The sequence below is a fragment of the Micromonospora sp. CPCC 205558 genome, assembly GCF_036902955.1.
Lineage (GTDB): Bacteria > Actinomycetota > Actinomycetes > Mycobacteriales > Micromonosporaceae > Micromonospora.
Map to the genome: position 1 here is coordinate 1 of NZ_JBAKHR010000013.1, position 55,536 is coordinate 55,536.

Here is a 55,536-nt window from a genome sequence, read left to right on the forward strand (position 1 = left end):
CGAGCTCGGGCGCTGCTGGAACAGGCCCAGCGAGTCGTGGTCGTTCATGTCGCCGAGGTGGCCGAGGTTTTCCAGCTTCGACTCCTGCAGGCTCGTCGCGATCGAGATGACCGCGGCGCGCTCGGGCAGGCCGGCCTTCTTCGTGGCGGCGATGATCGCCTTCACGTTGGCGGTCTGCTCGTCGTTCAGGGTGATGTGCGACTGATCGCCCTGGGTGCCGTGCGGGATCAGCTTGCTGGTGTCGGGCTTGTCAGCCTGCACCGCGACCGCGACCGGCTTGTCGACCGGGTTGGCCACGTGGGCGATCGGGCCGGCGAAGACACCACCGGCGAACGCGAGACCAGCAACAGACAGCATGCTCTTACGGAAGATCGTGTTCATGGGGGTAGCTCCTTCGGGGGTAGGACACCCCAACCGCAAGGGGGAAACAGCGGCAGGGTGTGAGCACCTCGTCCGGCGCTGCACAAACAAAGGGGGGAAGTCTTCGGGCGACCTGCGAGCGGGGGGCTCGTGGCGCCGGGTCCATGTGTAACGACCGGGGGCCGGGGTCATTCCGGGGTTGGCCCAACCCGTCGGCGCCCGTATGGAGGCGGTGCCTGCGGTCGGTCGTGGGGACTGTAACGACCGGACGCCGGCTGGCATTCCAACCTGCGCGACCTGCGACCTGCTCCGTGAGGGCCGGGCCGGCGGGTCGGTGGTGCTGCGATCGTCAGGGTATGTAACGACCCCGACCCGGCCATGATTCCGGCCGGCGGGTGGAGCCCGTCACACCACCGCCGCACAAACGTGACGGACCGCCCGGCCGGCCGGAGGCCTACGGCACCCGGACTCTGGGCGGAACCTCGCATACCGTCGAGGTCATGGCGGCTGAGGTCGACAAGGGGCGACTGGACCTAGGAAGATCCTTGGTCCGTGAGTCGGGAGCGAACCTTTGCGGCGCAGGCGTCGAGGGTGGTTTGCGCGTCCAGCCCGAGGCTTTCGATGGCCACCAACGCGGTGAAGGCGACATCGGCCAACTCCGCCGCGACGTCCTCGCGGGTGTGGGTGACACCTTTGCGCGGATTCTGCCCGAGCAGACCGATCCAGGCGGCTGACGCCTCCCCCGCTTCCTCGGTCAGCTTGAGGATGCGGCAGGTCAGTTCGGTCTGTCCGGTGCCGTTCGCCCCGTCCAGCCAGTTGCGCGACGCACGGGCCGCCGCCCAGATCGACTCGTCCACGGCGACCAGTCAACCCGGTCGACCAACGGCACCGGCGACCGGGTTCGGCCGGACGGTCGTGGTTGAGCGGCCGATCAGCGTACCCATTGACACTGGTCGACGGCGGTTCTAGGTTCAGGACGCTACCGGCCGGTAGGCAGCCGTCCCGCTGGTCGCCCCCGGGCGACATCCGTCCGATGGGGAGCATCGATGCTGTCCACACCCGTTCGTACCCTCCGCCGGCTGCTCGCCGCCACCGCGACGCTGACCCTCGCGGTCGGGCTGGCCGGTGCCGCACCGGCCAGCGCCACCGGTCGCAACGCGAGGGGCGGCGCGCCGCTGCCCGGCTACACCATCGAGAATCCACCGTTGGCCCCGCTGCTCGTGGGCGGCAAACCGACGACGGTACGCCAGGGCGTGCACCGCCACGCCGGGTACATCATCGAGGTCCCCGCCCGGTGGAACGGCGACCTGGTGTTGTGGGCTCACGGCTATCGCGGCCAGGGCACGGTGCTCTCGCCGGAGCCGCCGGCCTTCGGGTTGCGCCAGCGTCTCTTGGAGCAGGGGTACGCCTGGGCGTCGTCCTCGTACGACCGGAACGGCTTCGACATCCGCTCCGGCGTGCTCGGGACGAAGGACCTCGCGGACCACTTCGGGCGGACGGTCCGCCGGCCAAAGCACACCTACGTCGCCGGGGTGTCGATGGGCGGGTACGTCATCGGTCGTTCGCTGGAGCAGTACCCGGGCTTCTACGACGGCGCGTTACCGATGTGCGGGGTGCTCGGTGATCAGACGCTGCTCGACTTCTACCTGGATTACAACCTGGTCGCGCAGGCGCTCGCCGGGGTGCCGGCCTACCCGACGCCGGCTGATTACCTGACCAACGCCGCGCCGCGCATCCAGGTGGCGCTCGGCCTGGCCGGGCTGACCCCCACCGGGCCGGACACCACCACGGATCAGGGCAAGCAGTTGCGGGCGATCACGGTGAACCGCTCCGGCGGGCTACGTCCGGGGGCGGACGCGGCGTTCGCGCTCTGGAAGGACTTCCTCTTCTCGATCAGCGTGCCCACCGGGAGCGGCAACTCCCCCGCCCAGCGGCCCGGCCAGCTCTCCACCAATCTGCTCACCCGTTACACCCCGAACAGCCCGGTCAACGTCAACGCGACGGTGCAGCGCGTCGCCCCGGAGAACGTGCGGCAGCGGCTCCTGCCGACGCTGACCGAGGTGCCGCGGATCGCCGGCCGCCCGAGCGCGCCGGTGCTCAGCCTGCACGGTCTCGGGGACCTGTTCGTACCGTTCAGCATGGAGCAGGCGTACGCCACCGACGTGGCGCGGCACGGTCGCAGCAGGCTGGTGGTTCAGCGGGCGATCCGGGCCACGCAGCACTGCGAGTTCACCCCGGCGGAGGCCGGCGCCGCCTGGGACGACCTGGTGTCCTGGGTACGCACCGGCAAGCGCCCGGCCGGCGACACCGTGACCGACCCGGCGGTGGTGGCCCGACCGGACTACGGCTGCGGGTTCAGTGACCGCGAGGCGTACGCGGCCGGGGTCGGCACCCGCCGCCTCTACCCGGCCTGCTGACGACATGACGACGCCGGCCGGCCCCTGAACGGGACCGGCCGGCGCGGATGTGCGGGTGTCACCAGAGCTGCTGGACGATGTCCGCCGCCTGCTCCTCCCACTGCGCGTACGCGTACGGGAAGGCGGAGACCTGAACGGTCTGCGCGGCGGCGGTCAGCGGCAGGTCCTGCCAGCCGCCGACGTTCTTGAGTGCGGTGAAGAACGCCGTGGCGGCGTACTCCGGGTCGGTGATCTGGTCGGGCGTGCCCCAACCGGACGACGGACGCTGCTGGAACAGGCCCTGCGAGTCGTGGTCGTTGTACGCGCCGAGGTGGCCGAGGTTGTACAGCTTCGACTCCTGCAGCGAGGTGGCGACGCCGATCACCGCGCCCCGGTCACCGACGCCGGTCTTCTTGGCGGCGTGGACGATGGCCCGGGCGTTGGCCAGCTGCGCGTCGTCCAGGGGCACTCGTGACTGTGCGCCCTCGATGCCGTGCGGGATCAGCTGGGCCCGGCTCGGCTTGCCCGCCGGCGGCTTGCCGGTGGCGGAGCCGGTGGTCAGACCCGACTCGACGGGCTGCTGGTCGTTCTGCTGTGCCGAGGTGGCGGCCTTGCCGGTGGCGAGGTCGATGGCGGCGACGGCGCCCTGGTGCGGTCCGGAGGTGACCGGGGCCGCGGTTGCGGTCGGCGCGAGCGCCAGACCGCCGAGGGCGGCCACACCCGCCACGCTCAGCGCGGTCTTGCGGTACGAGTCCTTAGCGATGGCGGGGAGCCATCTAGTGAAGTCGACCTTCACGATGGTTGCCCTTTCGATCGTGCGGAGCGCTCCGGGGTGAACACTCCTCGGGAGATGACCGCGGAAAGGGTTTGGGCTCCGGCGGTACGGGGACACAACCGGGTTCACGTGTCGGGCATTCCGGAAATGCCCGTGGGCCCGCCGGGTGTGAACCGGGTCACGGCATCGAGTCGGACATGGCGGCTCTGCCCGCACAAGGCCAGACGACGGTGACGGAGGGTGTTTTGGGAACGCCGGGCCGGTTTCCGAACGCCAGCCGGCGTCTAGGCCAACACGGTGGGTGAGGTTGCCCCCTCGTCCGGCCCGGGGAGTTCCTGGAAGATGGTGATCTGGAGGCCGGCAGGGGCGTCGAGGCGGGAGTTGAGCGACTGCCACGGGGTACGCGTCGGCGGCGCGATCTCGCTCGCCCCGGCGGCCACCAGACGGGCGGTCGTCGCCTCCGTGTCGTCCACCTCGAAGGCCACCCGGATGCGCGGCGCGACCTGCCGACCCACCTCGACCTCGTCGATCAGGCGTTTCTGTGCGGGGTTGGCGATCTCCAGGGTGGCGCGGCCGGCGTCCAGGATCACCACCCGGGCGTCCCCCTCGCCGCTGAACGCCGCCTCCTCCGACAGGCCCAGCGCGTCGCGGAAGAACGCGACGGCGGCCTCGTGGTCGGCGGCCTCCACCACGAGGCGCAGCTGACGGACGACAGGGGCGGGCGAGTCGGCGGCCATGCGCGGGATCCTAGCGTCGCGGCGCGGCTAGGTTGGGATCGTCCAGGAGGGAGCGAGGATGGTCGAGGCGCTGAATGACGACGCGTACCTGCTGCACCCGGTCGGCCGGGTCGATCTGGAGGCCCTCGACGGCACCCCGATCCTGGACGTCAAAGCGGTGCTGGGCGCGGCCGACGAACGCTGAGCCCGCCGACCACGCACCAACACGTCAGCAGGTCGACGCGCCAGCCAGGGCAGGATTCAGTGGCCGCGGTCCAGCCACTCCTGCAGGTGCGGCGCCTCCGTGCCGATCGTCGTGTCGTCACCGTGACCGGTGTGCACGATCGTCTCCGCCGGAAGGGTCAGCAGGCGGTGGCGGATCGACCGGACGATGGTGTCGAAGTCACTGTACGAACGGCCCGTCGCTCCCGGACCACCAGCGAAGAGCGTGTCGCCGGTGAACACCGCGCCCAACTCCGGCGCGTGGAAGCTGCACGCCCCGGGGCTGTGCCCGGGGGTGTGCAGCACCCGCAGGGTGGTGCCGCCCACCTCGATGCTCTGCCCGTCGTGCAGCTCGCCGTGTGGTGGCAGATGTGGGTGGACCAGGTCCCAGAGGACCCGGTCGGCGGCGTGCAGCAGCACCGGCGCGCCGGTGGCCTCGGCCAGCTCGGGCGCGGCCCGGACGTGGTCGTCGTGGGCGTGGGTGGCCAGGATCGCCCGGACCTGCCGGTCGCCCACCAGGGCGAGGATCGCCGCCACGTCGTGCGGCGCGTCCAGGACGACGCACTCGCGGTCGTCACCGATCACCCACACGTTGTTGTCCACGTCGAACGTCTGCCCGTCCAGGGAGAACGTGCCCGAGGTGACCGCGTGGTCGACCCGGGCGCTCACGGGAACACCACCACCGAGCGGAGCACGTCGCCGTGGTGCATCCGGTCGAAGGCGCTCTCGACCTGGTCGAGCGCGATCTCCTCGGTGACGAACGCGTCGAGGTCGAGTCGGCCCTGCAGGTACAGCTCGGTGAGCATCGGGAAGTCCCGGCTGGGCAGACAGTCGCCGTACCAACTGGACTTGAGGGCGCCGCCCCGCCCGAAGACGTCCAGCAGCGGCAGCTCGATCTGCATCTGGGGGGTCGGTACGCCGACCAGCACCACCGTGCCGGCCAGGTCGCGAGCGTAGAACGCCTGCTTCCACGTCTCCGGTCGACCCACCGCGTCGATCACCACGTCGGCGCCGAAGCCACCGGTGGCGGCACGGATCGCCTCGACCGGGTCGGTCTCGGACGCGTTCACGGTGTGCGTGGCGCCGAACTGGCGGGCCCAGTCGAGCTTGCGGCTGTCGGTGTCCACGGCGACGATCGTGGTGGCTCCGGCGAGGAGCGCACCGGCCACCGCCGCGTCTCCGACGCCGCCGCAGCCGATCACCGCGACCGAGTCGCCCCGGCTGACGTTTCCGGTGTTCATCGCCGCGCCCAGCCCGGCCATCACCCCGCACCCGAGCAGACCCACGGCGGCGGGTCGGGCCGCCGGGTCCACCTTGGTGCACTGCCCGGCGTGCACCAGGGTCTTCTCGGCGAACGCCCCGATGCCCAGCGCCGGGGCCAGTTCGGTGCCGTCGGTGAGGGTCATCCGCTGCTTCGCGTTGTGGGTGTTGAAGCAGTACCAGGGCCGACCCCGGCGGCAGGCGCGGCAGACACCGCAGACCGCCCGCCAGTTGAGCACCACGAAATCGCCCGGGGCGACGTCGGTGACGCCCTCGCCGACCTGCTCCACGATGCCCGCGGCCTCGTGACCGAGCAGGAACGGGTAGTCGTCGTTGATGCCACCCTCGCGGTAGTGCAGGTCGGTATGGCAGACACCGCACGACTGAATCCGGACGATCGCCTCACCGGGCCCCGGATCGGGCACCACGATGGTGGTGACCTCGACCGGCGCGCCCTTGCTGCGGGAGATGACTCCCCGGACTTCCTGGCTCACTTCGCCTCCTGCTGGTGGTCTGCGGCGGGCCGGGTGCCGGGGTGGGCGGGTGTGCCACGGGCTCGGCGCTGGGCCCCCGGCGAACCTACCGCGACCACCACGGCCTGCCCAGCCGGCCCGGCGGGTTATCGCGGGCGGTCCGGGGTACGCGGGCCGCATTCGACCACGGCCAACGGGAGTGACAATGAAATTCGCCCACCTGCCGCTTCGGTTCACCATCGGCGCGTACTTCATCAACTCTGGTCTGGGCAAGCGCAACCTGGAGGGCGGCGCGGCCGAGGGCATGCACGGGATGGCGGTCGCCGCCATGCCTCAGCTCGGTCAGCTGGACTCGACGCGCTTCGCCAAACTGCTGGCGTACTCGGAGATCGCCCTGGGGTCCGCGCTGATCGCGCCGTTCGTCCCGGCGCCCCTGGTCGGGCTCGGCCTGACCGCGTTCGGTGCCGGCCTGGTGCAGCTGTACCTGAAGACGCCGGGGATGCGTGAACCCGGCAGCATCCGCCCGACGCAGCAGGGTTCGGGGCTCGCCAAGGACGTCTGGCTGGTCGGCGCGGGGCTGACCCTGGTGTTGGAGGGGTTGACCCACGGCCGTCGGCGCGGCTGAGGTCACCTGAGGGACTGCGGTGACTCAACCTCGGTCGGTGCGGCCGTTCTACCGGCCGATGCGGCCACACCGCCGCGACGAGCCGCACCGGGCTGCCACCCCGCTGGAACTCTTCTTCGACCTCTGCTTCGTGGTGGCCGTGGCGCAGGCCGCCACCAGCCTGCACCACTTCCTGGCCGAGGGTCACCTCGCCCACGCGGTCACCGGCTACGTGATGGTGTTCTTCGCGATCTGGTGGTCGTGGGTGAACTTCACCTGGTTCGCCTCGGCCTACGACACCGACGACGACGTCTACCGGATCACCACTCTGGTGCAGATCCTCGGGGCGTTGATCCTGGCGGCCGGGGTGCCACGAGCCTTCGGCGACAACGATTTCACCGTCATCACCTACGGGTACGTGGTGATGCGGCTGGCCGCCGTCGTGCACTGGAGTCGAGCGGCGGTCGGCGACCCCGCGCACCGTGCGGCGGCGCGCCGCTACGCGATCGGGGTGACGGTGGTGCAGCTCGGGTGGCTGCTGCGCCTGTTGCTGCCCCCCGAGTGGGGGCTCGCGTCGTTCGTACTGCTGGCGCTGGCCGACGTGCTGGTGCCGGCGGTGGCCGAACGACCCGGCATGACCCCCTGGCATCCGGCGCACATCACCGAGCGGTACGGGCTGTTCACCCTGATCGTGCTCGGTGAGGCGGTGGCGGCCGTCTCGTTGGCGATCCAGGACGGGCTCGACGCTGGGGAACACGACCTCTGGTTGCTCGCGGCGTCGGGCGCGGTCATCGTGTTCGCGCTGTGGTGGCTCTACTTCGATCGGCGCAACGAGGCACCCGATCGGCTGCCGTACTCCCTGGTCTGGGGTTACGGCCACTATCTGATCTTCGCGGCGATCGCCGGGGTCGGCGCGGGCCTGGGGGTGTCGGTGGACCACGCACGACACCTCGCGCACATCTCGGAAAGGACCGCCGGGTACGCGGTGGCCGTCCCGGTCGCCGTCTTCCTGCTCACCGTCTGGGTGCTGCACGTACGCCGCCAGCAGCACGGCGCGGTGGTCGTCGCCTTCCCCGTCGTCGCGCTGCTGACACTGCTCGCGCCGCTCGGCCCAGCCCCGGTGTACGTGCTCGCGGCGCTGCTGGTCGCTCTCGTGGCGGTCACCGTGCTGTTGCGCCGCCGCGACGTGGGGCAGAGTACGACGGTGGCCGCCGCGGCCTGACCGCCTCAGCAGCCGCGGCGAACCCCTAGTCGGACGCCCGGGTGAACGTCATGATCCAGTTGGTCTCCCAGGTCTGCTCGCCGTCGACCGAGAACGCCTGCTCCCAGCGGGCGGTGGTCGCGCTGATGTCCGACCAGATGAACCGGCACCGCACCGGACGCCCCTCGTGCTGGTCGTCGGCGTAGAAGTGGCCGACCCCGTCGACGAAGCGACCCACCATCGGCGGCAACCCCAGCACCCCGGTGTCACTGCTCATCCAGTAGATCGACCACTCCTCGCGAGCCGGGTCGAAGATCCGGATCGTGGCGCCGGCGGAGCCCTTGGTGGGGAACGTGATCTCGTCGAAGTGACCGCCGCCGGTGAAGAAGCCGTGCGCCACCGACACCCCCGGGAACTCCTCCCACTCGTCGGAGCCGACCAGCCGCTTGCGCAGCCGCCGGTTGACGACGTTCCAGGTGCCCACAAAGAAGTCGAAGTCGCCCATCAGCGGCCCACCGGCCCTTCCGCTCGCGTGTCACGCAGATAATCGGTCACGTTCGGGCTCTCCGGCACCAGCATGTGGCGCACCCAGGCGGCCCGCTCGTGCTCCAGCACCGCCAGTTCCCAGACGCAGCCGATCCCCGAGCGGGGGAGGTGCACGAAGTGTGCCGGGTCGTCGTCCGGACAGTCCAGTGCCGGCTGCCCGGCCACCGCGACCCGCACCTCCACCGCGTTGTCGAACATCCAGGTGTACGCCAGCAGGTAGGCGCCGGTGTCCGCGCCCCGGTGCAGCACCACCCAGCCGGCGGCCGGGGTGCCGTCGTCCACGACGTCGGCCAGCAAGGCGGGCAGCAGGTCGTACGCGGCCTTCTCCACCTCCGGTTCGAGCGGCCGTTCCGGCTGGTCGATGTGGTACCGCTTGAGCGGACGACCGTCCACCATGATCGGTTCCGGTGTTCTCAGATCCTTGTCTCGAAAAGCCATGCCGGGACGGTACGACCGGTCCCCTGACAGCTAGTGTCAGTGAAGTGCGGGCCAGTCGACTTCTCTCCGTCCTGCTGCTGCTCCAGTCGCACGGGCGGTTGACCGCCGCGCAGCTCGCCGGGCGGTTGGCCGTCTCCCCCCGCACCATCTACCGGGACGTCGAGTCGCTGCACGCCGCCGGCATCCCGCTCTACGGCGAGGCCGGGCACGCCGGCGGCTACCAACTGGTCGACGGCTGGCGGACCCGCCTCACCGGGCTGACCGCCGAGGAGGCCGACCGGCTGTTTCTCGCCGGGCTGCCCGGCCCGGCCGACGAGTTGGGCTACGGCGACGTGGTCGCGGCGCTGCAACTCAAGCTGCACGCCGCGCTCCCCGCGCCGCTGCGCGACCGGGCGACCCGACTGCAACAACGCTTCCACCTGGACACCCCCGGGTGGTACGCCGACGGTGACGCCTCGCCCGAGCTGGCCCGCACGGCCGAGGCGGTCTGGCGACAGCACCGCGTCGAGGTGCGCTACCGCGGCTGGAACGGCGAGGTGACCCGGGTCCTGGAGCCGTACGGCCTGGTCCTCAAGGGTGGCCGGTGGTATGTGGTGGCCGCCCAGCCCGGCCGGGGCACGCCGGCCACCTACCGGGTCAACCAGATCCTCGCCCTCACCCCGCTGGCGCAGGAGTTCGACCGGCCCGCCGACTTCGATCTGCCGGCCTGGTGGCGGGCGCACGTGGCGGGGTTCCGGGCCCGGCTGCACCGGGGCGAGGCCCACGTCCGGCTCTCCCCCGCCGGGCGGGAGCGGCTGCGCGAGATCGGCAGCGACCCGGTGGTGACCGCGATGGACAGAAGCGCCGGGCCACCGGACGCGCGGGGCTGGGTGAGCGCGGTGCTGCCGATCGAGTCGCTCACCCATGCCCACGGCGACCTGCTGCGCCTCGGCGCCGACGTCGAGGTGCTGACCCCGGTGGCGCTGCGCGAACGGCTGGCGGCCACCGCGGCCGGGCTCGCCGCGCTGTACTCCCCCGCCTGATCAGGGCCGACCCGTTCCACAGTGGAACGGTCGGGGGCTTCGGTTGTCGGCACGATGTGCCACCCTGGGACGGTCATCAACGGTCACCGGAGGTGAGGGTCACGCTACGGCTACGCGCACTGGTCGCCGTCCCCGGCACCGGGCCGGTGACCCTCGACGTTCCCGCCGGCACGCTCGCCGCCCTGGTCGCGCCGCCCCGGTTCGGCACGGCGGTCACCCGGGTGCTGGCCGGGCTCGCCCCGCCGGTGACCGGTCGCATCCTCGTCGGCGACCGGGACGTCACCGGCCTGCCGCCGCCCCGCCGGCAGATCGGCTACGTGCCCGCCGGTGGCGCGCTGCTGCCGCAGCTGACCGTGCGGCGCAACATCGAGTACGGCCAACGCAAACGCGAACGGGTGCACGAGGTGGCCAACGACTGGACGGCCAGCGTGGTCGACCGACTCGAGTTGGCGCTCTCCCTCACCCTGCTGCCGCACCAGATCTCCGCCGCCCAGCGGTTCCGGGTGGCGCTCGCCCGAGCGGCCGCCTGCCTGCCCGAGGTGCTCGTGGTCGACCTGCCGGCCGGTTCAGCTGGCGACAGCCGCCTCGGTGACCTGGTGCCTCGACTCTCCCCACCGGACGCCCCCGGGGTGGCGGTGCTGGTCTGCACCGCCGACCCGGCCACCCTCGCCGAGATACCGGTGCGGCACGAACTGGTCACCGAGCCGAGCGAGGCACCCCGATGAGGCCGCCCGTCCGGGCTCGTCGTCGCACGCTGCTGCGCGCCGCCGCCGCGGGCGCCGCCGCGCTGGCCGCCGGCTGCTCCGGCGGGTCCCGGTCGGTGCAGGTCGCGGTGGTCTGGAGCACCAGCGAGCTGGACCGGTTCCGCGAGGTCGTCGCCGGCTACCCCGGGCGGGTGCAGGTGGTCAGCGCCGGCAACGACATCGACGCGTTCCTGCGCGCCCGACACCTGGCCGGCACCAGCCCGGACGTGGCGATCCTGCCGCGCCCCGGCCTGGTCACCGAGTACGCCCAACGCGGTTGGCTGAGCCCGGTGCGCGCGTCCACCGAGTACGCCGTACCCGCCGGGCTGGGCGAGCTGCTAACGGCCGAGGGCCAGCGCTATGGCGTCTGGGTCAAGGCGGCGCACAAGTCGCTGGTCTGGCACCTGCCCTCGATGCTGCCTGTGCAGCCGGCCGACTGGGACGCGCTGGTCCGGCGTACGCAGGAGCTCGCCGCGCTCGCCCAACGCGACGGCGGCCCGGCGCCCCTGGCCATCGGCGCCGCGGACGGCTGGGTGCTCACCGACTGGTTCGAGAACGTCCTGGCCGACGTTGCACCGGAGAGCTACAACGCCCTCGCCCGGCCGGACGCCGACTGGCAGGGCAGACCGGTGCGCGACGCGCTGGACCGGCTCGCCGGGCTCTGGAGCATCAACGGGGCGTTCGTCGGCGGCGGCCGTCGAGCCCTGCTCACCCAGTACGAGGAGTCGGTGATCCAGGTGGTGCACACGAAGCGGGCGGTGATGCTCGTCGGGGCCGACTTCACCGCCGACGTCGCCGACCCGTTCCAGCGCGGCCCGGAGGCACCGGTCACGTTCCGGTTCCCGGGCACCCAACCGGGCGGCGGCCCACTGATCGTCGGTGGGGACGCGGCCGTGGCGTTCGCCGACGCCCGGGGCGGGGTCGAGCTGGTCGAGTGGCTCACCAGAGCCGACTCGTTCCAGCCGTGGCTGCGCGCCGGCGGCTACCTCTCGCCCAACACCAACGTCACGATCGGCAGCTACCGGGACGCCGTCAGCCAGAGGCTCGCCGAGGAGATGCGGACGCCCCGCACCCTGCGGTTCGACCTCTCCGACCAGTTGCCCGGCGCGTTCACCGGCTCGGACGGGGTCGGCATCTGGCGGATCATGCAGGGCTTCTTCGCCGACGTCACCGACGGGGTGCGCGCCAGCGAGGCGATCCGCCGGGCCACCGGCCTGCTCGCCGCGGCGGCGCGCAGCGCGGGAGGCGGCCGATGAGCCAGGTGCGGGTCCTCGGCGAGCTGGCGGTCCTCGACGACGTCGGGCCGGCCCGGCGGGGTCGGGCCTATCCGGCGGCAGGTGCCACGTCGGCCCTGCTGCTGCCGGCCGCGGTGCTGCTCGGCGGGCTGGTGTTGTGGCCGGTGCTGCGAACCATGCACGCCAGCGTCACCACCGACGGCCGCTGGGTCGGCGCCGCGCACTTCCGGACCGCGCTCGCCGCCCCGGGCACCGGCGCGGTGGTCGGCCGGACGATCCTCTGGGCCCTGCTGGTGCCGGCGGTGGTGACGGCGCTGGGCTATCTGCTCGCCGCCGCGTCCCGCCGCTCCCAGGAAGGCGGCCTGGTCCGGTTGATCCTCCTGGTGCCGGTGGCGTTGCCGCTGGTCGTCACCGGGGTCACCTTCCGGCTGATGTACGACCCGGACCCGAGCCGAGGGCTCGCCACCCTGGTCGCGACCCGACTGACCGGCCGCTCGGTCGAGGACGCGCCGCAGCTGCTCGGGCCGGGGACGGTCACCGTCGCGTTGATGTCGGCGTTCGTCTGGGCCTGGGTCGGGTTGGCGGTGCTGGTCTTCCGGTCCGCCCTGGACGCGGTGCCGCCGAGTCTCGCCGACGCGGTCCGCGCCTACGGCGGTGGGCGTCGCCACGTGCTGTGGGACGCGCAGTGGCGGCCACTGCTGCTGCGGACGACCGCTGTGGTCTTCGCGTTGGTGGCGGTCGGCACCAGCCGCACGTTCGACCTCATCCTGGTGATGACCCCCGGTTCGGTCCGCGACGAGGCGTCGGTGCTCGCGCTGCGGATCTGGCAGACGTCCGGGGGCACCACCACCGGCGACGGTGCCGCGCTCGGCGTGGTGTGGCTGGTGGCGGTCATCGGCGGGATCATGGTGGCCGCGCTCTTCGTCCGGCAGGCCTGGCCTCCGCCGCGTGTCGAGGCGGCTGCGGAGCCCGCTCCCGCCGCCCCGCCCCGCCGGGTGTTCCGGCTGCTCGCGGCGGGTGCCGCAATCGCCTGGCTGGTGCCGATGGCGGTGCTGGTGGCCACGTCGGCGCACGGCAGGGTGGACGCCGCCGCGCGCGGCTGGTGGTCGACCGCGCCGAATGTCGAGTCGTACCGCAACCTGGTCACCGGCACCGAGCTGTGGCGCACGTTGGGCTTCACCCTGCTGTTGGCCACCGCGGTGACGGCCACGGTGCTCGTGGTCGCGCTGCTGGCCGCGTACCCGTTGGCCTGGTTGACCGGGCCGGCCGCGCAGGCCACCGGGCTGCTGCTGCTGGCCGCCAGCGTGGTGCCGATCCAGGTCATCGCCGGGCCGGTCAACGAGGTGTTGGGCCTGGTGCTCTCGTCCGGCACGGCTCAGGGCCTGGCCCTGGTGCACATCGCGCTGGGCGTGCCGTTCGCGGTGCTGGTGCTGCGCAACGCGTTCGCCGACCTGCCGGTCGAGCAGGTCCGCGACGCCCGGCTGGGCGGGCGTCGGTGGTGGCACACCCTGCGCCGGTTGGCCCGGCACAACCTCTCGGCGGTGGTGGCGGTCTCCGTGCTGGAGTTCGTCCAGGTCTGGAACGACCTGGTGGTGGGTCGGCTGTTCAGTGCGTCGGGGGCGTCGCCGCTCGGGCCGTTCCTGGCCGAGCAGACCCGCAGCTTCGTGAGCAACAGTGGCGCGCTGGCCGCCAGTTCGGTGCTCGCCTCGGTGCTGCCGGTGGTGCTCGTGGTCCTCTCCCGGCGGCACCTGGTCGCCGGGTTGGTCTCCGGCGGTGTCCGGTGACCGGTCCGGGTGGTGCGCGCGGTGGCTCGCGCTGGCCGGCGCTGATCGCGATCGGCGGCGTGGTCGGCAGCATCCTGGCCAACGTGGGCAGCAACCTGGCCGGCAATCTGCTCTCCGAGCTGGCGGCCAGCGTGCTCGGGCCGGTGACCACCGTCCTGGCTGCCGGTGGCGTCGTCGGTTACGTGGTGTACGAGGTGCGCCGCCGCCGGGCCGGCCGGGAGGTCGGCCCTGAGCCGACGGAGGTGCTCACCACGCCGGCCACCGGGGCGCCCACCCTGCCGTACACGGCCGAGTTCACCGGACGCGACAAGCACGTCGACGCGGTGGTCGATCTGCTGGCGCGGGAACACGCGGTGGCGGTCCTGGGACGACGTGCGGTGGGCACCTCCGCGTGCGCGGTGCAGGCGGCGAACCGGTGCCGGGAGGACTTCCCGGACGGGCAGTACTACCTGGACCTGCGGCGGCGCGGCCGGCCCCGCTCGGCCCGGCAGGTGCTCACCGCGCTGGCCCGGATCCTGGGCACCGCCCCGCCGACGTCCGGCCGGCCGGACGCGCTCGCCGCCGCCGCCGACGCGCTGCGCGGCCAGCTCGACGGTCGCAAGATCCTGCTGGTGTTGGACAACGTCGACCGCCCCGACCAGGTCCGGCCGCTGCTGCCGCCCACCGCGCGCACCTGCCGCCTGCTCCTCGCCGGTGGTCCGGCGCTGGTCGGTCTGGAAGGTGTGGTCGCGCACTGGATCGCCGAACCGGGCACGTCCGAGGCGGTGGAGCTGTTCGCGACGGCGGGCGGGGCCGCACCCGCCGCCCGGGTCCGGCGGGCCGACCCGCGCACCGACCCGGCGGTACGCGACATCGTCGACCTGTGCGGGCGGCAGCCACGCACCGTCCGCGCGCTGGGTTACCGCACGGCTCAGCACGGCTGGCGGCACTCCGACGTGCTGGACGCGCTGCGCCGCGCGGTGCAGACGCCCCCGCACCAGCGACTCGCCGTCTCACCGGCGGCCCGCCTGGTCACCGAACGGGACATCGCGTACCAGGCGGTGCCCCGCCAGGCCCGCCGGTTGTACCGGCTGATGTCGCTGGTGCCCGCCCCGGTGGACCGGCCCACCATCGCCGCGCTGGCCGGGCGGCACCCCGAGTTGGTGACGGCGCTGCTCGACCGGTTGGCCGCCGCCGCGTTCGTGGTCGGCGCGCCCGGCGACCGGTACGAGATCCGCCCCCTGCTGGCCGGCAGCGCCCGACTGCACCTGCGCGACGCCGATCCGGTGCGGGCCCGGGTCGCCGCGCAGGCCCGGCTGACCCGGCACCTGGCCCGCCGGGCCGAACGGCACGTGGCCAACCTGACGGTGCTCGGCTCCGCCGGGGACCGGGAGTGGTCGCTGCCGCTGGACGACGACCCGTACGGGTGGTTCGACCTGCACCAGGAGCTGCTGCTGGCGGTGGTGCGGGTGCCGGCCGGCGCGAAGGAGACCCTGCCCCGCCGGGTCCGCCGGTGGTGGTTCCGGCTGGCCGTGGCGCTGTGCGGGTGGTTGGCGTACGCCGACCGGCTCGACGAGTGGGAGCAGGTCTGCCGCACCGTGCTGGCCACCCCGACCGCCGACGACCGCCCGGAGATCGCCGGGTGGGCGCACAACGAGCTGGGGGTGCTGCGTCGACGCCGACACGACCCGCAGGGGGCTGCCGCGGCGCTGACCCTCGCGGTCAACGAGCGAGGGCGGCGGGGCAACGCGCAGGCGCGGATGAACCTCGGCCTGGCCCTGCTCGACCTGGGTCAGCTCGACGACGCGGTGGAGCACCTGGAGATGTCCCGCCGGCACCGCTCGGGTGCCGACCGGGCCGGGCACGCCCTCACCGACCTGGGCCTGGGCGCGGCTCAACTGGCCCGGGGAGAACCGGACACCGCGCACCACCACCTGGTGCGGGCGGCCAACACGTTCCGGTCGGTGGGCGACGCGCGCGGGTACGCGGCGGCGCTGACCAACCTGGTGCTGGTGCACGCGGCGCTCGGCGAGCACCTGGACGCCGCCCAGGCGTGGCGGGCCGCGCTGCGCGAGTACGAGTCGGTCAACGACCCGACCAGCCAGGCGACGGCGTTGCTCAACGCCGGGGCGACGCTGCTGAACAGCACGCCGGGGCAGGCGCGCACGGCGTACGAGCTGCTGGCCGAGAGCCGCCGGCTGCGCGAGGAGATGCGCCCGACGGCCGGTCTGGCGCGCACCCTGCTCTACCTGGGCGACGCCTGCGCCGCGCTGGACGACCGGGCCGACGCGCGGCGGCACTGGGCGGACGCGGCGGCGGTCGCCGAGGAGGTCGCCGACGCCCAGGGGTTGGCCGCCGCCGACGCCCGACTCGAGGAGGACGCCGAGCGTCGCGTGACGTAGGTCGCTCGGGTTGGCCGGTGGCAGGGCTCTGGGAGACTCTGTGATCGTGGACGCGCTCTCGGTACGGGGACTCAGCCGAAACTTCGGCGACCTGGTGGTGCTCGACGATGTCAGCTTCACGCTCCCGGCGGGCCGGATCGCGGTGGTGCTGGGCCCCAACGGCAGCGGAAAGACCACCCTGCTGCGCTGTGTCGTCGGCGCGGACCGGCCGGACTCGGGCGAGGTGCTGGTGCAGGGCCGCCGGGCCGACGAGACCGATCCTCAGGTGCGGGCGCTGGTGGCGGCCGCCCTGGACGACATCGACTTCTTTCCCGACCTGTCCGTGGTCGAGCACCTGGAGTTGGTCGCGTACGCCCACGGGGGTGACGCCGAGCCGGTCGAGGAGGTCCTGGCCGAGCTGGGTCTGGAGCCGGCCCGCGACCAACTGCCGGTGACGTTGTCCAGCGGGCAGCGCCGCCGGCTGGCGCTGGCGTCCTGTTTCGTCCGGCCACGCCGGGTGCTGATCCTCGACGAGCCCGAGCAGCGGCTGGACGTACGCGGGCGGCAGTGGCTCGCCGACCGGCTGTTGCGGGAACGGGCGGCGGGCACGGCCGTGCTGCTGGCCTCGCACGACCCGGAGCTGATCGACGCGGTGGTCGACGAGCGCATCGAGATCGGCAAGTGACCGCCGGGCCGGCCACGGTCACCGACACGCTGGCCGGGGTGCCCACCGCCCGCCAGGTGCGGACGCACCTGCGCAAGGCCCGTAGCCGGCACCACGACCATTCCCTCGGTGACGTGCTGGGCGACGCGTACGTCATGGTCCTGTTCGTGGGCATGTACGGCTGGTTCGCGATCAGCGCCAGCCGCGACCTGCTGGACTCCCCCACGGTGGGGCAGGCCGAGCCGGGCGTGCGGTGGTGGTTGGCCATCGCCGCGCTGCTGGCCGGCGCGGGGCTCGCCTGGCGGGCCCTGCGCGCGCTCGGCCCGCTGCTGGTCACCCCGGCCACGCAGAGCTGGGCGACCAGCGCGCCGGTCGACCGACAGGCCTGGCTGGCGCCGCGCTTCGTCCTGCTGCTGGTGGGCGCGGCGGCCGGCACCGCGGCGCTCGGAGTGGCCGTGGCGGCGCTCGGCGGGGTCAGCGACCCGACCGCCCTGGGTTGGGCGGCGGCGGCCGGAGCGGGGTGGGGTGCGGCCGCGCTGGCGCTCAGCGTCGTCGCCCAGAGCAGCCGGTCGGGGCGACGCTGGCCGACAGTGGTCGGGGCGGTGCCGATGGCGGCGGCGGCCGTGATCACCACAGTGGTCGTGCTCGTCGGTCGCTTCGGCGACGGGCTGCCCCGGCCGGCGACCACGCCGACCATCGCGCTGGTCGCCCTCGCCGTGCCGCTCGCCGGCCTGGGCACGATCCTCGCGGTACGCGCGCTGCCCCGGGTCGACCGGGCCACCCTGACCACCGGCGCGCAGTTCGCCAACGCCGCCGCCACGGCCACGATCCTGCTGGATCCGAGCCTGCTCGCCAATCTGGTGGAGAGCCGCCGCTGGCGTCGGATCGGCCGGGTCCGCAGCCGCCGCTTCCTGCCCGGCCCCGGCTGGTGGGCGCTGCTCCAGGCCGACGTACGCCGGCTGCGCCGGCACCCGAGCGCCGTGCTGATCTGGGCGGCGCTGATCGGCGTGCAGTACGCTGCCGCGCTCGCCCTGCCCGGGTTGGCCGGTGCCGCGCAGGTGGTGTTCGCGTACCTCGCCGCCGACCGGCTCACCGGCGGTCTGCGGGCGGTCAGCCGCTCACCCGGTCTGCGCCGGGCGCTCGGCGGCAGCGACAACCTGCTGCGCGGGATCCACGTGGTGGTGCCGGCTGTCGGGGCGGGCCTGTGGTGGTTGCTGACCCTGCCGACCGTCGACCCGGGGCCGGCCTGGCTGGCGCCGACGCTGGCGCTCGGGGTGGTGGCCGCCGCGTTCCGGGCCGGCACCCGCCCGCCGATCGACTACGGCGGCGCGACGGTGAACACGCCGTTCGGGATGATCCCGGTCGACCTGCTGCGGCAGGGCTCACGTGGGCCGGCGCTGCTCGCCGTGCTGGTGCTCGTCCAGCTGTTCCTGGGCTGACCGACCCCAGCCTCGCCTGTTGGTGACCTCCGGCGGTGTCGGCCTCGGCGCCGCCTGGCGCACTCCGCTCAGGCGGGTGACCGGTACAGGGCGACGAGGTCGTCGAGCGCGGCGACCACCACGCCGCCGAGCAGCCCGGCACAGCCGGCCAGGGCGGCTTCCGCCAGTCGTAGCTCCCCGGCCGACGCCGACGCGGCGAGACCGACCACGGCGGTCGCCGTCAGCGCGAGGTTGCGCACGATGTGCTGCCTGCCCAGCGGCGTGTCCGAGGCCCCGAAGCAGCGGCACGGCGCTCGGCGCCCACGGCGGACGGTGATCGCGACCACAGCGGTGAACGCCGCCAGCAGGGCACCGGCGAGCACGAAGCCCAAGACCCCGCTCCGCCTGCCGGGAACGAACAGCAGCACCACGACCGCCAGCTCGGCCGCCACGGTCGCCGCCGCGGCCGACCGCAGCAAGGCCGCGGGCAGCACGTCCATCTGCCGAAGGGACCGGACGAACGCCGGATAGCTGGCCCGGCTCCCCACCTTGCCGACGAGCGCCGCCAGGAAAACGATGGCGAGCAGCGCCCTCGTTCCCACCTCCACATAACGCATGGGACCTCGCCCTTTCCGCATCACCCGCCAGCACCGACGGCTCCGTTCGGCCGTGGTCCTGCACCACACCCTCGCCGTTCGATGTGTAAAGCGCGTGGAAGCACGGCGGCTCACTACCGGGAGGGGCGTCCGACCGGGACAGGATCGAGCGCCTCGATCTTGCCGCGAAGGTCGGCCGCGGCGGGATGACCGACGTCGTCGGCGATGTGCAACGCGTGTCGCCAGGTGACCCGGGCCGCCTGCGGATCGTCGGCGGCCTGGTAGGTGTCGCCGAGGTGCTCCAGGATCCCCGTCTCGTTGTACCGGTCGGCGAAGCCCCGGACCAGGTCAAGCGCCCGTTGATAGCAGGCAATCGCATCGGTGTAGGCGCCGAGGTGGTGATGCGCGTGGCCGAGGCTGTCCCATGCGCCCGCTTCGGCGTGGCGGTCACCGATCTCCTGGTTCAGGGTCACCGCCTGGGCGCAGTAGTCGAGCGACCGCTGGTGGTGCCCGAGCATGCCGTGCAACCATCCGGCGTTGTTCAGGACCATGGCCTGCCCGGCCCGGTGACCGGCCCGCCGATAGAGCGGTAACGCCCGTTCGTTGTGGTCAAGTGCGTCCCGCCGACGGCCCTGCCGGTCGCACACCCAGCCCAGGCCCCGGTGCGTGTGCGCCTGCCCGGCCGGGTCGTCCAACTCCTCGTAGAGGTCCAGCGCCTCGCGGAAGTGCAGGTGGCCGTCATCGAGCCGATCCGACTGGGTGTGCACGATGCCGAGGCTGCGGTGCGCGGCGGCCTGCATGGCGGGGTCACCGAGACGGTGCGCCGCGGCCAGCGCGGCCTGCTGCGTGGCCACCCAGTCACGCCAGTGCCCCTGGTAGTCGAGGAATGTCTCCAGGGTCCAGGCCAGGTGCCAGACGTACGTGTCCAAGCCGACTCGGGCGGCCAGTTTGACGGCGCCGAGCAGCACCGCGTGCTCGGCGGTGAACCAGGCCAACGCCGCGGCACGGTCAACGAGATCCTCGGGTGTGATTCCGGGATTGACGAGCGCCGCCGGGGCGCTGTCCCGGTGCTGGTCGAGCAGCCGGGCGGCTCGCGCGGCGGTCTGCAGGTGATGCGCCAGGAAACGGAGCTGTGCGGCTGTCCGCTCGGCCGAGCTGTCGACGGTGTGCACCAGCTCGGACGCGTACGCGCGGAGCAGATCGTGGACCGTGTACCGGCCGGGCACGTGTTCGGTGACCATGTGTAACCGGCACAGCTCGGCCAGGAGTGGGCCGACCTCGCGTACCGTCAGGCTGGCCAGGCTGGCCGCGGCCGGGGCCGTGACATCCGGCCCCGAGGTCAGGCTGAGGAGGCGGAACAGCCGCGCTGCGCCCTCGGCGAGAGTCCGGTACGACCAGGAGAACACCGCCCTCACATCAGTGTCGGCGTCGCCGTGAACGAAGGCGTCGAGCCCGACCTGCGCGGTGCGCACCTGCGCAACGAGGGCCTGCAGCGAGAACGTCGGGTTCATCCGGGCGCGTGCCGCCACGACGGCCAGGGCCAGCGGCAGCCCGGAACACGCCGCCACCACCTCGTCGACCGCCGCCGGCTCCGCCTCGAGGCGGGCCGCGCCCAGACGTCGCCGCAGGAGCAGCCGCGCCTCGGCCGCGCTGAGGAGTTCCAGGGTGAGCGGGTCGGCGCCGTCCGCGGTGGCGAGGCCGGTCAACTGGTTACGGCTCGTCACCACCACCGCGCAGCCCGGTGCGCCGGGTAGGAGCGGACGCACCTGCACGGCGTCGCGGGCATTGTCCAACACCACCAGGATCCGCCGATCCGCCAGGAGGCTGCGGTACAGGCCGGACTGCGCCTCGACGGTCACCGGCATCCGCTGCGTCGGCACGTCGAGAGCGTCCAGGAAGCCGCGAACCGCCTCCGCAGGGCTCAACGCCGAACCCACGAGGTCGAACCCACGCAGGTTCACGTAGAGCTGGCCGTCGGGAAACCGCTCCGCCACCGCGTGTGCCAACCGGACCGCGAGGGTGGTCTTGCCCACCCCGGCAGGCCCGGTCACCACCAACGGTTCCCCGGCGAGCGCCGGGTCGCACAGGTGCCGACGTGCCCGCTCGAACTCCTCCGCACGGGCCACGAAACGCGCCGGGTCCGGTGGCAGCAGGCAGGGCCGCGCCGGCCGGGCCGCCGCGGGGGCCTCCCGTCGGAGGATCGCGCGTTGCACCTGTTGCAAGTCGGGCGCCTCGATGCCCCGGTCACGCAGCAGCGTCAGCCCGTCCCTGCACACCTGTGCTGCCTCCTCGACTCGTTGCTCGGCGTAGAGCGCGAGGGCGAGGAACTTGCGAAGCGCCTCGTCGTACGGCTCATCCGCGACCGCGCCGACGAGTTGATCGATGGCCTCCAGGTGACGGCCCAGCGCCAGGAGCGCCTGAGCGTGGCCGCGCACCGCCGACCGGCGCATCGAGTCGAGCCGGGCGATCTCCCGCACCGCGAAGGGCCGGTCGGCCACGTCCGCGTACGCCGGGCCGCGCCACAGCGCCAGAGCCGCTTCCAGCACCGCCTCGGCCCCCTCCGTCGCGCCGTCGGCGAGCAGTTGGCGCCCCTCGGCGTACCGCTGCTCGAAGCGCCAGGCGTCGATCTGTTCCGGTGGGAGGTTCAGTTGATAGCCCACCCTGCCGCCGCCGCCCACCGTGACCAGGAGGTGGGCGTCGTCACGGTCGGGGATGAGCGCCCGGCGTAGGTGTGAGACGTGGCTACGCAGCGTGGCCGCCGAGGGTGTCCCATCCTCCCACAACAGCGACATCAGTCTGCTCGCCGGAACCGGCCGACCGACCTCCATGACCAGCACCGAGAGCAGGCTGACCAACTGAGGGCCGAGGCGGATGGGAGCCCCGCCCCGGTCTGCCTGCACCGTTCCGAGCACACCAACGCGCAAAGCTTCCACTTCCCACACCCCCGTGTCTGGCAGCTTCGAGCGTATCGACCACATTCGACAGACGAGGTCTGCCACGCGGCTCGTCGATCATCGGCTTCCACCCGGTTTCCACCTCAGATCCACACGTCGCCGCGATGGTGGTGGTCAGCGCACGGGAGATTCCCGACGCGCAGCTGTGGAGGGAGACCGCGATGTACGGGGTCATGGAGAAGATGGGCAGCAAGTTGCTCAAGATGTTCGTGCCGGAGGTCGAGGCGGCAGCGGCAGCCACCGCGGGCTGCCAGCGCTGGACCTATGCGAGCTGCTGGCAGTGCGGCTACGGCCCGTGCACCGCCTACTGCTGCTCCAACGGATCTTGCTCCAACATCATCTGCTTCTGACGAGCGAACCAGCCGGTGGGTCTACCGCAGACCCGCCGGCCGGGCCGTCCCATTCCGCTTCATCACGAGGCCCGCGGCCGGGCCTTCGGCGAATCGATCCCAGGAGATCCGATGCCCTTCCTGATCACGGCGCTAACGCTCGTCGGACTGCTCTGCGCGCTCGACCTCATCCTCACGCTGGGCGTGGTCAAGCGGCTACGCGAGCACACCGCGTTGCTCGCCAAGGTCGCCCCACCGCCGCCCGCCATCGAGGTGGGCCAGAAAATCGACGAGTTCAGCGCGACAACCGTGGCCGGCGAGGCGGTGACGGCGGACCGACTCGACTCTGGCACCCTGGTCGCCTTCTTCTCCCCGACCTGCGCGCCGTGCAAGGAGAAGCTGCCCAAATTCGTGTCACATGCGCGCGCGTTGCCCGCCGGGCAGCGGACGCCGCTGGCGGTGGTCATCGGGCAGGCGGAACAGGCCGATGACTTCCTCGCCGAGCTGACCCCTGTCGCACGGGTCGTGGTCGAGCCCGACAACGGCCCGGTGAGCCGGGCGTTTGGAGTTCAGGCATACCCGACCCTGTTGCGGGTCGACCGCGACGACGCGGGCCGGCTGGTGATTGGTGCCAACGACGTGGAGGTGGGCCGGCAGGTGTCGGTGGCTGTCGGATGAAACCGCCAGCACCCGCCCCCGCTGCCGGTTCCCGGGGGTCGGCTCGACTGCTCGCCGCAGCCGCGCTCACCGCCCGGGCAGCACCGCTCAGCCTGGCCGGCTATGCCGCGCTGACGCTCGTGGGCGGCACTCTGCCGGTGCTCACCGCCTGGTTGACCAAGCTGATCCTGGACGGCCTGACCGGTGACGCCACGCTCACCGTGCTGGCCTGGCTGGCCGGGGGCCTCGCCCTGGCCGGCCTGCTGGCGGGAGCGGCTCCACAGCTCACCGAGTACCTTCGCCGGGAGCTGGCCCGAGCCACCGGGCTGCGCGCGCACGACCGCCTGTTCCGGGCGGTCAGCGGTTTCGTCGGGATGCGTCGCTTCGAGGACCCGACCTTCCTGGACCGGCTCCGGCTGGCGCAACAATCGGGGGATGCCGGCCCGGTCCAGGCCGTCGACGGTGTGCTCGGGGTGGCCCGCGCATCGCTCACCATCACCGGGTTCCTCGGCTCGCTGGTCCTGCTCAGTCCGGTGATGACGGGGCTGCTGCTGGTGGCAGCGGTCCCGACCCTGGTCGCCGAACTCCTACTCGCCCGCCGTCGGGCCCGGATGCTCTGGGCGGTCGGCCCCACCGAGCGGCGCGAGTTCTTCTACCGCGAACTGATGTCCAGTGTGGAGGCAGCGAAGGAGATCCGGCTGTTCGGCCTCGGTGACTTCCTCCGTGAGCGGATGATGACCGATCGGCGCAGCGCCAACGCTGAGTACCGTGCCGTGGATCGACGTGAGCTGCTCGTCCAGGGCGGTCTCGGGCTGCTCGCCGCGGCCATGTCGGGCGGCGGTGTGCTGTGGGCAGTCGCCGCCGCCAGGCGGGGCACCCTCTCCCTCGGCGACATCACAATCTTCGTCGCCGCGGTGGCCGGGGTGCAGGGCTCGCTCGTCACCATGGCACGGGAACTCGCCCGCAGTCACCAGGCGTTGTTGATGTTCGACCACTACCTCTCGGTGACCAGTGCCCCGCCCGACCTGCCGGTGCCCGCCCGGCCGGACCGGTTGCCGCCGCTACGCGTCGACATCGAGCTGCGCGACGTCTGGTTCCGCTATTCCGAGGACCACCCCTGGGTCCTACGCGGGGTGAACCTGCGCATTCCGTACGGTGCCACAGTGGCTCTGGTGGGCCTCAACGGCGCCGGCAAGTCCACCCTGGTGAAGCTGCTGTGCCGCTTCTACGATCCCAGTCGGGGCAGCCTCCGCTGGGACGGCACCGACCTGCGGCGGGTGGACGCCGCCGAGCTGCGACGGCGCATCGGCGCGGTCTTTCAGGACCACATGCACTACGACCTGACGGCCCACGAGAACATCGCTCTCGGCGACCTCGACGCTCTCGGCGACCAGAGCCGGGTCGAGGCCGCCGCCATCCGGGCCGGTATCCATCATCGGCTCGTCGAACTCCCCGACGGCTACGACACCCTGCTGTCCCGGGCGTTCTTCCTCGACGTCACGGGTCCCTCGGCGCAGCCGGGGGTCGAGTTGTCAGAGGGACAGTGGCAACGGCTGGCCCTGGCCCGGGCGCTGGTCCGCGAGCAGCCGGACCTGCTGATCCTGGACGAACCGTCCGCGGCGCTCGACGCCGAGGCGGAGCAGGAGGTCCACGACGTGCTTCGCCGGCATCGTGTCGGGCGGACCAGCCTGCTCATCTCGCACCGACTGAACACGGTGCGCAGCGCCGACGTGATCGTCGTGCTGGCCGATGGACAGATCATCGAACAGGGCAACCACTGCGCGCTGATGGCCGCGAACGGCGAGTACGCCCGGCTGTTCCGGTTGCAGGCCACCGGTTACGAGGCGGCCGCGCCAGAGTTCGTCGCCACACCGGGAGCGCGCTGATGACGGAAGCTCACACCCGCCCAGGAGATCGGTGCCCGTACCGAGACGGCCCCCGGGAGCGCCTCGACCTGCCGCCTGCGCTGGGACAGCCGGGCCGGGTCCGCGAGCGCAGGGTGCTGGCCGCCTCCTCCCTGATCCTCGCCCTTCCGGTCCTCGCGGCGGTGACGGTGCCGGGGGGTCGGAACCGCTGGGTGCTGGGGCTCACGCTGCTGACCGCAGTGGTCGGTGGTGGACTACGCCTGCTGAGCCGTCAACTGGTCGCGGTCACGGTACGCGGGGTGAGCATGCAACCGGTGTTCTACGACGGGGATCGGGTCCTGGTCCGGCGCGCTGGGATGCCGGGGGTCGGACAGGTCGTGGTGGTCGAACAGCCGACGCCGAACGGGCGATGGCGGTCCCCGCCGCTGCCGAACAGGGCGGGTTCGGCACGGGTGGCGGGCCGGCGTTGGATGATCAAGCGGGTGGTGGCCGTTCCCGGCGACCCGGCGCCGGCGCTACCGGCGCTACCCAGGGGTGCCGACGGACGGGTCCCGCCGGGCCAACTGGTGCTACTCGGTGACAACTCGGCAGCCAGCCTCGACTCGCGCCAGCTCGGCTACTTCCCGTCGGATCGAATGCTCGGCACGGTACGCAGACACCTCGGCCGAAGCCGATCGAGTGACCGGACCGAGCCGGTCACCTGATGCTGAGCCGGAGCTGCCGCATGGCTGCGGCTATCGTCGCCACGGCTTGCGCGATGCTAGACGTGTCACGGGCCGCGTAGCCGAGCACCAGGCCCGGTCGGTAGGGCCGTTGGCAGTGCCAGGACAGCGGTTGCACCTTCACCCCGCGCGCCAGCGTCGCCGCCGCCAGGTCGGTGTCGACCACGGCGTCGTCGAGCGTGATCATCAGGTGCAGGCCGGCGGCGGCGCCGTGCACCGTCGCCGAGGGCACCTCGCGGGCCAGCGCGGCGATCATGGCGTCCCGCCGGCGGATGTGTCGGCGGCGCAGCAGCCGCAGATGCCGCTCGAAGGCGCCGGAGGTCATCAATTCCGCCAGCACCAGTTGCGGTAGCACGGCGTTGCCCAGGTCGGCGTTGCGCTTGGCGGCCACCACCGCGTCGCGCAGTCGTGGTGGCACGAGCAGCCAGCCGACCCGCAGCGCGGGGGCGAGCAGTTTGGAGACGCTGCCGGCGTAGCAGACCTGCTCGGGCAGCAGGCCACGCAGCGCCGGCACCGGAGGCCGGTCGTAGCGGTGCTCGGCGTCGTAGTCGTCCTCGATGATCAGGCCGCCGGCCCGCGCCCAGGCGACGAGCTGGCGGCGGCGGTCACCGTCGAGCACCACGCCGGTCGGGAACTGGTGCGCGGGGGTGAGCATCACGGCCGGTACGCCGCTGGCCGCCAACTCGTCGACCCGCAACCCGGCGTCGTCGACGGTGATCGGCGGGGTGTCCATCCGCCAGTTGTTCAGGTGCTGACGCACACCGAGCGAGCCCGGCTCCTCGACGGCGATCCGGTCGACGCCGGCAGCGGTGAGCGCCTGGGCGAGCAGCCCGAGCGCCTGGGAGACGCCGGCCACGATGATCACTTCGGCGGGGTCGACGCTGATCCCACGGTTGCGGGCCAACCAGGCGGCGACGGCCTGTCGCAACGCGGGCGCGCCACAGGGGTCGCCGTAGCCGAGGTCGGCCGCGGCGAGGCGGCGCAGCACGGTCCGTTCGGCGCGCAGCCAGTCCGCGCGGGGAAAGGCTGTCAGGTCGGGTACGCCGGGCGTCAGGTCGATCGTCGCGTGCGCCGCGCGTACCGCGTCGAAGATGTCGGTGCCCGGTGCCGGCGGGAAGGTCGCGACCAGTGCCGGCGCGGTGGCCGGGGCGGGGGTGGGTACGGCCGGCGCGGCGACGACCACCGTGCCGGCCCGGCCCCGGCCGGCGACGTGCCCCTCCTCGGTCAGGCGCTGGTACGCCTCGGTGACCACGCCCCGGGAGACGCCGAGGTCGGCGGCGAGCACCCGGGTGGGGGGCAGCCGGTCACCGACCGGCACCCGGCCCTCGGCGATGGCCTGCCGCAGCCGGTCGGTCAGCCAGTCGGCGCGCCCGCCCGGCGCGGCGTCGGTGATGGTCAGGTGCAGGAAGTCGGACCCGGCCGATATGGACCTGTCGGAGGCCGCCGGTTTGGCTCTGCCCATCGGACCATTCTGGCAGCAGAGTGAGCAGGAACAGACCCTGCCAACTCCGTCGGAGGACGACCGTGACCATCCCGTTCCTGATCACCACGCTGATCGTGGTGGTCACCCCCGGCACCGGGGTGCTCTTCACCCTCTCCGCCGGCCTGTCGCGGGGTGCTCGGGCCGGGGTGCTGGCCGCGTTCGCCTGCACGCTGGGCACGTTGCCGCACCTGTTGGCCGCGATGACCGGGCTGGCCGCGCTGATGCAGACCAGCGCAGCGGCGTTCGAGACCGTCCGCTACCTCGGCGTCGGCTACCTGCTCTGGCTGGCCTGGTCCATCACGCGCGATCGCGACGCCTTCGCGGTGACGACCGAGGCCCCACAGCGCTCGGCGATCCGGGTCATCGTCTCCGGGGTGCTGGTCAACCTGCTCAACCCGAAGCCGACGATGTTCTTCGTCGCGTTCCTGCCGCAGTTCGTGGACACCACGGCACCGGGCTCGACCCGGGCGATGCTCGGCTGCGGCGCGGTGTTCATGCTGCTCACCTTCGTGGTGTTCAGCGGCTACGGCATCTTCGCGGCCCGGGTCCGCGACCGGGTGCTGACCCGACCCCGGGTCACCGACTGGCTGCGCCGATCCGCCGCCGGCACGTTCGTCGCGCTCGGCGTGACCCTCGCCCTCACCGAACGATAGGACGATGATGCGGTTTCACCATTCACCACAGCTTCGCGAGGCGTACCCCGATCTGGTCGCCGGGGTGGTGCAGGCCTGGGGAATCACCCCCACCGCCGACGTCACGGAACGCGCGGCCGGCTATCTCGCCGAGGCCCGACACCGGTTGGCCGCCGGCGGGGCCGAGAGCGGGTTTCCGGAAATCCAGGCCTGGCGGCGGGCGTACGCGGCCATGGGGCTGAGGCCCACCAGGTACCGGTGTGCCGCCGAGGCGCTGCTGCGCCGGCTGCGCCTGGACGGCGAACTGCCCCGGGTGCACCCGCTGGTCGACCTCTGCAACGCCATCTCGGCCGCGTACGCCATCCCGGTCGCCGCACTCGACCTGGACCGGGTCGACGGAGATCTGGTGGTCCGGCCGGCGCACGGCGACGAGGCGTACCTGAGCTTCGCCGGCGACACCGAGCACCCCGAGCCGGGCGAGGTGACCTTCGTCGACTCCACCGGGCGGGCGCACGCCCGGAGGTGGACGAACCGGCAGAGCGGCTGGTCGGCCGTGCGGGCGGGCACCTCGTCGGTGCTGATCGTCGCCGAGGCGCTGCACCCGGGCGCCGAGCCGGCCGTGACGCGGCTGGTCGCCGACCTCGTGACCGAACTGACCGACGGGTGGTCCGCGCCGACGGCCACCGCGGTGCTCACCACCTCCGCGCCCCGTTTCCGCACCCCGACGGCCGGTGGCGACCGCAGTCAGGCGGTGTCGCCGGGCACCAGGTGACGGTAGCCGGGGATCGTCTCGGTGAACCAGCCGGCGACGCTGGCCAGGCCGCGTTCGTTGAGCTGGGCGTCGTGGATCGGGTACGCCGCCGCCGCGCCCACGGCACCGGCGAACCGGATCGCCTCGTCGAGGCGCAGCCAGGACCCCTGGGCCGGGACGAGCAGGGTGCGCACCGGCTCGTCCGGCACATGCAGGGCGTCACCCGGGTGATAGATCTGGTCAGCGATCAGATAGCCGAGGTTCGGGCAGTCGGGCTGCCCGTCGTGGATGGCGGCGTGTCGGCCACCGTGGGCGCTGACCGTCATACCGGCCGCGGTGAACCGCTGCCCCGCACGGACCCGGGTCACCGCCAGCGGGGCGAGATCCGGCAGTCGGGCGCCCTCCGGGGCGTACACGGGGACACCGAGACCGGCGAGCCGCAACACGTCCACGTGGTCGGTGTGCTCGTGGGTGACCAGAACGGCGTCCGCGCCGACCAGGGCACGCGGCTCGCTCCACGTCCCCGGGTCGACGACCAGCACCCCGCCGTCGTGCTCGACGCGGACACAGGCGTGCGTGAATCGGGTGATCCGCATCAGGCGACGGTACGCCGCCGGCAGATGAGTCGTGGTCCTCGTGGCGGTTGGGCCGGCCCTGCCGGGGTGGTGCAGCCGACCCCGACGGCCGGACGCGCCGTCAGCGCATCGGCGCGGCCGACGCCCGGACGATGTACACGAACTGCACACCGAACGTCACCACCGCGACCAGCACCCCGACCGTCACCCCGACCCCGACCCCGACGGTCGTGGCCACCAGGGCGATGCCGAGCCCGCTCAGCACCGCGTTGACCGCGCCCACGAGTGCGGCCGTGGTCAGCAGGAACTCCCACCGCCCCGGACGCGTGCCAACCAGGCTCCAGGCCGTGCTCATGGCGTCGCCGGCCCCCACCGCATCGGCGAAGAAGTCGTGCTCGCCGGCGAGCTGATGGTGGTAGTAGGCCCGGATGCGCTGGATCCGCAGCAGGTCCAACGAGTTCTCCACGGTGGTCTCCACCAGCCGTAGAAACGTCAGCACCCCGATGATGACCAGCGTCGGCAGCACCGCGGCCAGGTACGGCCGGACCAGCTTGTCGTTGCTGGCGACGAAGCCGAGGCCGATCAGCGCCGCCGACAGGACGGACAGGAAGATGGTGGCGCGGCCGGTGGCCTCGGCGATGGTGCCGGCGCGGGACGTCTGCAACGCGTAGTGCTCGGTGGTCAGGACGGTGAGAAGCGCCTGCTCGCGTTCGCCCTCGCCCACACCGCCACCCTTTGTAGTCGTATGACTCCGTTACCGTCACCCTATGAGCGGTGGGGCGGGTCCGAGCGGCGAACCAGCCGTTCGGAGAACGGGGCAGCGCCCAGCAGAGCGAATACGCATCCTCCGGACTCCGGTGACCAGCAAGCGGCGGTGGGGCCGGACCGACCCCGGGGTTCGGCACAGGAAACAATGGTGGTCCACCCTGATCGCCAGGAGGACCGTCGACGTGTCGCACCGCACCGCACCGCCGTCCGGGGCGGCGCAGCTGCGCGCCGACTGCGGACGCTGCTTCGGGCTGTGCTGCGTGGTGCCCGCGTTCGCCGCGTCGGCGGACTTCGCCATCGACAAGCCGGCTGGCTCGCCCTGCCCCAACCTGCGCCCCGACCACCGCTGCGGCATCCACACCGAGCTGCGGCAACGCGGGTTTCCCGGCTGCACGGTGTTCGACTGCTTCGGTGCCGGGCAGCAGGTCGCCCAGGTGACCTTCGGCGGACGGGACTGGCGGGACGCGCCGGAGACGTTGCCGGCGATGGCGGAGTCGTTCGCCGTGCTGCGACCGCTGCACGAACTGCTCTGGTACCTCACCGAGGCGGTGGCCCTGCGCCCGCCGGCCGACCTGCGCGCCGAGCTGGAGCGCGCCCGTGCCGAGACGCTGACGCTCACCGAGGGTGACTCGGCGCAGCTTCGCGCGGTCGACGTCGCCGGGCATCGGGACCGGGTCAACCCGCTGCTGTCCCGGGCCAGCGACACGGCCCGCGCCCCCGGCGGCGTCGACCGCCGGGGCGCACACCTGCTCGGGGTGGACCTGCGCCGCGTCGACCTGCGCCGGGCCAACCTGCGCGGGGCGTTGCTCATCGGCGCCGACCTGCGCGGAGCGGACCTCGGCCTGGCCGACGTGACCGGCGTCGACCTGCGCGGGGCCGACCTGCGGGGCGCGGACCTGCGGCGCACGCTCTTCCTGCACCAGACCCAGCTCGACGCCGCCCGGGGTGACACCCACACGGTGCTGCCGCAGACGCTCAGCCGGCCGGCGCACTGGACGGCGCTGCCGCTCACCCCGGTCCGCCAGTCAACCCGGTCCCCCGCCCGTCGGAGTCGCCGCCGCTGACCGGGAGGTTTCAGCCGGGACGGCACCGGGTAGCCAGCGCCGACGCGACCGGCATCGACGGGGGGCACGGCGTGGGCTACCGAAATCGCCAAGGTAAGCAGCCGGGCGACCCGCAGCACAGCGAGGACGAGGCCGGCGAGGTGCCGCTGGTGCAGGTCGAGGCGGACACCGAGGTCCCCGCACCGGCGGACACCGACGTCCGACCGGACATCGTGACCGAACCCGAGAGCTCGGGTATGGCTGGTGGTTCGTCCGGCAGCAGCAGCGGTGGCTCCACCATGCCGGGGCACCCCGACGCGACCCGCTGACCCAGGCTCAGCGGCTGGTCAGCGCGGCCCGCGCCTCGGTCATGCCCTTGTTGGCGAGCCCGTCGGCCCGCTCGTTCTCCGGGTGCCCGTTGTGTCCCTTGACCCACAGCCAGGTGACCTCGTGCCGCTCGCAGGCCGCCTCCAGCCGCTGCCACAGGTCGGCGTTCTTTACCGGCTGCTTCGCTGCGGTGCGCCAACCGTTGCGCTTCCACGACGCCAGCCAACTGGTGATGCCGTTGCGCACGTACGTGCTGTCGGTGTGCAACTCCACGGTGACCGGCCGGTTCAGGCTCTCCAACGCCTGGATGGCCGCCATCAGCTCCATCCGGTTGTTGGTGGTGGGCGTTGCCTCACCGCCGCACAGCTCACGCTCGTGATCGCCGTAGCGCAGCAGCGCACCCCAACCACCCGGCCCGGGGTTGCCACTGCACGCCCCGTCGGTCCAGATCTGCACGCCCCTGCCGGCCGCCGCGTCCACCATGCCCGGCAACCTACCGGGCGCGGACGTCGTCCTCCCCGCTCGGGGGGCCGCCGCGCCGTGCCGTGCCCCGCGCCCCGCCCACCACTGCGGGTGGGATGGCCGGGGCCGGCCGGGTGGGGCGCAGCCGGTCGCGGACCCGATGGACGGCGTCACCGGCGGTCGCGGCGATCATCGGCAGCAGCCGGGTCGAATTCATGATCGCGACCTCCTCGGCCGGGGTGGTGCCGCCGTCGAGGAAGCGCAGCACCCGCTCGGCGGGGTTGCGGTCGAAGAGCCGGTCGAAGAACTCGGGACCACCGACCCCGCCCCGGTCCAGCGCCCGCAGCGCCACCGCGTCCATCCAGCGGTGCCGGCGCGGGTACGCCGGCGCGGGCACCGGAGGTCGGCCGGCGGCGAGAGCGCGGGCCACCTGGTCGGCCTGGCGGTACATGGCGGAGAAGGTGAACCCGGTGGAGGGGCGGGTCGCGCCACCGGCCGTGCCGAGCCGGACCACCCGGGGGGTGGGCCGGGCCGGGAAGGGCGCGTCGGTCATCGGGATGACCCCGTTCTCCACCTCACGCACCCGCAGCCCGGCCGGATCCAATCCGAGCAGATCCCGGTAGCCGGCCAGCGCCGTGTCGTAGCCGGCGTCGGTGAGCAGGTCCGGCGAGAACTCGGTGTACTCGACCAGGGCGTAGCGGTCGCTGACCGGCAGCACGTACCCGAAGGAGACGCCCCGGGGCGGCTGCGGGGTACGGAAGTCCATCAGCACCGCGCGCGTCGGGTCGAACACCGGCCGGTCAGCCTCCAGCCACCACCCCCGAAAGTGCTGCAACCAGGTGGTTCGCCCCGCTCGCTCGGGCGGGCGCGGCCGGGAGTCGAGCACCCAGCCGGCCCGTACGGTGCGCCCGTCGCCGGCACCCACCAGCACCCGGGAGCCGTCGTCGCGCACCGTGTCGGCGGGCGCGACGATCCGGGTGGCGTCGAGGCGACGTTCGGCCTCGGCAGCCCGGTCGTAGACCGGGCCGGAGCGGAGCATGGCGTACCGCAGCGGGGTGAGGTCCAGGACGCGGCGGCGCGCTGCCGTCGCCACCTCGACCTGCTGCCAGCTCGCGCTGAGCAGCGGGTCCAGGTCGGTGTCGGGGTGGCCCCAGAACGCCCAGGTGCGGTCCTGACCGCGTCGGCGCACCGGGTCGACGATGGCGATCCGCAGATCCCGGACGCCGTGCCGGTCCAGTGCGGCGAGCAGCAACGACGCCGCGCCACCACCACCAAGCAGCGCGAGGTCGACGTCGAGCGGCGCGGAGTCGGTCACCCGGACCACGCTGCCACACGGTCGCGCCCACAGCGCGGTCGGCCGCGCTCGCGGACCTGCGACGGGAACGGGCCGGCGCACACCGCACCAGCGGCGTATTCGCGCCGTCGTCGGCAATACCTCGCCATCGGCCCAGCGGCGACAGCTCGCGGCTCTCCCCGCCTTCGGGTGGACACGTGACGGCAACGAAGATTTCTCATTTTCACCTGATCGAGGACCCAACCCACCTAGTGTTGGGCACACCGGTGCTCGTCACGGAGTTGGCCACCCGAACGACGTCCCACGCAGTCAGCGGACGAAAAGTGAGGGAAGACGCGTATGAAGGTCTCAACAGCACTCTGCTCGGCGGCGCTCGGCGTGGGCCTCGGCACGCTCCTGCTGCCAGGCGCCGCACTGGCCGACACCACGGTGTCACCGGCCACCACCCCGGTCGGTGGGACTGTCGTGCTCACCGCGACGACCTGCAACCCGAAGTCGGGTGACGCCCTCTTCCGGGTCACCGGCCCCAACCGCGACCAGAACGTCCGATCCACCACGGCCGCCGCCGGCGGCGGGCTGAGCGCCGAACTCTTCACCGCCGGATTCACCCTGGGTACGTACACGGTGGCGGCGACCTGCGGCGACGGCAGCTCGGCCGGCACCGCCACGTTCACCGTCACCCCGATCGGCGGTGCGCCAGCCGGCTCCGGGGGCGACAGCCGCGACACCGGCGCCCTCGCCGCCGGCGGCACGCTGCTCGGCACCGCCCTCGCCGGCGCGGTGATCCTGATCCGCCGGCGTCGTCCGGTGTCCACTGTCGCCTGATCGGCGACCGTTCCATCCCTGAGACGGGTGCCCGCACCGGTGACACCGGTGCGGGCACCCCGACAATCCCGTGCGGAGGTGCCCAGGTGTGGTGGCGGCGGACCCTACCGGCCGTGGTCGCCCTGCTCGGCGTGACCGGGCTCGGGCTGATCACCGTCGGCCTCACCGCCGACCCGGCGCAGCCACCACGACCGTCGGCCGACGCGCCGACCCGCACCCACCCCGCACCGGACCTGGCGCCACTGCCACCCGCCGCGCCGGTCCGGGTGCAGATCCCCGCCATCGGCGTACGCGCCGACATCGTCCCCGTCGGCGCGGACGCCGCCGGGGTGCTGGAGGTGCCACCACTGGATCGGCCCACCCTCGCGGGCTGGTACCGGCACGGGGTCAGCCCCGGCGAGACCGGCAACGCCGTCCTGGTGGGACACGTCGACTCACCGTCCGGCCCGGCGGTCTTCTTCGATCTCGGTCGACTCCGCACCGGGCAGCAGGTCCAGGTCACCCGCGCCGACGCACAGGTCGCCACGTTCACCGTGGACGACGTTCGCGCGTACCCCAAGGAGCACTTCCCCACCACGCTGGTCTACGGCCCGGCGGACGCGGCCGGGCTGCGCCTGATCACCTGCGGCGGCCGGTTCGACGCCGCGACCGGCAACTACGTGGACAACGTCGTCGTCTTCGCGACCCGCACCGCCTGACCCGCAACGCCCCCGCCGGTCCAACCCGGACGCCGCCGTCGACTGTGCCGCCGCTCCGGCTGGCTGTGAGACCTGCCGACGGGTTGCTCAACGGCGCGCGGAGAGGAAGGCGCGGATGCGGTCGCGGGGGTTGTCGGTCAGCTCGGGGCCGTGGGTGAAGGCCGCGAGGTCGTAATCCAACTCGCCGGACGTGCGCGCTCGACCGACCGGCGGTCCGCCCGAGTTGCCGGAGGGCTAGCCTCGCGCGGGTGATGTGGCAGCGGTACGTGGCGATTGGCGACAGCACCACCGAAGGGCTCGACGACCCGGACGGCGCCGGCGGCTACCGGGGCTGGGCCGACCGGTTCGCGCTGGCGGTGGCCCGGGCCCAGGGCGGTCTGGAATACGCGAACCTGGCCATCCGGGGCCGGACCACGGCGCTGATCCGGGCCGAGCAGCTCCAGCCCGCCCTCGACCTGGCGCCCGACCTGGCCACCGTGGTCGCCGGCATGAACGACGTGTTGCGCCCCTCCTTCGACGCCGACCAGGTCGCCGGTGATGTGGCGGCGATGCAGCAGGCACTGGTCGAGCAGGGGGCCACCGTGCTGACGTTCACGATGCCGGATCCGGCGCCCGTGATGCCGCTGGCCCGGCCGCTCCGGGGTCGCATGCTGGCGCTCAACGAGGCGCTGCGGGCCGCCACCGCGCGGACCGGCGCCACCCTGCTCGACCTGGGCGCCCACCCGGTCTCCTCCGATCCCCGGCTGTGGAGCGACGACCGGCTGCACGCCAACAGCGCCGGGCACGAGCGGATCGCCGCCGCCCTGGCGTACACGGCGGGTCTGCCCGGGTACGACGACTCCTGGACGCGACCGTTGCCGCCGGCACCGCGGCGGCGCCGGGGTGAGGTGTTCGGCGCCGAGCTGGCCTGGACCCGCCGTCACCTGCTGCCCTGGCTGGCCCGGCACCTGCGCGGCCGCTCCTCGGGCGACGACCGGGTGGCCAAGCGGCCGGTGCCGCTGCCGGTGCCGCTGGAGTAGGACGGGTGGGGCAGGATAGCGACGTGGGTAAGGGTGCGGGACGTCGGCGGGCGAACGCGACGACGGGACGGGTGTGCCCGTGCGGCTCCGGCCAGGCGTACGCGGACTGCTGCGCGCCGGCGCACGGGGGCGACGCCCCGGCGACGGCCGAGGCGTTGATGCGCTCCCGGTTCAGCGCCTTCGCCCTCGGCGACTCCGGTTACCTGCTGCGCAGCTGGCACTCCTCGACCCGGCCCACCTCCCTGAACCTCGACCCGGGTCAGCGGTGGACCCGACTGGAGATCGTGCAGACCGAGCGGGGCGGCCTGCTCGACACCACCGGCACGGTGACGTTCCACGCCCACTACCGGGACGCGGGCCGGCCCGGCACGTTGACCGAACACAGCAGGTTCGTCCGCGAGGACGGCCGGTGGGTCTACGTTGATGGTGACCAACCCTGACGGCTGTTTGGGCGGAGAACGCCGATGACCATGACATTCATCAACCTGCCGGTGCGCGACCTGACCACCGCGACGGAGTTCTTCCGGGCGATCGGGTTCACCGCCGAGCCGGGCGGCGACAGCACGGTGCTCACCCTCTCCGACACCACCCGACTGGTCCTGCACCTACGCTCGGGCTTCGAGGCGTACACCGGGGTCGCCACGACGGACACGGCGACCAGCCGGGAGGTCGTCGTCGGGCTGTCGGTGTCGAGCCGGGGGCAGGTCGACGAACTGGTCGACCAGGCAGCGGTCGCCGGTGGGGAGTCGCTCGGGCCGGGGATGGCCAACGGGCCGATGTACATGCGCGGCTTCCGGGACCTCGACGGCCACCAGTGGTCGTTCATCCACCTGGCCAGCTGACCGTGCAGCCCGGCGGCGGCCCGCTCGGGCCGCCGCCGGTCCGCGGTCGGTCCGGGCCACCCGGCACAGCCGCGGCGACACCGGCGGGCACGGCCGTCCGGCGACGGCGGCGGGTCAGCAGCACCAGCGCCACCACGAGGTACGCCCCGGCGGTCAGCGCGAACGCCACCGCGTTGCCGGCCGCCGTGGCGAACAGGCCGTAGCCGGCGTACGTCACGACGGTCAACACATCGGTGGCCATCCCGGCCAATGATGTGACGGTGGCGCGGCTGGTGCCGGTGATCCGGGCCTGGAGCCGCGCGTCGGCCAGCACGGTGGCCAACTGCGCGGCGCCGAAGGCCACCGCGAGCAGGACGAACCCCGCCGGGTGCCGGAGCAGGGCGCCTCCGGCCAGCGCGAAGCCGACCAGCCCGAGCAGCGCCGCGTACCCTCGGCCGCCCAGCCGCTCCCCCGCCGGGGCGAGCAGCCCACCGACTGTCACCCCGGCCCAGAGCAGCAGGAGCAGCAGAGGTACGCCCTGTGCTGCGACGCCGGCGTCCAGGGCGAGCAGCGGGGTGTACTCGTCCAGGGCGCCCCAGTCGGCGGCGACCACGGCCACCAGCAGCACGGCGGACCGCACCGGTGGGCGGGTGCGGACCTGCGCCACTCCGGCCCGCAGCGTGTCCCACCATCCCAGGCCACCATCGTCGTCCGGGCTCTCGGGCTGCGCGGCGGCTGCCGCGCGGTGTTCCGGGAACCGGGTGGCGACGACCGTGGCGAGCAGGCAGGCGAGCACGCTGGCTCCGCCGACCGCCGGGTACCCGCCGACGGCGAGCACCGGGCCGGCGAGCACGCCCGAGCCCACCACGCCCAGCACCCCCGCCGTCCGCGCCCGCCCGAGCACCCGGGCGTACCGGCCGACCGCGCCGAGCCGGTCCAGCTCGGTCCAGACCAACGCCTCCAGGGCACCGGAGACCAGCGCGCCACCGGCCCCCCACAACAGGAAACCGACTGCGAACGCCGGGTACGACGGCAGCAGCACCCAGAGCGCGAAACCGGCGGCGGCCACCAGCGGGGCGAGGCACAGCAGCAGCCGGCGGGACAGCACGTCGGCCCACGCCCCGGAGGGCACCTCGAACAGGATTCCGGCGGCGGACCAGATGACGAAGAGCGACGCGATCTGCCCCACCGACAGCCCGGTGTCGGCGAAGAACACCACGTAGAGCGGGTAGAGCAGGACAAGGTCGCTGAGGAACGCGTACCCGTAGAGGGTCGCCGTCAGCCGACGGAGCGCCGGGTCGGGCACGCGCGAAGCGATGAGGATCATGGGGCCTTCCCGTGGGACTGGAGACGGACACCGGACGTGCGGTGCCCGTGGTGGCCCACGGGAGCGGCCAGTGCGGCCGAATCAATGTCGCCAGGTCATGCCCGCGATGCTAGACACCCCCCTCGGCTGCGGCCAGTGCTTTCGACGTGCCGGGTGAGCAAGGCGGGGCGGACAGCGAGAGGCGGGGCGGGATCAGACCGATCCCGCCCCGCGTCGTACCGCTGGTGTCAGCGCCGGTCGACCGGCGGAATGACCGTGGTGGCCTCGCTGTCGTCGGTCGGGGAGCTGACCGGGAAGCGCACGACCTGGGTGGCGTCGGTGTCGGCCGGCCGGGTCACCACCTGGGTGGCCTCCGGGTCGCTGGTGGTGGCCGACGCGCGGGCCAACTCCGCCTCGGCGTCGCGGCGGCCGGCCCGGTACGCCTGAGCGTGTTCGGCGATCAGCTGCGACTCCTGCTCGGCGCGGGTCAGCCACGACTCCCAGCGACTCTGCATCGGACGGATCAGGCCGCCGCCGACACCGACGACAAGGATGCCGCCGATCGTGGCCAGCACGGCGATCAGCACGGGCGTGGTGACCGCCGTGGCCACCCCGATCTGGTTCAGCGCGGCGATGACGCCGAGGCCGAGGATGAACACGGAGGCGATGGTTGCCAGCACCCGGCCGTACGACAGGCCGCCGAGCGCGCCACTGATGATGTCCTTGACGGCGTTGGCGATGGCGGCGGCGACCACGACGATGACGATCGCGACGAACGCCCGGGGCAGCCACGAGATCACGGCACCGAGCAGGTCGGAGATGGGGTTCGGCCCCCAGATGCCGAAGGCGAGTTGAAGGGTGAACAGCAGCACCGCGTAGTAGGCGAGCTTCGCGACGAGGTCGCTGGCGTCGTACCGGGACCGACTCAGCGCGCGGCGGATGCCGCCGCGTTCGACGGCGCGGTCGAAGCCCACCCGTTCGAGGACCTTCTCCACGATCTTCAGTACGGCCTTGGCGATCAGCCATCCAACCACCAGGATCGCCAGGAAGGCGACGGCCTTGGGCAGGAAGAGCATCACCGATCGGAGAGCGTCGCCCACCGCGTCGCTGACGTTGTCACTCATCTGGTCATTCCTTAAGGGGCAGCCGGGACGGTCAGCCCCGACCTACCCCCGACCCGCGATGCGGAAACACAGATGATCACGAGGTCTGCCAGCCCTCTAGCGCGCGGGCGAGCGTTGGCAATATTCTCCGAAGTGCGTGCGGCCACTGGAGCTACTTTTCATCCCCCGCCGTCGGCCGCAGGAGGAGATGCAATGCACGTCGACCATTCCGAAGTGGATCGCCGGACGCTGCTGCGGGCCGGTCTCGGTGCCGCCACTGTCGCCGTCGTCGGGAGCGAACTCGCCTTCCCGGGCGCGGCGCAGGCCGCACCTGGCACCGACCTGGACTGGATCATCAGTTGTGACGAGTGGGCCGCCCGCCCACCGACCGACCCGCTGTCGGTGAGCGCCATCGCCACCAACAAGATCATCGTGCACCACATGGCGTTCCCGAACGTCACCGACTATTCCCGCGAGCAGGCGGTGAAGCTCGCGCACGACTGCCAGGACCTGCACATCGACGGCAACGGCTGGTCGGACACCGGCCAGCACTTCACCGTGAGCCGCGGCGGCTACGTGCTGGAGGGTCGCCGAGGCAGCCTGGAGCGGCTCGAAGCCGGCGACCGGCAGATGATCTCGGCGCACTGCCCGGGTGAGAACGGTCGGGCCATCGGCATCGAGAACGAGGGCACCTACGTCACCGATACGCCGCCCCAGGCGTTGACCGACTCCCTGGTCAAGCTCTGCGTCGCGATCTGCCGGCAGTACGGGCTGCACGCGTACGACATCTTCGGCCACTGGGACTTCCGCACCACCGAGTGCCCGGGCGCCGCCTTCTACCGCCAGTTCCCCGAGCTGCGGCGGCGGGTGCACGCCGCCCTGGGCACCAAGCTCGGTGACGTGCCGGCCCGCCGCTGGCCGGACTTGTGGCGCTTCGTCAACTCCCCCTCGGTGCGGGTGGTGCAGCACCTGCTCGCCCACCGGGGCTACGCGGTGACGGTCAGCGGCACGTTCGACGCCGCGACGGTCGCGGCCGTGCAGGACTGGCAGGCCCGCAACGGCCTCGCGGTGGACGTGGACGCCACCCTCACCCCGCCGACCTGGGAAACGCTGGCACCGGAGTTGGACCAGCACGCCAGCGGAGCGCCGGTCACGGCCGTGCAGGAAATCCTCGCCACCAAGGGGTACGCGGTCACCGTCACCGGGGCGTACGACCACGCCACCCGCAGTGCGGTGCAGGACCTTCAGGCGCTGCACGGCCTGCCCCGCAACGGCAAGCTCAGCACGAGCACGTGGTGCACGATCGTCGGCGGTTCGGTCCGCGAGTCGTTCCGGCACCGCTGAGCCCAGGGTGGCGGTGCGGGGCGTACCCGCACCGCCACCAGCCAACTCACCGGTTTGATCCGCCGCCCGGGCGGAAAGAGTCCCCGGCATGACCTGGGCCCGTCGAGCCGTACCCGCTGTCGCCGCCGCCGTCGCGGCGCTCGCCGCGCGGGACCTGATCCAGCGCGACCACGCGCTGCTGCGCAACTTCCCGGTGCTCGGCCGCGCCCGCTACCTGTTGGAGACGATCGGGCCGGAGCTTCGGCAGTACATCGTGGCCGGCAACAACGAGGAGCGGCCGTTCACCCGCGACCAGCGCCGCTGGGTGTACGCGTCCGCCAAGCAGGAGAACAACTACTTCGGCTTCGGCACGGACAACGACATCGAGTACACCCCCGGGTACCCGATCATCAAGCACCGCACATTCGGTCGTGCCGTGCCGCCGTCGTCACCGACCGCCGGGCACGACGTGCGGTTGCCCTGCGCGAAGGTGCTCGGTGCGGCGCGGGGACGGGCCCGGGCGTTCCGGCCGGAGTCGGTCGTCAACATCTCCGGGATGAGCTTCGGCTCGCTCTCCGGCAACGCCATCACCGCGCTCAACAAGGGCGCGGCGCTCGCCGGCTGTCTGCAGAACACCGGCGAGGGCGGCCTGTCGCCGTACCACCGCAACGGCGGTGAGCTGGTCTTCCAACTCGGCACCGCGTACTTCGGCTGCCGCGACGAACACGGCCGGTTCAGCCTCGACCGGCTGAAGGCCCTGGTCGCCGGAGCGCCGGTCCGGGCGCTGGAGATCAAGCTGAGTCAGGGTGCCAAGCCGAGCCTCGGTGGGCTGCTGCCCGGGGTGAAGGTGTCCGCCGAGATCGCCGCCACCCGGGGTATCCCGGCCGGTCAGGACTGTGTCAGCCCGTCGCGGCACGCCGAGTTCTCCGACTGCGACAGCCTCCTCGACTGGGTGGAGCTGCTGGCCGCCGAGACCGGTCTGCCGGTCGGCATCAAGTCGGCGGTCGGTGACCTGGGCTTCTGGCAGGAACTGGCCACCCTGATGCGGGACACCGGCCGAGGTGTGGAATTCGTGACGATCGACGGCGGCGAGGGGGGCACCGGGGCCGCACCGCTGATCTTCACCGATTCCGTGTCACTCCCGTTCCAGCAGGGCTTCTCCCGGGTGTACAAGATCTTCGCCGAGCACGACCTGCACGAGCGGGTGGTCTTCGTCGGCGCCGGCAAGCTCGGCCTTCCCGACAACGCCATCGTGGCGTTTGCGCTCGGCTGCGACCTGGTCAATGTCGGCCGGGAGGCGATGCTGTCGATCGGCTGTATCCAGGCGCAGAAGTGCCACACCGACACCTGCCCCACCGGCGTCGCCACCCAGAACGCGTGGCTCGCCCGGGGCCTGGACCCGACGTCGAAGTCCGTCCGGGCGGCCAACTACCTGCGCACGCTGCGCCGGGACCTGACCAAGGTCGCCGAAGCCTGCGGCGTCGAACACCCCGGCCTGATCGGTACCGACGCCGTGGAGATCCTCGACGGCCGCACCGGCTCCACCCCACTGCACCAGGTGTACGGCTACCGGCCCGAATGGGGGCTGCCCTCCCCCGCCGACCAGGCGGAGATCATCCGGCTGATGGTCCCGGAGGCACCCCGGGGCGGCAGCGCCCCGCCCTCCGCCACGGCCGTCGGCTAAGGCCACCCAGCCAGCGCGGATCGCGGATCGCGGATCGCGGATCGCGGATCGCGGATCGCGGATCGCGGATCGCGGATGAGCTTGATGACTGGGCGGCATCTTGATGACTCACAGACATCAACCGTTTCCCCGCGATGCCCGCGAAGTGCCGCCCGCCGGCCGCCACGACCGCCGGCCGCCACGACCGCCGACCACCACGACCGCCAGGCACAACCATCGCCGTCGCACGTCGTCCGAACGACGCGACCTCCGGCAGATCGGTGCTGGCACTAAACGCGTGGAGCCTGCGACTCACCGCGTCTATGGTGGCGCGGTGCTGATCAGACGCGAAACACCCGCCGACGTCGACGCCGTCCGAGCGGTGCACTCCGCAGCCTTCGCGAAGGCCGACGGTGGTCCCGGCACACCGGTCGAGGCGACGCTTGTCGACGCGCTACGCGCCGACGAGGGCTGGCTGCCCGCGTACTCCCTGGTGGCGACCGATTCGGACGGCCAGGTGGTGGGGCACGTGGTGGCCACCCGCGGCCTGGTGGCCGGTGCCCCGGTGGCGTTGGGCCTCGGGCCGTTGGGTGTGCTGCCGGACTGGCAGCGGCGCGGGGTCGGCAGCGCGTTGATGCACGCGGTGCTCGGCGCGGCCGACGCGCGCGACGAGCCGTTGGTGGTGCTGCTCGGGCACCCCGACTACTACCCGCGCTTCGGGTTCCGGCCCGCCGTCGAGCTGGGCGTCACCCCGCCGCAGCCGTGGGGGCCGCAGTACTTCATGGCTCGGCCGCTGACCGCGTGGCGGGAGTCGGTCCGAGGCGAGTTCAGCTACGCCCGTCCGTTCGACGACCTGTGATCCCACCGCGCATTCGACGCCGACGCGCCACCGACCTCGATGGATGCGTCGCGGCGCTCGCCGAGGTGCACCGGGTCGACCGGTACCCGCTGAACTGGCCTGCCGACCCGCACCGTTGGCTGCGCGAGCCGCACCCGGCGCGGGCCTGGGTCGCCGTCGATGCCGATGCCGATGCCGATGCCGATGCGGCAATTGTCGGGCACGTCGCGGTGCATCGGATCCCCGACCAGGTGGGCGGGCCGCCCGGCCGGCCGACGGCCGAGGTGGCACGTCTCTTCGTGGCGCCGAGAGCCCGTGGGTTGGCGCTCGGCGGCGCGCTGCTGGCCCGGGCCCGGCAGTGGGCGAACGAGCGGGGGGTCGACCTGGTGTTGGAGGTGGCCGCAGGTGGTGTTGCGGCCGCCGCGCTCTACGAGCGCACCGGCTGGCGATACGTCGGCACCAGCATCGCGCCCTGGGTCGCTCCCGACGGCAGCCCGGTGTCGGTGCGTCACTACACGCTGCGTCACCGCGCGCCGGGCTCCGACGTCGCACCGGCCAGCACCGCGAGGCGACGGGCGAGCCGACCCGCGGCCTCGCGCAGTTCGGGAGGCTCCAACACCTCCAACTCGTGATCCAGGCGGGCGAGATGCGCGGCCAGCCAGTCCAGGCTGTCGCCGCCGACCGCCAGCACCGACCAGCCGTCGCGGTCGGCCTCAACCCGCCCCACCTGGGGCGGGACCACCTCGCGCACCCGGTCGGCCGGGGCGTGCACCCGCACCCGGGCGAGGTACCGGTACGGCGCCCCGGTCACCGCCCGTTGCACGAAGGCGACCGGATCCGGGTGCTCGCGTGCCCGGAAACGCCAGGTCGTCGCCACCGCCGCCCGCATCCGGTCCAGCCGGAACGTCCGCCAGTCGTCGCGGTCGACGTCCCAGGCCATCAGATACCAACGGCGGCCGGTCGTGACCATCCGGATCGGCTCGACCGTCCGTTCCTGCTCCGCAGCGTCGCGCCCGGGATAGTGGAACCGAACGCGCACCCCGTCCCGACAGGCCCGGGCCAGTGTCACCAGCAGCTCCGCGTCGATCTCGGCGACCGGGCCGATGAGGGTGTCGGTGGCGCCGTGCACCGCCCGCACCTCGGCGCGGAGCCGCGACGGCATCACCTGGTCGAGCTTCGCGAGCGCCCGCAGCGCCGCCTCGCTCGCCCCGGCGACCGTGCCCCCGGAGGCGAGCCGCAGTGAGACCGCCGTGGCGATCGCCTCCTCATCGTCGAGCAGCAACGGCGGCAGCCGGGTGCCCGCACCGAGTTGATAGCCGCCGCCGACGCCCGACACCGCGTGCACGGGGTAGCCGAGCGTGCGCAGGCGCTGCACGTCGCGGCGCACGCAACGGCCGGTGACCCCCAACTCGGTGGCGAGCTCGGCGGCCGTCCAGGACAGCCGCCGTTGCAGCAGCGCCAGCAGGCGCAGCACACGCTCGGTCGTCATCTCGACTGTCACTCGTCGATCGTTGCACGGATAGCGGAACGATCCTGTCCGCTATCCGCGAGAGGCTGGGACCATGACCGACCAGATCAGGAAAGAAGGATCCGCCGTGATCCGCGACGTGCAGATCACGTTCGACTGCGCCGACCCGGCCCGGTTGGCCGCGTTCTGGGCCGAGGCGCTCGGCTACCAGGTGCAGGCCCCACCCGGAGACTCCGAGTCCTGGGACGAGGCGCTGGAGGCGATGGGCGTGCCACCGGAGAACCGCAACGACGCGTCGGCGGTGGTCGACCCCGAGGGCTCGCGACCACGGCTGTTCTTCCAGCGGGTGCCGGAGCACAAGCGGGTGAAGAACCGGGTCCACCTCGACGTCCGCGCGGCCCCCGGGCTGACGGGTGACGAGCGGATGGCGGCCCTGGAGACGGAGGCCCAACGGCTCGTCTCGCATGGTGCCAAGCGGCTCAGCCGGCACGAGCCCGCTCCCCCGTTGGGCGCCGGTCATCTCATCATGGCCGACCCCGAGGGCAACGAGTTCTGCCTCGACTGACCGGACGTTCGCCCAGCTCACCGCCGCACTGGCCGGGTCTCATGCGAACACGTCGCTGCTCGCCGCCGCCCGTGCGCTGCTGCGCGGCGCGCTGCCCGAGATCGATCGCCGTGGTGTCACCCTGATCGGCGTCTCGGTGGGCAACCTCGATGACAACCCGATCCAGCCGGAGTTGCCGTTCCAGCCGGACCCGGGGTCCGATCTGGACGTCGCGGTGGACGCGGTCCGCGACCGTTTCGGGTCGGCGGCGCTCACCCGGGCGGTGTTGCTCGGCCGGGAGCCGGGCGTGGAGATGCCGCTCCTGCCGGATTGACCGATACGCGTGCGGCGTCCGCGGCCGAGCTGCGACCAGAGACACATCACAGCAGGTCGGCGGTTTAGCTGGCGGCTGACGGGTGACCCTTGGGGGGTACAGCCTGACGAGGGGGGCCCACGATGTCCGACGACACCAGCAACCGACCGAGCCGCACCGTCGAACGCCCGCACGACGTGACCGACCCGCTGCTCTGGCAGCTGGCGATCGACGTGCTGAGCGCACACGAGCCGGACGACGAGGGCCAGTGCCGCAACCTTCAGTGCGCCGGGCAGTCCTGGCCGTGCACGGCCCGTACCGGTGCCGAGCACTCACTGCGACTGGCCCGCAGCACGCCCACCGCAGTCGAGTTGACCATCGATGGTGACGACAGCGACGAGGCCGGCGCAGGGTGGCCCGCAGAGAGCGCGGTACCGACCCCCCGCCGGGGCTGGAACGCCGGCCCGGCGGCGTCGCAGCGAGGGCCGAAGGCCGCCTCTGCGGCGTGACGGCGACACGCGAACGCTCGGCCGGGTGGATCGGCCGAGCGTTCGCGTGTCCGACGGTTGCGCGGGGCGGGTGTACGCCCGTTACAGGGTGCGCGCGAGCCGGTCGGCGAGGGTCCTGGTGAAGCGGGCCGGGTCGGTCAGCTCACCGCCCTCGGCGAGCACCGCCAGCCCGTAGAGCAGCTCGGCGGTTTCGGTCAGGGCGGCGGGGTCGCTGCCCTGTTCGTGGGCCTTGCGCAGCCCGGACACCAGCGGGTGACCGGGGTTGATCTCCAGGATCCGCTTGGTCGGGGGGACCTCGTGCCCCATCGCCCGGTACATCTTCTCCAGGGTCGGGGTGAGGTCGTGGGCGTCGCCGACGACGCAGGCCGGTGAGGTGGTCAGCCGCGACGACAGACGGACCTCCCGGACACTGTCCGTGAGGGTGGTGCCCAGCCAGTCGAGCAGCGCCGCGAACTCCTGCCGCTGCTGCTCACGCTCGGCCTCGGCCTGCTGCTTCTCCTCGTCGGTGTCCAGGTCGATCTCGCCCTTGGCGATCGAGCGCAGCGGCCGACCGTCGTACGTGCCGACCCGCTCGACCCACACCTCGTCGACCTGGTCGGTGAGGAGCAGCACCTCGTGCCCCTTGGCCCGGAACGCCTCCAGGTGCGGCGAGTTCTCGATGGCGGCCCGGGACTCGCCGGTGGCGTACCAGATGTCGCTCTGGCCGTCCTTCATCCGCGACACGTAGCCGGCCAGGTCGGTGGGCTCGGCCGGGTCGTTGGTGGAGGCCACCGACAGGATGTCCAGCAGGGTGTCCCGGTTGTCGGTGTCGTCGATCAGCCCTTCCTTGACCACCGCGCCGAACTCGGTCCAGAAGGTGCGGTAGCGCTCGGCGTGGTTGGCCTTGAGGTCCTTGACCGTGGCGAGGATCTTCTTGACCAGGCGGCGGCGGACGATCTGGATCTGCCGGTCCTGCTGGAGGATCTCCCGGGAGATGTTCAGCGACAGGTCGTGCGCGTCGACCACGCCCTTGACGAAGCGCAGGTAGGTCGGGACCAGCGCCTCGCAGTCGTCCATGATGAAGACGCGCTTGACGTAGAGCTGGACGCCACGGCGGCCCTGCGGGGAGAACAGGTCCAGTGGGGCGTGGCTGGGCAGGAACAGCAGCGCCTCGTACTCGAAGGTGCCCTCGCCCTTCATGTGCACGACCTCGAGCGGGTCGGCCCAGTCGTGGCTGACGTGCTTGTAGAACTCGTTGTACTCGGCGGCGTCGACCTCGTCGCGGGGCCGCGCCCAGAGCGCCTTCATCGAGTTGAGGGTCTGCACCTCGCGGGTGGCGGCCTCGCCGTCGGCGCCGGCGCGCTCGACGGTCATCCGGATCGGCCAGGCGATGAAGTCGGAGTAGCGCTTGACGATCTCGCGGATGGTCCACTCGGCGGTGTAGTCGTGCAGGTTGTCCTCGGTGTCGGCCGGCTTGAGGTGCAGGGTCACCGTGGTGCCCTGTGGTGCCTCGTCGACCGCCTCGATCGAGTAGGTGCCCTCGCCGGCGGACTCCCAGCGGGTGCCGCCGGTCTCGCCGGCCTTGCGGGTCAGCAGGGTGACCCGGTCGGCGACCATGAACGCGGCGTAGAAGCCGACGCCGAACTGGCCGATGAGGTCCTGCTTGGCGTGGGCGTCGGCGGACTCGCGCAGCTGGCGCAGCAGCTCGGCGGTGCCCGACTTGGCGATCGTGCCGATCAGCTGGACGACCTCGTCGCGGGTCATCCCGATGCCGTTGTCCCGAACGGTGAGGGTGCGCGCGTCGCTGTCGACCTCCAAGGCGACGTGCAGGTCGTCGGTGTCGGCGACCAGGTCCTTGTCGACGAGGGTGGCCAGCCGGAGCTTGTCCAGTGCGTCGGACGCATTCGAGATGAGTTCCCGCAGGAAGACGTCCTTGTTCGAATAGATCGAGTGGACCACCAACTGGAGGAGCTGACGCGCCTCGGCCTGGAATTCCAACGTTTCGGCCTGGTTGCTCACACCGTCTCCCATCTCGGCTCGTACGGAGGTTCGCGGAAAGGATACGAGTCGTCACCGGTCCGGCTGTGGCCGCGTCCGGGTCGTATTCCCGATCCGGCCGCCCACCTCCGGTGAGATAGCTGACTTTGCTTGACAGAAGTCAGGCCGGATACCGTGACCGCCATGAAGATCGCTGGAAGCACTGCCCTCGTCACCGGCGCCAACCGTGGCTTCGGCCGCCACCTGGCCGCCGAACTCCTCGCCCGAGGTGCCACCGTCTACGCCGGCGCCCGCAACCCCGACAGCGTCGACCTGCCCGGCGTGACGCCGGTCCGCCTCGACATCACCGACCCCGCCTCGGTGGCCGCCGCCGCGAAGCTGGCCGGCGACGTGAACCTGCTGATCAACAACGCCGGCATCGACTCCCGGACCGACCTGCTCGACGGCGACCTGGACCTCGTCCGGCTGGAGTTGGAGACCCACTACATCGGCACGCTGTCGACGATCCGGGCGTTCGTGCCGGTCATCGCCGGCAACGGGGGCGGAACGATCCTCAACGTGCTCTCCGTGCTGTCCTGGGTGAACTTCCCGAAGCACGCCGCCTACGGGGCCGCGAAGTCGGCCGAGTGGGCGATGACCAACGCGCTGCGCCTCCAGCTCGCCGAGCGGGGTGTCCGGGTCGCCGCCCTGCACGTCGGCTACATGGACACCGACATGGCCGCCACGGTCACCGACCCGAAGTCCGACCCGGCGGCGATCGCCAAGATCACGGTCGACGGTGTCGAGGCCGACGCGTACGAGATCGTCGCCGACGACATCAGTCGGCGGGTGCAGGCCGGGCTGTCCGGCGGTGTCGCCGCGCTCTACCCACAGCTTCCCTGACCACGGCTTTCTGCCCACGACGCGACGGGCCGCCGCCGGCAACCCGGCGGCGGCCTTTTCGGGTACGCGGTCAGCTCGCCTGCAACGTCACGTCGTCGATCACGAAGCTGGTCTGCAACGACGAGTCCTCGGTGCCGGTGAACCGCAGCGTCACCGTCTGCCCGGCGAACCCGGCCACGTTGAAGCTGCGCTGCACGTAGCCGGTCGCGGCGTTCAGATTCGAGTACGTCGCCAGCGTCGTCGAGCCCACCTGCACGGTGAGCCGGTCGTACGCCGTGGAGCTGGTGGTCTCGGCGGTGTCGATGTGCAGCCAGAACGCCAGCGTGTAGGTCGCGCAACCGGCCGGCAGGGTCACCGACTGGTACAGGTTCTCGGTGCGGGCGCTGCCGTTCCCGTTGAGCCACGCCTTGTACGAACCGGTCCGGGCCGGCTGGCCGCTGGCGTTGGTGATCACGCCGGAGGACGCGGTCCACGGCGTGCTGCCGCTCTCGAAGCCACCGTTTCCGACCACCTGGCCGCCGACGCAGGTCGGGGTGCCGCCGCTCACGGCGAGCTGCCACAGCGCGTACGCGACACCGTCCGCCGCCCGGTTCAGCACGGTGGCGCTGACGTTGGCGGTGGTGTCACAGGACCGGTGGTAGCACGGGTCGTACGCGGAGTTGGCGGTGCCGCCCCACTTGGCCGCCTGGGCGCTGGTCTTGCGGGCGCTGGCGCCGGCGGCGTAGCCCGAGGTGGGGATGCCGGCCTGCTGGAAGTAGTAGTCGTCGGAGCGGCCCTGACCCTCGACGTTCTCCTCCGGTTGCAGGCCCAACGAGTCCCAGTACGCCTTCAGCGGCGCCGCCGTGGTGGAGGTGACCCGGTTGATGAAGTAGCCGCCGTTGACCGAGCCGACCATGTCGAAGTTGTAGTAACCCTTGATGTAGCCGCGCTGGGTGGCGTTGAGCGAGTTGACGTAGAACCGGGAGCCGTTGAGCCCTTGCTCCTCGTCGGTCCACCAGGCGAACCGCACCCGCTTCGTCATTGTCGGGTTCTGTGCGGCCAGGACCAGCGCGTTCTCCAGCAGGGCCGACGAGCCGGTGGCGTTGTCGTTGATGCCCGGACCGGCCGAGACGCCGTCCAGGTGCGCGCCGAACATGACCACCTGGTCGGCCGGGCCGCCGGGCCACTCCGCGATCAGGTTGTTCGAGGGGTACCTGCAGCTGGAGCAGTACTGCTCGCTGACGGTGTAGCCGGCCGACTGGAGCCTGGTCTTGACGTAGCTGAGCGAGGCGGTGTAGCCGGCCGAGCCGGCCCGTCGGTTGCCACCGTTGCTGTTGGCGATGGCGTTGAACTGGGTCAGGTGCGCCTGGACGTTGGTGACGGAGATGTCCGGCGCTGCCAACGCCGCGACGGACGCGGCGATCGGCCGGGACACCGTCGTGGCGATCGGGGGTGCCGCGGTCACCGGTTGGGCGGCCAGCGTCACCGTCGTTGCGGCGAACACGGCGAGCGCGATTCTCGCGCTCAGCGTTCTGCCTCTCATGGGGGCTCCTCGGGGTCGGAGGGATACCCGAGACAATTACAGATGTCGATGTATGAAGCATCGGTCTTTCGTCCCGAACCGCCGCCGGTTCGACGGTGGGTACCGGCGTCGGCACAGCTGAGTAGAAGTGTCAGGATGGGTAGGTAACGCGGCAGGGGTCGTCAGGCCCGGAACGGGGGCTTGCGATGGGGCCGGATCGAGCGTGACACGACCCAGCAGCGACCTGTTCCTCGGCGACGGTGAGACCGCGCGGTTGATGGCAGAGCTGGACTGGGCACGCACCCCGCTCGGCCCGGTCAGCGGATGGCCGCAGAGCCTGCGCGCCGCCGTCCGGATGGTGCTCTCCTCCCAGTACCCCATGCTGCTGCTCTGGGGTGAGAGCTACTCCCAGCTCTACAACGACGCCTACTCGGCCCTGATCGGCGACAAGCACCCGGCCGCGCTCGGCGACGACGTGCGGGTGACCCTGGCCGAAGGCTGGGACGTGCTCGCCCCGCTGATCGAGAAGGCCATGGCGACCGGGGTGGCCAGCTGGGTCCCCGCGCTGCGACTGCTGCTGGAGCGGGCCGGCTACCGCGAGGAGGCGTACTTCAGCGTCTCCCACGCCCCGGCCCGCGACGACGACGGCCGCACCGTCGGCGTGCTGACCGTCTGCAGCGAGGTCACCCAGCAGGTGGTCGGCGAACGCCGACTCCGTCTCCTGCGCGACCTGTCCGTGCTCGGCGACGGGCGCACCGTCGACGTGGACGCCACCGGCGCACGACTGATCCACGTGATCGACGACCACCCCCTGGACGTGCCGTTCGCCGCCATCTACCTGAGCGACGGCGCGGCGCTGCGACGGGTCGCCTGCACCGGCGGCGACCAGGGGCATCCCCGGGCCCTGCCGGACGTCGTCGAGCTGACCGACCCGGGCCCATCCGGGTACGCCTGGGGGCTGGCGGACGCCGCCGAGGGCCGGGCGACCCAGGTGACCGACGTCGCCGACCGGATGCCGCTGCCCGCCGGCCCATGGGACGACCCGGTCCGCACCGCGCTGGCGCTGCCGCTGCCCTCCGGCGACGAGGACCAGCCGCTCGGCGTCCTGCTCGCGGGGGTAAGCCCCAGCCGTGGGCTCGACGAGGCGTACCGCTCCTTCCACCAGCTCCTCGCCCAGCAGATCTCCGTGGCGTTGCGCAACGCCCAGGAGTACGAGGACGAGCGGCGCCGGGTCGAGGCGATGGCGGAACTGGACCGGGTCAAGACCGACTTCTTCGCCAACGTCAGCCACGAGTTCCGTACCCCGTTGACCCTCATCCTCGGCCCGTTGGCCGACGCCCTCACCGACGCCACCGCGCCGTTGCCAGCGGTGCAGCGGGAGCGGGTGGAGACCGGCTGGCGTAACGCCACGCGACTGTTGACGCTGGTCAACAGCCTGCTCACCTTCTCCAGCCTGGAGGCCGGGCGGGCGCGCAGCGACGCCCGGGTGGTCGACCTGGCAGCGCTGACCGCCGAGCTCGCCGGGGTGTTCCGAGCGGCCGTCGAGCGGGCCGGGTTGACTCTCGAGGTGAACTGCCCACCGCTGCCCCGGCCGGTCGCGGTGGACCCGGTCAACTGGGAACGCATCGTCACGAACCTGCTGTCCAACGCCTTGAAGTACACGTTCATCGGTCGCATCCGGGTCAGCCTGGACGCCGACGACGAGGAGGTGCGCCTCACCGTCGCGGACACCGGCATCGGGATCGCGGAACGGGACCTGCCGAAACTCTTCGAACGCTTCCACCGGGTGCGGGGTGCCCGCTCGCGCAGCCACGAGGGCACGGGCATCGGCCTGGCCCTGGTGCACGAGTTGGCCCGGCTGGAGGGCGGCGACGTTCGAGTGACCAGCCAGGTGGGCGTCGGCAGCCGGTTCACCGTGGCGCTGCCCTGGTCGGCGACGCGCCGCACCGCGGTCAGCGGGCCGGTGGCGGACGGGCGGGGTGACGCGGCCCGCGCCGCCGCCGAGGAGGCGGTGGGCTGGCCCACCGAACCGGGCGATGCGGCGACCGAGCCCGATCCCGCGTACCGACCGGCAACCGGCGCGACCGCGAGCAGCAAAGCCACGGACGAGTTGGCCGGCGCCCGGATCCTGCTCGCCGACGACAACGCCGACGTGCGGGCCTACCTCACCCGGCTACTCACCGGGCAGGGCTGGCGGGTGCTGGCCGTCACCGACGGCCAGCAGGCCCTCGACGAGATCCACCGCGACCTGCCGGACCTGGTTCTGACCGACGTGATGATGCCGGTACTGGACGGCTTCGACCTGGTGCGCCGACTCCGGGCGGACCCGGCCACCCGGACGCTGCCGGTACTGGTCCTCTCCGCCCGTGCCGGCGGGGAGGCCAGCGTGGAGGGCCTGCACCTGGGCGCCGACGACTACCTGGTGAAACCGTTCGCCGCCGCCGAGTTGATCGCCCGGATCCGGGCCAGCATCCGCCGAGCCCGCGACCGTAGCCCTGCGGCGGCCCTCGGCCGCGACCCGACGACGGTCGCTGCCCCAACTCCCCCGGCACGACCCGCCCCCGCCGGCCCGGTCACGCCGGCACCGGCGCTCGAACCCGTCCGCGACGCGGCCGTGGTCGCGGAGGCGCCGGCCGACCCGGACGTGCTGGGCGGCCTCCTGGACGTCGGGTGGACGTACCCCTCCGAACCCACCTCGGCCGCGGCGATGCGTCGGGACGTCCGCGGCGCCCTGGGTGACCTGAACGTCGACCCGGACGTGCTGGAAGATCTCCTGCTCGCCGCCTCCGAGGCCGTGAACAACGCCGTCGAGCACGCGCAGCGACCGAGCCGTCCGGAGGTGCGGATGCGCGTCCAGGTGGGCGCCGGCCTGATCCGGATCTCGGTACGGGACTTCGGCACCTGGCGGGACCGCCGGCCGGCGATGGACCGGGGGCGCGGCGCGCTGCTGATGAACGCCTACGGCGACGTGCGCCTGGTCTCCACCGCCGAGGGCACGACGGTGACCATCGAGCGTCGACTGGCCTGAGCGCCGGCAGCGCGTCAGAGTCGGCGGCCGCCGCCGTCGCGGGCGATGATGCCGTCCAGCCGCTTCCCCGGCGTGACGTGCGCCGGGTCGAACCAGAAGATCACCACCTGACTGTCGAAACTCCACCGCGCCACTCGGGCATCGACCTGCCGACCGCCCACGGTGCCGATGATCCGCTTGGCGGGGCCGACGAAGTAACCGAAGGTGGGCACCGGCGCGGGGGCTGAGCCCTCGTCGTAGCCGATCTGGTGGAACCCGGCGCTGCGATCACTGCCGTCGACGTCGTTGACCAGGATGTCAGTGGTCAACGAGCCGCCCGACGCCTGGCGACCGGCGGCCAGACCGATGGACACCTTGGGTTCGCCAGGCACGGACACCGGGACGAAGTAGTAGACCCGACGCTCGGAGCCGTGCCGCACCCCGCTGTTCACCAACTGGCCCAGGGGCTTCGGTGGCGGCTCGTCGTTGCCCACCGACGGCGGTGGCGTGGGTTCCAGCGACTTCTCCGCCATCGACGAGACACCGACCGACGGCGGAGCGACGGCGACCGGCGGTGGGCGTTCGGTCGGTGCCGGATCGCCCCACCCGGACGCGCCGACCGCCACCACGACGACCACGGCGGCCAGGCCGGTCGCGAGGGTCGCCGCACCGGCTCCGGCGACGCGCCGACGGGTACGCAACCGACGTCCGTCACGCAGCACGGTGGCCAGATCGAGCACGGCGTCGGGACGCTCGGTCGCCTGCATGGCGTGGCGAAGCCGTTCCAGCTCGCTCATCGGCGCGCCTCCTCATCGGCCATCCGCGGCGTGGCGCTGCGCAACTTCTCCAGAGCTCGCGAGCTGGTGCTCTTGACCGTGCCGACGGACACGGAAAGCTCCCGGGCCACCTGCGCCTCCGGCAGGTCGAAGTAGTAGCGCAGGACGACGATGGCGCGCTCCCGATGGCTGAGCGCACCGAGGATGGCTATCAACCAGCGCCGCGTTGCCACGTCGTCGGCCACATCGCCACGCCGCTGCTCCGGCACCTCGTCGGTCGGGTACTCCCGCATCGGTCGTCGCCACCCGTCCACCAGATGGTTGACCAGCGTGCGGCGCGCGTACCCGTAGGCGTCGTCGTCGTGGATCCGCGACCACGACGCGTAGGTCCGGACCAGGGCGGTCTGCGCGGCGTCCTCGGCCTGGTGGTGGTCGCCGGTCATCAGGAACGCGGCGTGTATCAGTCGCGCGGACGCGGCCCGCGCGAACTCGACGAATTCCGCGTCACCCCGCGCCACCGCGAACCCTCCCCGTGCCACAGAGCTAGAGACGGGCGGGGCCGGCGAAAGGTTGAGCGCTGGGTCACATCAACTTTTCGCCACGGTCACCCGTCTTCTCCTCCGCGCCGCCGCCAAGCGACGCGCGAGGGGAGAGACATGTCGACGAAGGTTACCCGCCGCTGGGGTCCCGCCTCGATGGCGTCGCTGCTGGTGGTGGCGTTGCTCACCGGATGCGGTCTGCCGGCCGCCGGGCAACCCGTCACCGAGCCGGTAGCCGCCGGACCACTGCCCGGCGGGCCGGCGACAACCTCCGGTCGACCGACCGCAACCGCCGAGGCCCGACCCAGTTCCGCGCCGGTAATCCCGGTCAGCTACCCGGCCACCGGCGGTAACCGCTGGTCGGTGGCGCCCGGCGAGGCAGCGGCCGCACGCGGGACAAAGGGCCGGTTGCTGCGCTATCGGGTCGCCGTGGAACGCGACATCCGAGGTTTGCCGGCGGCTGACATCGCGACGGCGATCACCACGACGTTGAACGACCCGCGCGGCTGGACGGCGGGCGGGGCGTGGCGGCTGCGCCGGGTCGGCGCCGGCGAACCGACCGACTTCACCATCTACCTGGCGACCCCCGGCACCCGCGACGCTCTCTGCCAGGACGTGCCGGACGCCTACACCTCGTGCCGCAACGGTGCCCGGGTGGTGCTCAACGTGGCGCGTTGGGTCAAGGGGGTGCCGCGTTACGGCGCGAGCCTGGACACCTACCGGCAGTACATGGTCAACCACGAGGTGGGCCACAAACTGGGGTACGGCCACGAGCGGTGCCCCGGACGGGGCCGGCCGGCGCCGGTGATGCAGCAGCAGACGCTGGGCCTGCACGGCTGCACCGCGAACGCCTGGCCGTACCCGAAGGGCAAGGTCCGCTACAGCGGGCCGGTCGGGGCGTACGACGACGAGATCCCCCGGCGTGAGGGCGCCTACCCGGCGCGCTGAGATCGGCGGTGGCGGTCTGCCCTCAGGTTCGCCGGCGGCGTTCCTGTTCGAGTCGCTCGTCCAGCCGCCCCATCTCGTAGATGGTGTTGAGGCTGGTCGGCAACTGGCTGACGTTGTCCGGCACCGGGTCGGGGTCCGGGGCCGGTCCCGGGTCCGGCAAGGGACCGAGGTCCGGCACGGGTGCCACGGCGGGCACGGGGGCCCGGCGGCGCAGGAGCAGCAGTGCCAGCACCGCGAGGAGCCCCACGACCAACAGGTACGACGCGGGTGGCCAGGTGTCGCGGGTGGGGCTGGCGAGCGCCGGCAGGGCGGTCGGCTCGGGGCGGTCGCCGTCGCGGCGAGGCACGACGGCCTCGCGGGTGGAGGTGCTCTCGCCATCGGTGCGAGCAGGGGCGGCGGGTGCCGGGATATCGCCCGCCGAACTGGAGGGCACCGGGATCACGGTGGACGCCACCGGGCCGGGCTGGTCGGCGACCGGCGAACGACTCGGGGTGGGTGCCCCGGTCGGGGTGGGTGCCCCGGTCGGGGTGACGCTCGGCGTCGGAGCGGCACTGGGCGGGTCGCCACCGAGCAGGTCGTCGACGATCTGGCCGACGCCACCGATGATGTCGCCGAGCGGATTCGAGGTGGCCGACGGGGATGGCGCCGGAGCGAGTGCCAGGGTCAGCGCGAGGACGACGACGGTAGGCATGAAGCCACCTCCGGTGTGCCGATATGCCACGCACCGTATCGCATCGTGAGATCCCGTGGTGACACCGGCACACGGGGGCGGGAGCGCATCGGGCGCGCTTCCTCGCCCAC

At 72.5% G+C, this 55,536-nt stretch carries 56 protein-coding genes and 1 pseudogene; 34 read left to right on the top strand and 23 right to left on the bottom strand.

All coding sequences use genetic code 11. The features are described 5' to 3' along the window. Together V6U86_RS17005 and V6U86_RS17010 are read right to left on the bottom strand one after the other, a co-directional pair. Positions 1–381: pseudogene (locus V6U86_RS17005) on the bottom strand (hypothetical protein); the annotation flags it as partial. A 512-nt stretch (positions 382–893) separates the two neighbouring features. Beyond that, positions 894–1,217 carry a MazG-like family protein gene (locus V6U86_RS17010; protein ID WP_334504356.1) on the bottom strand — a complete coding sequence of 108 codons (324 nt, stop codon included), beginning with the start codon at positions 1,215–1,217 and terminating at the stop codon, positions 894–896. A gap of 189 nt (positions 1,218–1,406) precedes the next feature. Between V6U86_RS17010 and V6U86_RS17015 the strand changes: the two genes are divergently transcribed. After that, on the top strand, positions 1,407–2,777 hold the full coding sequence (locus V6U86_RS17015; protein ID WP_334504358.1) for an alpha/beta hydrolase family protein: 1,371 nt from the start codon (positions 1,407–1,409) through the stop codon (positions 2,775–2,777). Positions 2,778–2,835: 58 nt separating this feature from the next. Here the strand turns inward: V6U86_RS17015 and V6U86_RS17020 are convergent, their stop codons facing one another. Both V6U86_RS17020 and V6U86_RS17025 read right to left on the bottom strand, forming a co-directional pair. After that, complete coding sequence (locus V6U86_RS17020; RefSeq protein ID WP_334504360.1) at positions 2,836–3,552, bottom strand: hypothetical protein; 717 nt, start codon at positions 3,550–3,552, stop codon at positions 2,836–2,838. Positions 3,553–3,815: 263 nt separating this feature from the next. Further along, positions 3,816–4,268: a VOC family protein gene (locus tag V6U86_RS17025; RefSeq protein ID WP_334504362.1), complete on the bottom strand. Its 453-nt coding sequence runs from the start codon at positions 4,266–4,268 to the stop codon at positions 3,816–3,818. 58 nt (positions 4,269–4,326) lie between these two features. Between V6U86_RS17025 and V6U86_RS17030 the strand changes: the two genes are divergently transcribed. Next, complete coding sequence (locus tag V6U86_RS17030) at positions 4,327–4,452, top strand: hypothetical protein (protein ID WP_334504364.1); 126 nt, start codon at positions 4,327–4,329, stop codon at positions 4,450–4,452. Between the two features lie 56 nt (positions 4,453–4,508). Here V6U86_RS17030 and V6U86_RS17035 read toward each other — a convergent pair whose 3' ends face one another. Together V6U86_RS17035 and V6U86_RS17040 are read right to left on the bottom strand one after the other, a co-directional pair. Then, positions 4,509–5,138: an MBL fold metallo-hydrolase gene (locus tag V6U86_RS17035; protein ID WP_334504366.1), complete on the bottom strand. Its 630-nt coding sequence runs from the start codon at positions 5,136–5,138 to the stop codon at positions 4,509–4,511. Then, positions 5,135–6,223: an S-(hydroxymethyl)mycothiol dehydrogenase gene (locus V6U86_RS17040; RefSeq protein WP_334504368.1), complete on the bottom strand. Its 1,089-nt coding sequence runs from the start codon at positions 6,221–6,223 to the stop codon at positions 5,135–5,137. Before V6U86_RS17040 ends, V6U86_RS17035 begins: the two co-directional genes overlap by 4 nt. A 184-nt stretch (positions 6,224–6,407) precedes the next feature. Between V6U86_RS17040 and V6U86_RS17045 the strand changes: the two genes are divergently transcribed. Beyond that, a complete protein-coding gene (locus tag V6U86_RS17045) occupies positions 6,408–6,827 on the top strand; it encodes a hypothetical protein (RefSeq protein ID WP_334504370.1) in 420 nt (139 codons plus the stop codon). A gap of 19 nt (positions 6,828–6,846) precedes the next feature. Further along, entirely contained in the window at positions 6,847–8,028 is a 1,182-nt protein-coding gene (locus V6U86_RS17050; protein WP_334504372.1) for a low temperature requirement protein A, read from the top strand. Between the two features lie 25 nt (positions 8,029–8,053). On the opposite strand, the gene V6U86_RS17055 is transcribed toward V6U86_RS17050, so the two are convergent. Both V6U86_RS17055 and V6U86_RS17060 read right to left on the bottom strand, forming a co-directional pair. Further along, on the bottom strand, positions 8,054–8,512 hold the full coding sequence (locus V6U86_RS17055) for a hypothetical protein (RefSeq protein ID WP_334504376.1): 459 nt from the start codon (positions 8,510–8,512) through the stop codon (positions 8,054–8,056). Further along, positions 8,512–8,991 (bottom strand): hypothetical protein, encoded by a 480-nt coding sequence (locus V6U86_RS17060; protein WP_334504379.1) that lies wholly within the window; start codon positions 8,989–8,991, stop codon positions 8,512–8,514. Before V6U86_RS17060 ends, V6U86_RS17055 begins: the two co-directional genes overlap by 1 nt. A gap of 44 nt (positions 8,992–9,035) precedes the next feature. Here V6U86_RS17060 and V6U86_RS17065 point away from each other — a divergent pair, with 44 nt between their 5' ends. From V6U86_RS17065 to V6U86_RS17095, 7 genes are all read left to right on the top strand, one after another. After that, positions 9,036–10,013, top strand: coding sequence for a helix-turn-helix transcriptional regulator (locus V6U86_RS17065; protein WP_334504381.1), 978 nt, complete (start codon positions 9,036–9,038; stop codon positions 10,011–10,013). Between the two features lie 92 nt (positions 10,014–10,105). Continuing rightward, positions 10,106–10,738: an ATP-binding cassette domain-containing protein gene (locus V6U86_RS17070; protein ID WP_334504383.1), complete on the top strand. Its 633-nt coding sequence runs from the start codon at positions 10,106–10,108 to the stop codon at positions 10,736–10,738. Beyond that, complete coding sequence (locus V6U86_RS17075; RefSeq protein WP_334504385.1) at positions 10,735–12,012, top strand: extracellular solute-binding protein; 1,278 nt, start codon at positions 10,735–10,737, stop codon at positions 12,010–12,012. The genes V6U86_RS17070 and V6U86_RS17075 overlap by 4 nt, the downstream gene beginning before the upstream one ends. Beyond that, positions 12,009–13,775, top strand: coding sequence for an ABC transporter permease (locus V6U86_RS17080; protein WP_334504387.1), 1,767 nt, complete (start codon positions 12,009–12,011; stop codon positions 13,773–13,775). The genes V6U86_RS17075 and V6U86_RS17080 overlap by 4 nt, the downstream gene beginning before the upstream one ends. Continuing rightward, positions 13,772–16,156 (top strand): tetratricopeptide repeat protein, encoded by a 2,385-nt coding sequence (locus V6U86_RS17085; protein ID WP_334504389.1) that lies wholly within the window; start codon positions 13,772–13,774, stop codon positions 16,154–16,156. The genes V6U86_RS17080 and V6U86_RS17085 overlap by 4 nt, the downstream gene beginning before the upstream one ends. Positions 16,157–16,196: 40 nt before the next feature. Then, entirely contained in the window at positions 16,197–16,820 is a 624-nt protein-coding gene (locus tag V6U86_RS17090; RefSeq protein WP_334504391.1) for an ABC transporter ATP-binding protein, read from the top strand. Next, positions 16,817–18,238 carry a DUF6297 family protein gene (locus tag V6U86_RS17095; protein WP_334504393.1) on the top strand — a complete coding sequence of 474 codons (1,422 nt, stop codon included), beginning with the start codon at positions 16,817–16,819 and terminating at the stop codon, positions 18,236–18,238. The genes V6U86_RS17090 and V6U86_RS17095 overlap by 4 nt, the downstream gene beginning before the upstream one ends. A gap of 68 nt (positions 18,239–18,306) precedes the next feature. On the opposite strand, the gene V6U86_RS17100 is transcribed toward V6U86_RS17095, so the two are convergent. Next, positions 18,307–18,834 carry a MauE/DoxX family redox-associated membrane protein gene (locus V6U86_RS17100; protein ID WP_334504396.1) on the bottom strand — a complete coding sequence of 176 codons (528 nt, stop codon included), beginning with the start codon at positions 18,832–18,834 and terminating at the stop codon, positions 18,307–18,309. Positions 18,835–18,947: 113 nt separating this feature from the next. After that, on the bottom strand, positions 18,948–21,746 hold the full coding sequence (locus tag V6U86_RS17105; protein WP_334504397.1) for an AfsR/SARP family transcriptional regulator: 2,799 nt from the start codon (positions 21,744–21,746) through the stop codon (positions 18,948–18,950). A gap of 125 nt (positions 21,747–21,871) precedes the next feature. Between V6U86_RS17105 and V6U86_RS17110 the strand changes: the two genes are divergently transcribed. The 4 genes from V6U86_RS17110 to V6U86_RS17125 all read left to right on the top strand — a co-directional run bounded on the left by V6U86_RS17110 (position 21,872) and on the right by V6U86_RS17125 (position 25,322). Further along, the gene (locus V6U86_RS17110) at positions 21,872–22,117 is read left to right on the top strand and encodes a hypothetical protein (protein ID WP_334504399.1); all 246 of its coding nucleotides are present in this window, start codon (positions 21,872–21,874) and stop codon (positions 22,115–22,117) included. 111 nt (positions 22,118–22,228) lie between these two features. Further along, the gene (locus V6U86_RS17115) at positions 22,229–22,774 is read left to right on the top strand and encodes a TlpA family protein disulfide reductase (protein WP_334504401.1); all 546 of its coding nucleotides are present in this window, start codon (positions 22,229–22,231) and stop codon (positions 22,772–22,774) included. Then, complete coding sequence (locus V6U86_RS17120; RefSeq protein ID WP_334504403.1) at positions 22,771–24,639, top strand: ABC transporter ATP-binding protein; 1,869 nt, start codon at positions 22,771–22,773, stop codon at positions 24,637–24,639. Before V6U86_RS17115 ends, V6U86_RS17120 begins: the two co-directional genes overlap by 4 nt. Further along, positions 24,639–25,322, top strand: coding sequence for a S26 family signal peptidase (locus V6U86_RS17125; protein ID WP_334504405.1), 684 nt, complete (start codon positions 24,639–24,641; stop codon positions 25,320–25,322). Before V6U86_RS17120 ends, V6U86_RS17125 begins: the two co-directional genes overlap by 1 nt. Here V6U86_RS17125 and pdxR read toward each other — a convergent pair. Next, positions 25,315–26,802 carry a MocR-like pyridoxine biosynthesis transcription factor PdxR gene (pdxR, locus tag V6U86_RS17130; RefSeq protein ID WP_334504407.1) on the bottom strand — a complete coding sequence of 496 codons (1,488 nt, stop codon included), beginning with the start codon at positions 26,800–26,802 and terminating at the stop codon, positions 25,315–25,317. The two genes, V6U86_RS17125 and pdxR, sit on opposite strands and share 8 nt — an antisense overlap. 62 nt (positions 26,803–26,864) lie before the next feature. Between pdxR and V6U86_RS17135 the strand changes: the two genes are divergently transcribed. Both V6U86_RS17135 and V6U86_RS17140 read left to right on the top strand, forming a co-directional pair. Next, positions 26,865–27,476, top strand: coding sequence for a LysE family translocator (locus V6U86_RS17135; protein ID WP_334504409.1), 612 nt, complete (start codon positions 26,865–26,867; stop codon positions 27,474–27,476). A gap of 4 nt (positions 27,477–27,480) precedes the next feature. Further along, entirely contained in the window at positions 27,481–28,227 is a 747-nt protein-coding gene (locus V6U86_RS17140) for a B3/B4 domain-containing protein (protein WP_334504412.1), read from the top strand. Here the strand turns inward: V6U86_RS17140 and V6U86_RS17145 are convergent. Continuing rightward, positions 28,200–28,802 carry an MBL fold metallo-hydrolase gene (locus tag V6U86_RS17145; RefSeq protein ID WP_334504414.1) on the bottom strand — a complete coding sequence of 201 codons (603 nt, stop codon included), beginning with the start codon at positions 28,800–28,802 and terminating at the stop codon, positions 28,200–28,202. The genes V6U86_RS17140 and V6U86_RS17145 overlap by 28 nt on opposite strands. Positions 28,803–28,902: 100 nt before the next feature. Further along, entirely contained in the window at positions 28,903–29,505 is a 603-nt protein-coding gene (locus tag V6U86_RS17150) for a hypothetical protein (RefSeq protein WP_334504416.1), read from the bottom strand. 226 nt (positions 29,506–29,731) lie between these two features. Between V6U86_RS17150 and V6U86_RS17155 the strand changes: the two genes are divergently transcribed. Continuing rightward, positions 29,732–30,613: a pentapeptide repeat-containing protein gene (locus V6U86_RS17155; protein WP_334504418.1), complete on the top strand. Its 882-nt coding sequence runs from the start codon at positions 29,732–29,734 to the stop codon at positions 30,611–30,613. A 71-nt stretch (positions 30,614–30,684) separates the two neighbouring features. Beyond that, a complete protein-coding gene (locus V6U86_RS17160; RefSeq protein ID WP_334504420.1) occupies positions 30,685–30,921 on the top strand; it encodes a preprotein translocase YidC in 237 nt (78 codons plus the stop codon). Between the two features lie 7 nt (positions 30,922–30,928). On the opposite strand, the gene rnhA is transcribed toward V6U86_RS17160, so the two are convergent. Next, on the bottom strand, positions 30,929–31,402 hold the full coding sequence (gene rnhA / locus V6U86_RS17165) for a ribonuclease HI (RefSeq protein WP_030491933.1): 474 nt from the start codon (positions 31,400–31,402) through the stop codon (positions 30,929–30,931). Positions 31,403–31,412: 10 nt separating this feature from the next. Then, on the bottom strand, positions 31,413–32,696 hold the full coding sequence (locus V6U86_RS17170; protein ID WP_334504426.1) for a lycopene cyclase family protein: 1,284 nt from the start codon (positions 32,694–32,696) through the stop codon (positions 31,413–31,415). A 318-nt stretch (positions 32,697–33,014) separates the two neighbouring features. On the opposite strand from V6U86_RS17170, the gene V6U86_RS17175 reads away from it, so the two are divergent. From V6U86_RS17175 to V6U86_RS17195, 5 genes are all read left to right on the top strand, one after another. Next, entirely contained in the window at positions 33,015–33,500 is a 486-nt protein-coding gene (locus V6U86_RS17175; RefSeq protein ID WP_130400714.1) for a hypothetical protein, read from the top strand. An 86-nt stretch (positions 33,501–33,586) separates the two neighbouring features. Continuing rightward, positions 33,587–34,198: a class F sortase gene (locus V6U86_RS17180; RefSeq protein WP_334504433.1), complete on the top strand. Its 612-nt coding sequence runs from the start codon at positions 33,587–33,589 to the stop codon at positions 34,196–34,198. A gap of 251 nt (positions 34,199–34,449) precedes the next feature. Further along, entirely contained in the window at positions 34,450–35,217 is a 768-nt protein-coding gene (locus V6U86_RS17185; RefSeq protein ID WP_334504643.1) for an SGNH/GDSL hydrolase family protein, read from the top strand. A gap of 23 nt (positions 35,218–35,240) precedes the next feature. Then, entirely contained in the window at positions 35,241–35,657 is a 417-nt protein-coding gene (locus tag V6U86_RS17190; protein WP_334504435.1) for a YchJ family protein, read from the top strand. Positions 35,658–35,681: 24 nt separating this feature from the next. Beyond that, positions 35,682–36,059 carry a VOC family protein gene (locus V6U86_RS17195; RefSeq protein WP_334504437.1) on the top strand — a complete coding sequence of 126 codons (378 nt, stop codon included), beginning with the start codon at positions 35,682–35,684 and terminating at the stop codon, positions 36,057–36,059. Here V6U86_RS17195 and V6U86_RS17200 read toward each other — a convergent pair. Beyond that, entirely contained in the window at positions 36,040–37,365 is a 1,326-nt protein-coding gene (locus tag V6U86_RS17200; RefSeq protein ID WP_334504439.1) for an MFS transporter, read from the bottom strand. The genes V6U86_RS17195 and V6U86_RS17200 overlap by 20 nt on opposite strands. A 227-nt stretch (positions 37,366–37,592) precedes the next feature. Beyond that, positions 37,593–38,468, bottom strand: a complete 876-nt coding sequence (locus V6U86_RS17205) for a mechanosensitive ion channel family protein (RefSeq protein WP_334504442.1) — start codon at positions 38,466–38,468, stop codon at positions 37,593–37,595. Positions 38,469–38,660: 192 nt separating this feature from the next. Here V6U86_RS17205 and V6U86_RS17210 point away from each other — a divergent pair, with 192 nt between their 5' ends. The 4 genes from V6U86_RS17210 (at position 38,661) to V6U86_RS17225 (ending at position 42,903) form a co-directional block, all read left to right on the top strand. Beyond that, positions 38,661–39,791, top strand: coding sequence for a peptidoglycan recognition protein family protein (locus tag V6U86_RS17210; protein WP_334504444.1), 1,131 nt, complete (start codon positions 38,661–38,663; stop codon positions 39,789–39,791). Positions 39,792–39,879: 88 nt separating this feature from the next. Beyond that, positions 39,880–41,454: an FMN-binding glutamate synthase family protein gene (locus tag V6U86_RS17215; RefSeq protein WP_334504446.1), complete on the top strand. Its 1,575-nt coding sequence runs from the start codon at positions 39,880–39,882 to the stop codon at positions 41,452–41,454. Positions 41,455–41,767: 313 nt separating this feature from the next. Then, positions 41,768–42,292 carry a GNAT family N-acetyltransferase gene (locus tag V6U86_RS17220; RefSeq protein ID WP_334504448.1) on the top strand — a complete coding sequence of 175 codons (525 nt, stop codon included), beginning with the start codon at positions 41,768–41,770 and terminating at the stop codon, positions 42,290–42,292. Further along, the gene (locus tag V6U86_RS17225; RefSeq protein ID WP_334504450.1) at positions 42,289–42,903 is read left to right on the top strand and encodes a GNAT family N-acetyltransferase; all 615 of its coding nucleotides are present in this window, start codon (positions 42,289–42,291) and stop codon (positions 42,901–42,903) included. The genes V6U86_RS17220 and V6U86_RS17225 overlap by 4 nt, the downstream gene beginning before the upstream one ends. Here the strand turns inward: V6U86_RS17225 and V6U86_RS17230 are convergent. Further along, positions 42,795–43,760: a helix-turn-helix transcriptional regulator gene (locus V6U86_RS17230; protein WP_442934949.1), complete on the bottom strand. Its 966-nt coding sequence runs from the start codon at positions 43,758–43,760 to the stop codon at positions 42,795–42,797. The genes V6U86_RS17225 and V6U86_RS17230 overlap by 109 nt on opposite strands. Positions 43,761–43,833: 73 nt before the next feature. On the opposite strand from V6U86_RS17230, the gene V6U86_RS17235 reads away from it, so the two are divergent. The 3 genes from V6U86_RS17235 to V6U86_RS17245 all read left to right on the top strand — a co-directional run bounded on the left by V6U86_RS17235 (position 43,834) and on the right by V6U86_RS17245 (position 45,105). Then, complete coding sequence (locus V6U86_RS17235) at positions 43,834–44,304, top strand: VOC family protein (RefSeq protein ID WP_334504455.1); 471 nt, start codon at positions 43,834–43,836, stop codon at positions 44,302–44,304. Positions 44,305–44,440: 136 nt separating this feature from the next. Continuing rightward, the gene (locus V6U86_RS17240) at positions 44,441–44,617 is read left to right on the top strand and encodes a hypothetical protein (RefSeq protein ID WP_334504457.1); all 177 of its coding nucleotides are present in this window, start codon (positions 44,441–44,443) and stop codon (positions 44,615–44,617) included. Between the two features lie 122 nt (positions 44,618–44,739). Continuing rightward, on the top strand, positions 44,740–45,105 hold the full coding sequence (locus V6U86_RS17245) for a hypothetical protein (protein WP_334504459.1): 366 nt from the start codon (positions 44,740–44,742) through the stop codon (positions 45,103–45,105). An 81-nt stretch (positions 45,106–45,186) separates the two neighbouring features. Here V6U86_RS17245 and htpG read toward each other — a convergent pair whose 3' ends face one another. After that, positions 45,187–47,115 carry a molecular chaperone HtpG gene (gene htpG, locus V6U86_RS17250; protein WP_334504461.1) on the bottom strand — a complete coding sequence of 643 codons (1,929 nt, stop codon included), beginning with the start codon at positions 47,113–47,115 and terminating at the stop codon, positions 45,187–45,189. 150 nt (positions 47,116–47,265) lie between these two features. On the opposite strand from htpG, the gene V6U86_RS17255 reads away from it, so the two are divergent. Next, on the top strand, positions 47,266–47,964 hold the full coding sequence (locus V6U86_RS17255) for an SDR family oxidoreductase (RefSeq protein ID WP_334504464.1): 699 nt from the start codon (positions 47,266–47,268) through the stop codon (positions 47,962–47,964). A 70-nt stretch (positions 47,965–48,034) separates the two neighbouring features. Here V6U86_RS17255 and V6U86_RS17260 read toward each other — a convergent pair whose 3' ends face one another. Further along, positions 48,035–49,486, bottom strand: coding sequence for a M28 family metallopeptidase (locus tag V6U86_RS17260; RefSeq protein WP_334504466.1), 1,452 nt, complete (start codon positions 49,484–49,486; stop codon positions 48,035–48,037). Between the two features lie 202 nt (positions 49,487–49,688). Between V6U86_RS17260 and V6U86_RS17265 the strand changes: the two genes are divergently transcribed. After that, complete coding sequence (locus tag V6U86_RS17265; RefSeq protein ID WP_334504469.1) at positions 49,689–52,493, top strand: ATP-binding protein; 2,805 nt, start codon at positions 49,689–49,691, stop codon at positions 52,491–52,493. 14 nt (positions 52,494–52,507) lie between these two features. Here the strand turns inward: V6U86_RS17265 and V6U86_RS17270 are convergent, their stop codons facing one another. Further along, the gene (locus V6U86_RS17270; protein ID WP_334504471.1) at positions 52,508–53,269 is read right to left on the bottom strand and encodes a hypothetical protein; all 762 of its coding nucleotides are present in this window, start codon (positions 53,267–53,269) and stop codon (positions 52,508–52,510) included. Next, positions 53,266–53,766, bottom strand: coding sequence for a SigE family RNA polymerase sigma factor (locus V6U86_RS17275; protein WP_334504473.1), 501 nt, complete (start codon positions 53,764–53,766; stop codon positions 53,266–53,268). The genes V6U86_RS17270 and V6U86_RS17275 overlap by 4 nt, the downstream gene beginning before the upstream one ends. Before the next feature lie 138 nt (positions 53,767–53,904). Between V6U86_RS17275 and V6U86_RS17280 the strand changes: the two genes are divergently transcribed. Further along, positions 53,905–54,735 (top strand): DUF3152 domain-containing protein, encoded by an 831-nt coding sequence (locus tag V6U86_RS17280; protein WP_334504476.1) that lies wholly within the window; start codon positions 53,905–53,907, stop codon positions 54,733–54,735. Between the two features lie 22 nt (positions 54,736–54,757). On the opposite strand, the gene V6U86_RS17285 is transcribed toward V6U86_RS17280, so the two are convergent. Continuing rightward, positions 54,758–55,426, bottom strand: coding sequence for a hypothetical protein (locus V6U86_RS17285; RefSeq protein ID WP_334504478.1), 669 nt, complete (start codon positions 55,424–55,426; stop codon positions 54,758–54,760). Positions 55,427–55,536: the final 110 nt, after the last annotated feature.

Bases quoted from the DNA above. Each gene is read 5' to 3' on its own strand.
- V6U86_RS17015 (WP_334504358.1), top strand. From the start codon at position 1,407: ATGCTGTCCACACCCGTTCGTACCCTCCGCCGGCTGCTCGCCGCCACC.
- V6U86_RS17025 (WP_334504362.1), bottom strand. From the start codon at position 4,268: ATGGCCGCCGACTCGCCCGCCCCTGTCGTCCGTCAGCTGCGCCTCGTG.
- V6U86_RS17030 (WP_334504364.1), top strand. From the start codon at position 4,327: ATGGTCGAGGCGCTGAATGACGACGCGTACCTGCTGCACCCGGTCGGC.
- V6U86_RS17045 (WP_334504370.1), top strand. From the start codon at position 6,408: ATGAAATTCGCCCACCTGCCGCTTCGGTTCACCATCGGCGCGTACTTC.
- V6U86_RS17055 (WP_334504376.1), bottom strand. From the start codon at position 8,512: ATGGGCGACTTCGACTTCTTTGTGGGCACCTGGAACGTCGTCAACCGG.
- V6U86_RS17060 (WP_334504379.1), bottom strand. From the start codon at position 8,991: ATGGCTTTTCGAGACAAGGATCTGAGAACACCGGAACCGATCATGGTG.
- V6U86_RS17075 (WP_334504385.1), top strand. From the start codon at position 10,735: ATGAGGCCGCCCGTCCGGGCTCGTCGTCGCACGCTGCTGCGCGCCGCC.
- V6U86_RS17080 (WP_334504387.1), top strand. From the start codon at position 12,009: ATGAGCCAGGTGCGGGTCCTCGGCGAGCTGGCGGTCCTCGACGACGTC.
- V6U86_RS17100 (WP_334504396.1), bottom strand. From the start codon at position 18,834: ATGCGTTATGTGGAGGTGGGAACGAGGGCGCTGCTCGCCATCGTTTTC.
- V6U86_RS17110 (WP_334504399.1), top strand. From the start codon at position 21,872: ATGGTGGTGGTCAGCGCACGGGAGATTCCCGACGCGCAGCTGTGGAGG.
- V6U86_RS17115 (WP_334504401.1), top strand. From the start codon at position 22,229: ATGCCCTTCCTGATCACGGCGCTAACGCTCGTCGGACTGCTCTGCGCG.
- V6U86_RS17120 (WP_334504403.1), top strand. From the start codon at position 22,771: ATGAAACCGCCAGCACCCGCCCCCGCTGCCGGTTCCCGGGGGTCGGCT.
- V6U86_RS17125 (WP_334504405.1), top strand. From the start codon at position 24,639: ATGACGGAAGCTCACACCCGCCCAGGAGATCGGTGCCCGTACCGAGAC.
- pdxR (WP_334504407.1), bottom strand. From the start codon at position 26,802: ATGGGCAGAGCCAAACCGGCGGCCTCCGACAGGTCCATATCGGCCGGG.
- V6U86_RS17140 (WP_334504412.1), top strand. From the start codon at position 27,481: ATGATGCGGTTTCACCATTCACCACAGCTTCGCGAGGCGTACCCCGAT.
- V6U86_RS17145 (WP_334504414.1), bottom strand. From the start codon at position 28,802: ATGCGGATCACCCGATTCACGCACGCCTGTGTCCGCGTCGAGCACGAC.
- rnhA (WP_030491933.1), bottom strand. From the start codon at position 31,402: ATGGTGGACGCGGCGGCCGGCAGGGGCGTGCAGATCTGGACCGACGGG.
- V6U86_RS17175 (WP_130400714.1), top strand. From the start codon at position 33,015: ATGAAGGTCTCAACAGCACTCTGCTCGGCGGCGCTCGGCGTGGGCCTC.
- V6U86_RS17185 (WP_334504643.1), top strand. From the start codon at position 34,450: ATGTGGCAGCGGTACGTGGCGATTGGCGACAGCACCACCGAAGGGCTC.
- V6U86_RS17195 (WP_334504437.1), top strand. From the start codon at position 35,682: ATGACCATGACATTCATCAACCTGCCGGTGCGCGACCTGACCACCGCG.
- V6U86_RS17200 (WP_334504439.1), bottom strand. From the start codon at position 37,365: ATGATCCTCATCGCTTCGCGCGTGCCCGACCCGGCGCTCCGTCGGCTG.
- V6U86_RS17205 (WP_334504442.1), bottom strand. From the start codon at position 38,468: ATGAGTGACAACGTCAGCGACGCGGTGGGCGACGCTCTCCGATCGGTG.
- V6U86_RS17210 (WP_334504444.1), top strand. From the start codon at position 38,661: ATGCACGTCGACCATTCCGAAGTGGATCGCCGGACGCTGCTGCGGGCC.
- V6U86_RS17215 (WP_334504446.1), top strand. From the start codon at position 39,880: ATGACCTGGGCCCGTCGAGCCGTACCCGCTGTCGCCGCCGCCGTCGCG.
- V6U86_RS17230 (WP_442934949.1), bottom strand. From the start codon at position 43,760: ATGACGACCGAGCGTGTGCTGCGCCTGCTGGCGCTGCTGCAACGGCGG.
- V6U86_RS17235 (WP_334504455.1), top strand. From the start codon at position 43,834: ATGACCGACCAGATCAGGAAAGAAGGATCCGCCGTGATCCGCGACGTG.
- V6U86_RS17245 (WP_334504459.1), top strand. From the start codon at position 44,740: ATGTCCGACGACACCAGCAACCGACCGAGCCGCACCGTCGAACGCCCG.
- htpG (WP_334504461.1), bottom strand. From the start codon at position 47,115: ATGGGAGACGGTGTGAGCAACCAGGCCGAAACGTTGGAATTCCAGGCC.
- V6U86_RS17255 (WP_334504464.1), top strand. From the start codon at position 47,266: ATGAAGATCGCTGGAAGCACTGCCCTCGTCACCGGCGCCAACCGTGGC.
- V6U86_RS17260 (WP_334504466.1), bottom strand. From the start codon at position 49,486: ATGAGAGGCAGAACGCTGAGCGCGAGAATCGCGCTCGCCGTGTTCGCC.
- V6U86_RS17270 (WP_334504471.1), bottom strand. From the start codon at position 53,269: ATGAGCGAGCTGGAACGGCTTCGCCACGCCATGCAGGCGACCGAGCGT.
- V6U86_RS17280 (WP_334504476.1), top strand. From the start codon at position 53,905: ATGTCGACGAAGGTTACCCGCCGCTGGGGTCCCGCCTCGATGGCGTCG.
- V6U86_RS17285 (WP_334504478.1), bottom strand. From the start codon at position 55,426: ATGCCTACCGTCGTCGTCCTCGCGCTGACCCTGGCACTCGCTCCGGCG.